Annotated in this window: 51 protein-coding genes and 2 pseudogenes (1 of these 53 cut by a window edge); 25 read left to right on the forward strand and 28 right to left on the reverse strand. The window is 70.9% G+C overall.

What is annotated here, in order from left to right; translation table 11 throughout:
* Window positions 1-60: 60 nt before the first annotated feature.
* Window positions 61-1,230, reverse strand: a complete 1,170-nt coding sequence (locus ACGF5U_RS27735) for a DEAD/DEAH box helicase family protein (protein ID WP_392716316.1) — start codon at window positions 1,228-1,230, stop codon at window positions 61-63.
* Window positions 1,231-1,419: 189 nt separating this feature from the next.
* Between ACGF5U_RS27735 and tap the strand changes: the two genes are divergently transcribed.
* From tap to ACGF5U_RS27785, 10 genes are all read left to right on the forward strand, one after another.
* Window positions 1,420-3,642: a telomere-associated protein Tap gene (gene tap, locus ACGF5U_RS27740; RefSeq protein WP_392716318.1), complete on the forward strand. Its 2,223-nt coding sequence runs from the start codon at window positions 1,420-1,422 to the stop codon at window positions 3,640-3,642.
* 13 nt (window positions 3,643-3,655) lie between these two features.
* A complete protein-coding gene (gene tpg / locus ACGF5U_RS27745; protein WP_392716320.1) occupies window positions 3,656-4,213 on the forward strand; it encodes a telomere-protecting terminal protein Tpg in 558 nt (185 codons plus the stop codon).
* Between the two features lie 71 nt (window positions 4,214-4,284).
* Window positions 4,285-5,664, forward strand: a complete 1,380-nt coding sequence (locus ACGF5U_RS27750) for a DNA-binding protein (RefSeq protein WP_392716322.1) — start codon at window positions 4,285-4,287, stop codon at window positions 5,662-5,664.
* A gap of 112 nt (window positions 5,665-5,776) precedes the next feature.
* The gene (locus ACGF5U_RS27755; protein ID WP_392716324.1) at window positions 5,777-6,619 is read left to right on the forward strand and encodes a TnsA-like heteromeric transposase endonuclease subunit; all 843 of its coding nucleotides are present in this window, start codon (window positions 5,777-5,779) and stop codon (window positions 6,617-6,619) included.
* Window positions 6,620-6,642: 23 nt separating this feature from the next.
* Window positions 6,643-8,757, forward strand: a complete 2,115-nt coding sequence (locus ACGF5U_RS27760; protein WP_392716326.1) for a Mu transposase C-terminal domain-containing protein — start codon at window positions 6,643-6,645, stop codon at window positions 8,755-8,757.
* A 62-nt stretch (window positions 8,758-8,819) separates the two neighbouring features.
* On the forward strand, window positions 8,820-9,803 hold the full coding sequence (locus tag ACGF5U_RS27765; protein WP_392716621.1) for a TniB family NTP-binding protein: 984 nt from the start codon (window positions 8,820-8,822) through the stop codon (window positions 9,801-9,803).
* A 7-nt stretch (window positions 9,804-9,810) separates the two neighbouring features.
* Window positions 9,811-10,485: a hypothetical protein gene (locus ACGF5U_RS27770; RefSeq protein ID WP_392716328.1), complete on the forward strand. Its 675-nt coding sequence runs from the start codon at window positions 9,811-9,813 to the stop codon at window positions 10,483-10,485.
* Window positions 10,486-10,719: 234 nt separating this feature from the next.
* Window positions 10,720-12,789 carry a Helicase associated domain protein gene (locus ACGF5U_RS27775; RefSeq protein ID WP_392716330.1) on the forward strand — a complete coding sequence of 690 codons (2,070 nt, stop codon included), beginning with the start codon at window positions 10,720-10,722 and terminating at the stop codon, window positions 12,787-12,789.
* Window positions 12,789-13,079: a hypothetical protein gene (locus ACGF5U_RS27780; RefSeq protein WP_392716332.1), complete on the forward strand. Its 291-nt coding sequence runs from the start codon at window positions 12,789-12,791 to the stop codon at window positions 13,077-13,079. Before ACGF5U_RS27775 ends, ACGF5U_RS27780 begins: the two co-directional genes overlap by 1 nt.
* Window positions 13,080-13,532: 453 nt before the next feature.
* On the forward strand, window positions 13,533-13,787 hold the full coding sequence (locus tag ACGF5U_RS27785; RefSeq protein ID WP_392716334.1) for a hypothetical protein: 255 nt from the start codon (window positions 13,533-13,535) through the stop codon (window positions 13,785-13,787).
* Between the two features lie 94 nt (window positions 13,788-13,881).
* Here the strand turns inward: ACGF5U_RS27785 and ACGF5U_RS27790 are convergent, their stop codons facing one another.
* The 3 genes from ACGF5U_RS27790 to ACGF5U_RS27800 form a co-directional block, all read right to left on the reverse strand.
* Window positions 13,882-14,061, reverse strand: a complete 180-nt coding sequence (locus ACGF5U_RS27790) for a hypothetical protein (RefSeq protein ID WP_392716336.1) — start codon at window positions 14,059-14,061, stop codon at window positions 13,882-13,884.
* Window positions 14,062-14,098: 37 nt separating this feature from the next.
* Window positions 14,099-16,168 carry a Shedu anti-phage system protein SduA domain-containing protein gene (locus ACGF5U_RS27795; RefSeq protein ID WP_392716338.1) on the reverse strand — a complete coding sequence of 690 codons (2,070 nt, stop codon included), beginning with the start codon at window positions 16,166-16,168 and terminating at the stop codon, window positions 14,099-14,101.
* A gap of 172 nt (window positions 16,169-16,340) precedes the next feature.
* Window positions 16,341-17,738: a replication-relaxation family protein gene (locus ACGF5U_RS27800; RefSeq protein ID WP_392716340.1), complete on the reverse strand. Its 1,398-nt coding sequence runs from the start codon at window positions 17,736-17,738 to the stop codon at window positions 16,341-16,343.
* A 627-nt stretch (window positions 17,739-18,365) separates the two neighbouring features.
* Between ACGF5U_RS27800 and ACGF5U_RS27805 the strand changes: the two genes are divergently transcribed.
* A complete protein-coding gene (locus tag ACGF5U_RS27805) occupies window positions 18,366-18,785 on the forward strand; it encodes an ankyrin repeat domain-containing protein (protein WP_392716342.1) in 420 nt (139 codons plus the stop codon).
* 24 nt (window positions 18,786-18,809) lie between these two features.
* On the opposite strand, the pseudogene ACGF5U_RS27810 reads toward ACGF5U_RS27805, so the two are convergent.
* A pseudogene (locus ACGF5U_RS27810) lies at window positions 18,810-20,013 on the reverse strand (IS110 family transposase).
* Between the two features lie 334 nt (window positions 20,014-20,347).
* Between ACGF5U_RS27810 and ACGF5U_RS27815 the strand changes: the two are divergent.
* Window positions 20,348-20,782: a hypothetical protein gene (locus ACGF5U_RS27815; protein ID WP_392716344.1), complete on the forward strand. Its 435-nt coding sequence runs from the start codon at window positions 20,348-20,350 to the stop codon at window positions 20,780-20,782.
* A 413-nt stretch (window positions 20,783-21,195) separates the two neighbouring features.
* On the opposite strand, the gene ACGF5U_RS27820 is transcribed toward ACGF5U_RS27815, so the two are convergent.
* The 4 genes from ACGF5U_RS27820 to ACGF5U_RS27835 form a co-directional block, all read right to left on the reverse strand.
* On the reverse strand, window positions 21,196-21,570 hold the full coding sequence (locus tag ACGF5U_RS27820; protein WP_392716346.1) for a hypothetical protein: 375 nt from the start codon (window positions 21,568-21,570) through the stop codon (window positions 21,196-21,198).
* Between the two features lie 95 nt (window positions 21,571-21,665).
* On the reverse strand, window positions 21,666-22,178 hold the full coding sequence (locus ACGF5U_RS27825; protein WP_392716348.1) for a hypothetical protein: 513 nt from the start codon (window positions 22,176-22,178) through the stop codon (window positions 21,666-21,668).
* A gap of 41 nt (window positions 22,179-22,219) precedes the next feature.
* Entirely contained in the window at window positions 22,220-23,842 is a 1,623-nt protein-coding gene (locus ACGF5U_RS27830) for an ISL3 family transposase (protein ID WP_392716350.1), read from the reverse strand.
* 668 nt (window positions 23,843-24,510) lie between these two features.
* The gene (locus ACGF5U_RS27835; RefSeq protein WP_392716352.1) at window positions 24,511-24,645 is read right to left on the reverse strand and encodes a hypothetical protein; all 135 of its coding nucleotides are present in this window, start codon (window positions 24,643-24,645) and stop codon (window positions 24,511-24,513) included.
* A gap of 426 nt (window positions 24,646-25,071) precedes the next feature.
* Here ACGF5U_RS27835 and ACGF5U_RS27840 point away from each other — a divergent pair, with 426 nt between their 5' ends.
* The gene (locus ACGF5U_RS27840; protein WP_392716354.1) at window positions 25,072-25,944 is read left to right on the forward strand and encodes an SDR family NAD(P)-dependent oxidoreductase; all 873 of its coding nucleotides are present in this window, start codon (window positions 25,072-25,074) and stop codon (window positions 25,942-25,944) included.
* Window positions 25,945-25,963: 19 nt separating this feature from the next.
* The gene (locus ACGF5U_RS27845) at window positions 25,964-26,437 is read left to right on the forward strand and encodes a MerR family transcriptional regulator (RefSeq protein WP_392716356.1); all 474 of its coding nucleotides are present in this window, start codon (window positions 25,964-25,966) and stop codon (window positions 26,435-26,437) included.
* 383 nt (window positions 26,438-26,820) lie between these two features.
* Here ACGF5U_RS27845 and ACGF5U_RS27850 read toward each other — a convergent pair whose 3' ends face one another.
* Window positions 26,821-27,756 (reverse strand): AraC family transcriptional regulator, encoded by a 936-nt coding sequence (locus ACGF5U_RS27850; protein ID WP_392716358.1) that lies wholly within the window; start codon window positions 27,754-27,756, stop codon window positions 26,821-26,823.
* A gap of 56 nt (window positions 27,757-27,812) precedes the next feature.
* Window positions 27,813-28,739 (reverse strand): NADP-dependent oxidoreductase, encoded by a 927-nt coding sequence (locus tag ACGF5U_RS27855; RefSeq protein ID WP_392716360.1) that lies wholly within the window; start codon window positions 28,737-28,739, stop codon window positions 27,813-27,815.
* Between the two features lie 639 nt (window positions 28,740-29,378).
* On the opposite strand from ACGF5U_RS27855, the pseudogene ACGF5U_RS27860 reads away from it, so the two are divergent.
* Both ACGF5U_RS27860 and ACGF5U_RS27865 read left to right on the forward strand, forming a co-directional pair.
* Window positions 29,379-29,651, forward strand: a pseudogene (locus tag ACGF5U_RS27860) (transposase family protein); the annotation flags it as partial.
* A gap of 74 nt (window positions 29,652-29,725) precedes the next feature.
* A complete protein-coding gene (locus tag ACGF5U_RS27865) occupies window positions 29,726-29,974 on the forward strand; it encodes a transposase (protein WP_392716623.1) in 249 nt (82 codons plus the stop codon).
* Between the two features lie 953 nt (window positions 29,975-30,927).
* On the opposite strand, the gene ACGF5U_RS27870 is transcribed toward ACGF5U_RS27865, so the two are convergent.
* Entirely contained in the window at window positions 30,928-31,383 is a 456-nt protein-coding gene (locus tag ACGF5U_RS27870) for a DUF6223 family protein (RefSeq protein WP_392716362.1), read from the reverse strand.
* A 197-nt stretch (window positions 31,384-31,580) separates the two neighbouring features.
* Here ACGF5U_RS27870 and ACGF5U_RS27875 point away from each other — a divergent pair, with 197 nt between their 5' ends.
* Both ACGF5U_RS27875 and ACGF5U_RS27880 read left to right on the forward strand, forming a co-directional pair.
* Window positions 31,581-32,738: a sensor histidine kinase gene (locus tag ACGF5U_RS27875; RefSeq protein WP_392716364.1), complete on the forward strand. Its 1,158-nt coding sequence runs from the start codon at window positions 31,581-31,583 to the stop codon at window positions 32,736-32,738.
* On the forward strand, window positions 32,735-33,403 hold the full coding sequence (locus ACGF5U_RS27880; RefSeq protein ID WP_392716366.1) for a response regulator: 669 nt from the start codon (window positions 32,735-32,737) through the stop codon (window positions 33,401-33,403). The genes ACGF5U_RS27875 and ACGF5U_RS27880 overlap by 4 nt, the downstream gene beginning before the upstream one ends.
* Here the strand turns inward: ACGF5U_RS27880 and ACGF5U_RS27885 are convergent.
* Both ACGF5U_RS27885 and ACGF5U_RS27890 read right to left on the reverse strand, forming a co-directional pair.
* Complete coding sequence (locus ACGF5U_RS27885) at window positions 33,361-33,816, reverse strand: AraC family transcriptional regulator (RefSeq protein ID WP_392716368.1); 456 nt, start codon at window positions 33,814-33,816, stop codon at window positions 33,361-33,363. The two genes, ACGF5U_RS27880 and ACGF5U_RS27885, sit on opposite strands and share 43 nt — an antisense overlap.
* A 381-nt stretch (window positions 33,817-34,197) precedes the next feature.
* A complete protein-coding gene (locus ACGF5U_RS27890; RefSeq protein ID WP_392716370.1) occupies window positions 34,198-34,335 on the reverse strand; it encodes a hypothetical protein in 138 nt (45 codons plus the stop codon).
* A gap of 501 nt (window positions 34,336-34,836) precedes the next feature.
* On the opposite strand from ACGF5U_RS27890, the gene ACGF5U_RS27895 reads away from it, so the two are divergent.
* A complete protein-coding gene (locus ACGF5U_RS27895; protein ID WP_392716372.1) occupies window positions 34,837-35,241 on the forward strand; it encodes a hypothetical protein in 405 nt (134 codons plus the stop codon).
* Window positions 35,242-35,678: 437 nt separating this feature from the next.
* Here ACGF5U_RS27895 and ACGF5U_RS27900 read toward each other — a convergent pair whose 3' ends face one another.
* The 4 genes from ACGF5U_RS27900 to ACGF5U_RS27915 form a co-directional block, all read right to left on the reverse strand.
* Window positions 35,679-36,200, reverse strand: a complete 522-nt coding sequence (locus tag ACGF5U_RS27900; RefSeq protein ID WP_392716374.1) for a hypothetical protein — start codon at window positions 36,198-36,200, stop codon at window positions 35,679-35,681.
* An 808-nt stretch (window positions 36,201-37,008) separates the two neighbouring features.
* Complete coding sequence (locus tag ACGF5U_RS27905; protein WP_392716376.1) at window positions 37,009-37,626, reverse strand: TOPRIM nucleotidyl transferase/hydrolase domain-containing protein; 618 nt, start codon at window positions 37,624-37,626, stop codon at window positions 37,009-37,011.
* Window positions 37,627-37,723: 97 nt separating this feature from the next.
* Window positions 37,724-38,002 carry a hypothetical protein gene (locus tag ACGF5U_RS27910; RefSeq protein WP_392716378.1) on the reverse strand — a complete coding sequence of 93 codons (279 nt, stop codon included), beginning with the start codon at window positions 38,000-38,002 and terminating at the stop codon, window positions 37,724-37,726.
* A gap of 677 nt (window positions 38,003-38,679) precedes the next feature.
* Entirely contained in the window at window positions 38,680-39,063 is a 384-nt protein-coding gene (locus tag ACGF5U_RS27915) for a DoxX family protein (RefSeq protein ID WP_392716380.1), read from the reverse strand.
* 172 nt (window positions 39,064-39,235) lie between these two features.
* Between ACGF5U_RS27915 and ACGF5U_RS27920 the strand changes: the two genes are divergently transcribed.
* The 3 genes from ACGF5U_RS27920 (at window position 39,236) to ACGF5U_RS27930 (ending at window position 41,372) form a co-directional block, all read left to right on the forward strand.
* Window positions 39,236-39,709 (forward strand): carboxymuconolactone decarboxylase family protein, encoded by a 474-nt coding sequence (locus tag ACGF5U_RS27920; protein ID WP_392716382.1) that lies wholly within the window; start codon window positions 39,236-39,238, stop codon window positions 39,707-39,709.
* 167 nt (window positions 39,710-39,876) lie between these two features.
* The gene (locus tag ACGF5U_RS27925) at window positions 39,877-40,800 is read left to right on the forward strand and encodes an RNA polymerase sigma-70 factor (RefSeq protein ID WP_392716384.1); all 924 of its coding nucleotides are present in this window, start codon (window positions 39,877-39,879) and stop codon (window positions 40,798-40,800) included.
* A 188-nt stretch (window positions 40,801-40,988) separates the two neighbouring features.
* Entirely contained in the window at window positions 40,989-41,372 is a 384-nt protein-coding gene (locus ACGF5U_RS27930) for a VOC family protein (protein ID WP_392716386.1), read from the forward strand.
* A 47-nt stretch (window positions 41,373-41,419) separates the two neighbouring features.
* Here ACGF5U_RS27930 and ACGF5U_RS27935 read toward each other — a convergent pair whose 3' ends face one another.
* Together ACGF5U_RS27935 and ACGF5U_RS27940 are read right to left on the reverse strand one after the other, a co-directional pair.
* Window positions 41,420-42,532 carry an ABC transporter substrate-binding protein gene (locus tag ACGF5U_RS27935; protein ID WP_392716625.1) on the reverse strand — a complete coding sequence of 371 codons (1,113 nt, stop codon included), beginning with the start codon at window positions 42,530-42,532 and terminating at the stop codon, window positions 41,420-41,422.
* Between the two features lie 37 nt (window positions 42,533-42,569).
* Window positions 42,570-43,874 carry a serine hydrolase domain-containing protein gene (locus tag ACGF5U_RS27940; protein ID WP_392716388.1) on the reverse strand — a complete coding sequence of 435 codons (1,305 nt, stop codon included), beginning with the start codon at window positions 43,872-43,874 and terminating at the stop codon, window positions 42,570-42,572.
* Window positions 43,875-44,265: 391 nt separating this feature from the next.
* Between ACGF5U_RS27940 and ACGF5U_RS27945 the strand changes: the two genes are divergently transcribed.
* Window positions 44,266-47,700 (forward strand): hypothetical protein, encoded by a 3,435-nt coding sequence (locus ACGF5U_RS27945; RefSeq protein ID WP_392716390.1) that lies wholly within the window; start codon window positions 44,266-44,268, stop codon window positions 47,698-47,700.
* A gap of 181 nt (window positions 47,701-47,881) precedes the next feature.
* Here the strand turns inward: ACGF5U_RS27945 and ACGF5U_RS27950 are convergent, their stop codons facing one another.
* Window positions 47,882-49,978, reverse strand: coding sequence for a pectinesterase family protein (locus ACGF5U_RS27950; protein ID WP_392716392.1), 2,097 nt, complete (start codon window positions 49,976-49,978; stop codon window positions 47,882-47,884).
* A gap of 336 nt (window positions 49,979-50,314) precedes the next feature.
* On the opposite strand from ACGF5U_RS27950, the gene ACGF5U_RS27955 reads away from it, so the two are divergent.
* Complete coding sequence (locus ACGF5U_RS27955; RefSeq protein ID WP_392716394.1) at window positions 50,315-50,659, forward strand: hypothetical protein; 345 nt, start codon at window positions 50,315-50,317, stop codon at window positions 50,657-50,659.
* A 33-nt stretch (window positions 50,660-50,692) separates the two neighbouring features.
* Here ACGF5U_RS27955 and ACGF5U_RS27960 read toward each other — a convergent pair whose 3' ends face one another.
* The 4 genes from ACGF5U_RS27960 to ACGF5U_RS27975 form a co-directional block, all read right to left on the reverse strand.
* Window positions 50,693-50,974, reverse strand: coding sequence for an alpha/beta fold hydrolase (locus tag ACGF5U_RS27960; protein WP_392716396.1), 282 nt, complete (start codon window positions 50,972-50,974; stop codon window positions 50,693-50,695).
* Window positions 50,975-51,462: 488 nt separating this feature from the next.
* On the reverse strand, window positions 51,463-51,687 hold the full coding sequence (locus tag ACGF5U_RS27965) for a hypothetical protein (RefSeq protein WP_392716398.1): 225 nt from the start codon (window positions 51,685-51,687) through the stop codon (window positions 51,463-51,465).
* Between the two features lie 680 nt (window positions 51,688-52,367).
* Window positions 52,368-52,832, reverse strand: coding sequence for an SRPBCC family protein (locus ACGF5U_RS27970; protein WP_392716400.1), 465 nt, complete (start codon window positions 52,830-52,832; stop codon window positions 52,368-52,370).
* A 103-nt stretch (window positions 52,833-52,935) separates the two neighbouring features.
* Complete coding sequence (locus tag ACGF5U_RS27975) at window positions 52,936-53,301, reverse strand: MmcQ/YjbR family DNA-binding protein (RefSeq protein ID WP_392716402.1); 366 nt, start codon at window positions 53,299-53,301, stop codon at window positions 52,936-52,938.
* A gap of 217 nt (window positions 53,302-53,518) precedes the next feature.
* Here ACGF5U_RS27975 and ACGF5U_RS27980 point away from each other — a divergent pair, with 217 nt between their 5' ends.
* On the forward strand, window positions 53,519-54,139 hold the full coding sequence (locus ACGF5U_RS27980; protein ID WP_392716404.1) for an L-threonylcarbamoyladenylate synthase: 621 nt from the start codon (window positions 53,519-53,521) through the stop codon (window positions 54,137-54,139).
* A gap of 97 nt (window positions 54,140-54,236) precedes the next feature.
* On the opposite strand, the gene ACGF5U_RS27985 is transcribed toward ACGF5U_RS27980, so the two are convergent.
* From ACGF5U_RS27985 to ACGF5U_RS27995, 3 genes are all read right to left on the reverse strand, one after another.
* On the reverse strand, window positions 54,237-54,962 hold the full coding sequence (locus tag ACGF5U_RS27985; RefSeq protein ID WP_392716406.1) for a phosphotransferase: 726 nt from the start codon (window positions 54,960-54,962) through the stop codon (window positions 54,237-54,239).
* A gap of 257 nt (window positions 54,963-55,219) precedes the next feature.
* Window positions 55,220-55,639 (reverse strand): hypothetical protein, encoded by a 420-nt coding sequence (locus ACGF5U_RS27990; protein ID WP_392716408.1) that lies wholly within the window; start codon window positions 55,637-55,639, stop codon window positions 55,220-55,222.
* 463 nt (window positions 55,640-56,102) lie between these two features.
* Window positions 56,103-56,542: the 3' portion of a S8 family peptidase gene (locus ACGF5U_RS27995; protein WP_392716410.1), read on the reverse strand. The gene runs 757 nt beyond the window's last position; only the last 440 of its 1,197 coding nucleotides appear in the window; its start codon lies off the right edge, out of view; its stop codon occupies window positions 56,103-56,105.

Consider the following 56,542-nt stretch of genomic DNA (forward strand, 5'->3'; position numbering starts at 1 on the left):
TGCCGTCAAAACTCGTGACGATCCGCGAAGCCCCCGACCGGACGATGCCGTCAAAACTCGTTAACAAACGCTGTCGCAAGAAGTGATCGAAGCCACCGCGAAGGTGTCGGCGCGCTGGGCGGGGGTGTGCTCGCCGTGGGCGAAGAACAGCTCCGGGGTGATGTCCGGGACGAGGCTGGGGTCGGTGCGGGCCAGCAGGCGCAGGGTGTGCGGGAGTTCGCGGGCAAAGCGGCGTGCGTCGGAGACGAGGTTGAAGTAGACCAGCACCTTCTTCAGGCCGTGTTCGGTCATGGCGCGCAGGACGGCGAGGTGCAGGGCGGTGGTGCGCAGCGCACCGTCGTCCTTCTCCTCCTCGGCAGCGGTGCCGGGCGGGACCGCGGTGCCGGGGGCGGGCCGGTTCAGGCGGCGGCGCAGGTCGGTGTCGGTGAGGGTGGGCACCACGATGCGGTAATCGGCAGCGCGGCCGTCGGCCACTGCCTGTGCGAGCGGGTAATCGAAGACCTTCTTGCCGTAGACGGCCTCGTTGTCCATGGAGTTGGCAAACGCCTGCGCATCCGCTGACGTGGATTGCCTACGGCGCGGGCGGGTGGTGTCGGCGGACTCGGCCAGCTCGGGGGCGGCGAAGATGCGGGGGGTGGCGGTCATGTAGAGGCGGCGGTCCGCGCGGATCCTCTGCGCATCGTTGACGATCGCCCACTTCTTGTCGGCACGGCCCGCGATCCGGTGCGCCTCGTCCATGACCGCCAGGTCGAACGGCGGCACCGCGTACCCGCTGCTCTGGGTCTGTTCGATCTTGTCCAGGGAGTCGTAGGTGCAGATCACCGTCAGGGCGGGGATCTGGTCGTGGCCCTCTCCCACCACCGACATCAGCGCGCCCAGCGCATGCGGGTCGCTGGTCGAGCCGACGCGGGCGGCCACCAGGTCGTCGCGGCCCGCTGTGTCCAGGGAGGAGACGATCACCATGTGCTCCAGGTGGCCGTCCCGGCGCCAGGCCAGGGCGGTCTGCGCCGCCAGGTCCAAGGTGGGCACCACGAACAGGACCAGCCGCGCACCGAGTTCGTCCGCCGTGCGGATCGACACCAGCGTCTTGCCGGTTCCCGTGGCTGACACATAGAGCCCGCGCGTGCCCGTACGTCGTAGATGCCGCGCCAGGCGGGAGACGGCCTCGGCCTGATCGGCAAGGAGCACCGCACGGGAGGGCCTGCCGTGCACGGGAGCGATCACAGTCATCGGGCGTTCCTCGATACGAAGCGGAGGGCAGACAGGCGGCGGACGGGCCGGAAAGGCGATGGCGAGCCCGCCGGCACAGGCCACCCGGCGAGCACCCTACCACCCCCGCACGGCATTCGTACGCCCTATGTACGTAATGCGTACGCGATATGTACGGTTAATGGGGTAGGGTGGGAGCGGAGGTGTCCCATGTCCGAGCTGTTCGACGCGGTCGACGCGCTGGTCGCGTCCCGCTCCCCGCTGCCGCCGCCGGCTGAGCGCAGGTGGCTGCGGCAGGCTCACGCGCTCACCCTGGACGAGGTGGCCGCCGCCCTGGGGGTGCGGCGGGCGACCGTCGGCGGCTGGGAGGCGGGCCGGACCGAGCCGCGGCCGCCGGAGCGGGAGGCGTACGCGCGCCTGCTCAAGCAGCTCGCGCAGCTCTACCCCGCCCCGCAGGAAGGCACCGCGGTGCCGCAGGCATCCACCGCTGCAGCGCCCGCCGTGGAGGCTTCGCCCGCGCCCGGGGCGCCGGAAACCGCTGCCACGGCTGAGACCGAGGAGTCCCCAGCCACTCCCCCGGCTGCCGTCGGCCCACCGGCCGCCGTGTCGCTGCCGCGTACCGAACGGGCGCCGCGCGCCTCGCGCCGCCCCGCTGCGAAGAAAAAGACCCCGGCGAGCACCCCCGCGCCCGGCGGCGCGTACGCACACGGCCCGCTGCTCGTCCTCGACGCCGACACCGACAGGCGGGTGACCGGCTACGGCGTCGGCGGCCTGATCCTGGACGTGCCCGCCAAGTCGCTTCCCGCACTGGTGGAGTGGACGCTCACCGAGGCACGGCTGGGGTCGGAGAGGCTGCACGGCTCGGGCAAGGACGGCGACCCGCTGCTGGTGCTCACCGAGGCGGCGTGCGAACGCTACGGCCTGCCCGCCGCCTTGTCCGAGGCCGAGCAGCTTGCCGGGCGGCTGCCGGAAGGACACAAGGTCATCAAGCAGCTTGAGCGCGCCGACTGGCAGCTCACCAAGCGCGGGCTGGGGCCGTGGGCGCGGATCTACCGTCCCGCCCAGGGCAGCCGCAGGCAGTGCGTACAGCTGTGCATCCCCTCCTGGCGTGCCCTGGACGACCGCGCCTGGGGCCACGCCGCCCAGTTGCCGCCGCCTGAGCTCGCCCGGGTGCTGGGCGTGTATGCGGCCCGGGTGATGACGCCGGTCGGCTCAACGGCCGTGACGGGGCTGCAGCTGATGACCGCGCTCAACCCGCCGACCCGCGCGAGCGAGCCGGACGCCGACGGCAGGCGGCACCGCGAGCACCGGCCCGGGTCACTGGGCACGCAGCCGGTAGACCCGGCGCCGTGCGAGGCGATCGACGGACACCCCGTCCTGGCCCATCTGCCCCGCTTCCACGTGCGCGGCCCCGGCGAGCGGCTGTTCGAGGAGGCCTACGACTGGGCGCGGGACCTCACCGACGCCGAGTGCATGCAGGGGCACCTGGTCGGCCTGGATGTGAACCTGGCCTTCGGTGCAGCCGCCAACGGTGCGGTCGTCGGGCTGTCATCGCCGCCCGAGCACGTCACCGATCCGGTCTTCGACCCAGCGGTGCCCGGTTCCTGGCTGGTCGACCTCTCCCACGTCGACCTGTCCCGGGTGAAGGTCGGCAAGCAGTGGCGCGACCTCGACGGTGGCCTGCTGCCCAGCCCGTTCACGCCGAGCGGCCAGCGCCCGACCGGTCCGGCCTGGTATGCCACGCCCACCGTGGCGTACGCCGTCGAGCTCGGCTACGACGTCACGCCCGTCGAGGCCTGGGTGCGCACCGAGAGCGGCCGGTTCCTGGACGGCTGGTACAAGCGGCTGCGCGATGCCTACGTCGCCACCATGGCCGACCTCGGCGTGGGCGAGAAGCTGTCCCCGGCCGAGTTCCTGACCGCGATGGACGGCTACAAGCAGCGTGATCCGGAGCTGGGGATCGTGGTGGACGCGGTCAAGATGACCGTCAAGGGCGGCATCGGCAAGCTGCAGGAGAAGGCGCGCGGCGGCGGCTGGAAGCCGGGGCAGGCCTGGCCCGCCCTGGCCCGGCCGACCTGGCGGCCCGACATCCGCGCCACCGTCATCTCCCGGGCCCGGGTCAACATGCACCGCAAGATGCTCGCCCTGGCTGCGGCCACGGGGCGGTATCCGGTCGCGGTCCTGTCCGACTGCGCGGTGTACGCCGCCGACGGGCCCAGTCCCCTGGACGTGCTGCCGTACGGCGCCGACGGCAAGACCGTGGCGGGCTCGTTCCGGCTCGGCGTCTCGCCGGGGATGGTCAAGCACGAGGGCACGCAGAGCGTGCTGTGGGGGGCGGACGTGCTCGAGCAGCTCGGCGCCGACGGCCGTGTCGCCAACCTCGCCCGCTACATCAAGACCGGCGAGGTCACCGCCAAGGACACTGGAGAGTAGGAGAGTTACGGCGATGGTCACGGTCGCAGAAGAACTCGACAAGGCGGTGCAGGGCGCGTTCACGCGCCCTGCACCCAAGTCCGCCGGAGCGCAGATGCGCTACCTCGTCAAGCAGCACGGCGGACGGACGAAGCCCGTCGCCGAGCTGCTCGGCCTCAGCCAGCGCACCGTCGAACGGTACGTGAAGAACCAGATCAAAAAGCCTAGGCCGCGGCTCGCCGGCCGCCTCGAACGTGAAGTGCGCACGCGCTGGCAGCCGCAGATCCGGGCCAGGGCCAAGAAGGCCGCGGCCACCACCAACGGCATCATGATCGATGTCCACGCCCGGTTCGGATACAAAGCCGCCCCCGGCACCACCGACCAGGCCCGCGTGCGTCACCTCACCCTCGCCCTGCCGCCCCGTCACGCCGCCCGTCTGCTGGAAGCCCAGGAGGCCGGGGTCGACGAGGACGAGCTGCGTCAGGTCGCGGCCGAGGCCCTGGGCGAGGTGTACTTCCGCGACAACGGCCGCCGCGCCCACGGCCTCGAAGTGAAACTCACCGACGTCCTCGACCTCGAGTTCCGGCTGTAGCGGTCAGGGCGCTGGATCCGGAAGCAGAAAGGGCATCGGGGAGAGCTGTGACAGCAGGAGCGTTACGGACCGTGCCGCTTGCCGGGGAGCTGACCTCGTCGCTGATCAGCCGGGCCGCGGACCGCTACGGCCTGCCGGCTGCCGGTGTGCTGCGGCTGTGGACGTGCCGCAACTCCCCCGCCCGCAACGACGGCGGCGGCGTGCGGGCCGACGCGGAGATCGTGCTCAACGAAGCCGGGCGGGCTGTGCTCGCCGAACTGTGCGGGGTCGAACCGGCGGTGCTGGCGCGTGCTCTGCCCGCTTTCACCATGGACGACCCCAAGATCAGCACCGGCCGGGAGGCCGCCCTCGCGCAGGCCCGGTGGCGGGCGGCGGGCTCGGTGGCGGGCGAAGCGGCGTTCGCCTGCCGCTCGTGCACCGCGCGGCGCACCGGGCAGACGGTGCGGGCGGTGCGGTATGTGCCGCGCTGGGAGCGGGTGTGTGTCCGGCACGGGCGGTGGCTGCTGGACGCAGACGCCGACCAGCCGCTGGAACACCTCGATCTGCGTGGTGTACCGGAGGTGGCGGCCGCGCAGCGGCGGTGGACCGGGGTGGCGCGCCGTGCGGGGCGGGCCGGAGCGGAGGCCGGTCAGGTTTTCGCCCTGGCGCACGCGGTCGTGGCCCGGTGGTGGGAGGAGGCCCTGCACTGGGAGCGTGAGGAGATCTGGCCGCAGCGCCTGCACCAGGTGGCGGGCGGCAACGCGGGGACGGATCTTGAGCGGTGGCGGATTGTGGGCCGGGACGCGGTCGTCTTCCCGGAGGTGGTGGCCGTGGCGGACGCGCTGCTGGACCCGGCCATGGCTGAGCTGGCCTGGGCGGACAGCGGTGCCCGGCGGCCGCGGCCGCTGCCCGCCGACGGGGCGTTCTGCCGCCGGCTGGGCGAGCGGGTTGGACGCGCGTGGCTGGGGCCGCTGTCGGCGGTGGACTACGGTGGGCCGCTGATCGCCTGGATGGGCGCTGTCATCCGTCGGCGGCGCGGCGAAGGCGGACCGCCCGGGTACGACAACAACCCGTGGTGGGTCCGGCAGGAGCACCAGCCCGCGACCATGGCCGCCCAGCTGCGTGTGCTGGGCAGGGAGCGCACATCGCCCGGCTCGGGCACCACCTGGCGCGCGGCGGTACCGGCCGAGCAGCGTGCGCTGATCACCGGTCTGGTCAACGGCGCGCAAGAGCAGCTGACCCAGCTGCGCGGCGCCCAGCAGGGCAAGACCGTTGATGCCGCGCGGCAGTTGCTGGGCAGCCTCGGCCATGCCGCCACGCTGATCGACCAGGCCGTGCGGGAGACCGCGGCGGGGGCACTGCAGGCCGGGGTGGCACTGGAGGATCTGGCGCAGTGGGCCCGGCTGCCTGCCGATGTCCTGGCTAAGGCGCTCGCGAACGACCGCAACGGGCGTCCCGGGGATAAGGGGTGAGCGCGGGCCGCCGCGGTCGCGGGGCGTGCCGACAGGAGGTTGTACATCGCCGGGCACGGTGTGATCAGAATCTGTAAAGACTGCCCGTCACCAGGCGGGACGGGCTTGGATGATGCATGTGAGTGGCAAGGGCGCAGCGGCCGCAGCGAGCGGCCGGTCACGGCAGACATGGGCGGATGCCGGATCCGGGTGGGAGGCGGTCTTCGTCGATCCTCTCGGGCAGGTGGTGCAGCAGCGGTGGGCAGATGCGGCCCTCGCGGTGGCGTTCGAGGAGCTGGAGCCGGTGTCGGCGTTCCCGGTGGTGCCGGGGCAGCGGTGGGGGCCAGGCCTGTGGTGGTCGGCCACGACCGGTCGGCATGTGGTCTGCGGATCGGCCGCGATGCGGGCGCAGTTGATGGTGCTGGACCGTGACCCTGAGGTGGTCGGCCTGGCTGGGCGGCCGGTCCGGCTGTTGTGGCGGGACGGGCGCGGCAAGGTGTATTCGTGGGTGCCGCAGCTCTTCGCCCGCTACAGCGATGGCACGGCCTTGCTGGCCGACTGTCCCAGCCGCCCGGAGGCTGGCGGTGAACGGGCCCGGCGGGCTGTGCCGGTCCTCGAGGCGGCGTGCGCGCAGGCCGGGTTCCGCTACCGGCGTCTTGAGCCGCTTCAGAAGGTGGAGGCGGCGAACCTGAAGTGGCTGGCCGGCTACCGTCACCCCCGCAACCAGGGCCGGCCCGGCCTCGCGGCCGCCGTGAGCGAGGCGTTTGCGCGGCCCCGGCCGCTGATCGAGGGCACCGAAGCGGTCGGCGACCCGATCGAAGTCCTCCCCGCTGTCTTCCACGCCCTGTGGCACGGATACCTCACTGCGCCTGTGGATGTCCCGCTCAACGCACATGTTCTCGTCAGCCCCGGGACCGGCGGTGCGGACGACCGCCGCGACAGCACCGGTGGCCCGGACAGCGAGGGCAGGCAGTGAGCGCGCGGCGTGGCAGGCGCCCGGTGCTGCAGGTCGGAGCGCATGTCCGCTTCCGAGAGAGCACCTGGCAGGTCATCGCTCTGGCAGGGCAGCAGATCCACCTGACCGGTGAGACGGGAGCAGACGAGACGGTCATGGCCGGGCATCTGTTCGCCGACCCGTCCTTCGCCCTCGTAGGGGCCGAGATGCCCCAGGCCGTGACCCGGTGGGGGCTGTTCGAGACCGCGCCCGAGAGCGCGCGCCGAAAAGCGCTGGCCTGGCAGCGGCACATCCGCGAGGTGGAGTCCGGCATGCCCGGCGAGCCCGGCACCGGCGGGGTGCCGCGGGCGGAGTACGACCCCGGCCGGTTCACGCTCGCCCAGCGTGAGGAGGCCAAGGCCGCGGAGCTGACCGCGATCGGGTTCGGACAGGTCTCACGCACGACAGTGCAGCGCATGCGCCTGGCCTACCGCAAACAGGGCCTGTGGGGCCTGGTCGATCACCGCACCACCCGCCGCGCCAGCCCCACGGGGCGCACCGACGAACGCGTCGTCACCGCGATCGAGGAGGCCCTGCGTCGCCAGCGCGGCCGTTCCAAGGGCACCATCAAGGGCCTGAAGCCCCTGGTCACGCAGATCCTGGACGACCGGTACGGGCGCGGCACGGTGCCCGTACCGTCCCAGGCCACCTTCTACCGGCTCGTCCACCAGCTCGCCAGCCCCGCCGAACACCCCCACCGCCCCGCCCGCACGCTGCCCTCCCCCACCGGCGGGCGGGCTTTCACTCCGACCGTGGCGCTGCGCCCGGGCGAGCAGGTCCAGGTCGACACCACCCGCCTGGACGTCCTGGCCGTCTTCGACGACGGCACCACCGGCCGCCCTGAACTCACGATCGCCGTGGACGTCGCCACCCGCGCCATCCTCGCCGCCGTCCTGCGCCCGGCCGGCACCAAGGCCGTGGACGCGGCCCTGCTGCTGGCGGAGATGGCCGTCCCCCACCCGGCCCGCCCCACCTGGCCTGACGCCCTGCGCCTGGCCCACGCCCAACTCCCCCAGTTCCAGCGGCTGCTGACCCTGGACGAACGGCTCGAGGGCGCGGCAGCCCGGCCGGTGGTGGTACCCGAGACGATCGTCGTGGACCGGGGCAAGGTCTACCTGTCCGCGGCGTTCACCGCCGCCTGCGAAACCCTCGGCATCAGCGTCCAGCCCACTCCGCCCCATGCCCCCGCCGCCAAAGGCATCGTGGAGCGCACCTTCGGCACCATCAACGCGCTGCTGTGCCAGCATCTGCCCGGCTACACCGGCTCGGACGTCACCCGCCGCGGGCCGGACGCCGAAACCGAGGCCTGTTTCAGCGTCGCCCAACTGCAGGACCTGCTCGATGAATGGCTCGTCCACTACCACCACCGCCCCCACGAGGGCCTGCGCCACCCCACCCTGCCCAGGAAGGCGCTCACCCCGAACCAGATGTGGACCGCCCTCATCGCGGTGGCCGGCCACGTAACCCTCCCCTTGAGCGGCAGCGACTACCTCGAACTGCTGCCGGTGCGCTGGCAGGCCATCACCGAACGCGGCATCCGCATCGACCATCGCACCTACGACGCGGACGTCCTGGCCCCCTACCGCGGCCAGGCCTCCCCCGTCACCTCCCGCGGCGGCAAATGGGAGATCCACACCAACCCCCACGACGCCCGCCAGGTCTGGATCCGCCTGCCCGACGGACACCTGACAGAAATCCCGTGGATCCACCGCGACCACATCCACGCCCCGTTCAACAGCGCCACCTGGCAGCACATCAAGACCATCACCGCCCGCCACGACGACCGCGACACCCACGAAGCCGACCTCGCCGACGCCCTCGACCAACTCATGCGCCGCGCCCACACCGGCACCGCCACCCCCGGCGAGCAGCGCCTGATCACCCGCGCCGCACCGCTGAAGACACCCCCCACCACGGCCGGCACCCGCCCTCCCCGCGATTCGGACCCGCAGGCCGGCGGCTGGGACGACGACAGCCTCGACGCCCTCGGCGACCTGCCCGACGACGCAGAGCAGGCCGACGGCGAGGACGAATACGACCTCGGCGACAACGCCAGCGCCCCTGTCCCGTACACCGGACTCGGCCTCTACGACCCCGCCCAGGAAGCCCTCAACTGGTGACCAGCCCCGCACGCAACCAGCACGCCGCCGTCGACCCGAACACAGCACAGCCGGACTGGCCGATCACCACCTGGCAGGGCTGGCAGCACTTCGCCACTGCCCCGCCCCTCACCCCGCCCCGGCCCGGTGACGTGCCCCGCAGCACGGAAGAGCGTCTCGCCTACCACTCCGCGTTCGTCACCGTCCGCACCCCCGCCATCGACACCCTCGCCACCCAGGTCCGGACCCTGATGCTGCTCGGCCGCCACCAGCAGACCACCGCCCGCCCCTCGCTGATCGTCACCGGCCCCGCCGCGGCCGGGAAAACCACCGCCCTCCTCGAAGTCGGGCGCACCTGCCACCTCGCCCACACCCGCAAGAACCCGGCACCGCCCGGACGCACCCACCAGCAGGTGCCGGTCGCGTACCTGCTGGTGCCGCCCGGCGCCACCGCCAAAACCCTCGCCACCGAATTCGCCCGCTACCTCGGCATCCCCGTCACCACCCGCATGACCCAGGCCCAGATCACCAGCGCCGTCTGCCACACCTACACCGCCGCTGGCGTCCGCCTCGTCCTCATCGACGAAATCCACCGCCTCAACCCGCGTACGACCACCGGCGCCGAAGCCGCCGACCTCCTCAAAGACCTCACCGAACGCATCAAGGCGACCTTCGTCTACAGCGGCATCGATGTCGCCGACACACCTCTGTTCGCCGGAGTCCGCGGTGCCCAGCTCGCCGGCCGCGCCAGCCTCATCACCTGCGGTCCTCTCCCCGCCCGCCACGGCACCCGCCGGCCCTTCACCGACCTGGTCACCGACATGGAAGCCGCCCTCGACCTGACTCAGCACACACCCGGCACGCTCCCCCGTCACGCCTCCTACCTCCACCAGCGCACCGCCGGCCGCATCGGCAGCCTCGCCCGCCTCATTCGCCAGGCAGCCATCACCGCCATCTGCGACGGCACCGAACGCATCACCAAAAAGACGCTCGCCGCCATCCAGCTCGACCACCTCGCCGAAGAAGCAAGCCGCCCTCGCAGCCGCCAACCCGCCAGAACGGCATGATGCGGACATGCGAAAGACCGCCGAGACGCAGGGCGGCGACGAGCACGCTGCCCTCTGCCGGCAGGCCTGGGACACCCTGATCCCCGCCCGCGCCAGCTACCTGGCCGATGTCTCACCCCACTACGACGACGTCCTCCACGAGGTCGCGCAGCGAACCGAGCACGCCGGCAGCCTCGGCAAGACGGACATCGCAGCCCTCGTCGTCTGGAAACGGCTCTCCGCACAGACCCGCTGGGTGACAGCCCTCATGTCCCTGCCCGAAACCCACGTGCGAGCCGTCACCAAGCGGGCCGTCACCGCCGTCCGCAACACCACCGTCTCGCGAAGCGAGGCCGCCCGCACCGCACGCGGCATCATCGCCGAACTGCCCGGCCTGCGCACCGGCGACGCCCTCGCCTCCGCCGTCCTGACCGCAGCCGCACCCACCCGGATGGCCGTTTACGACCGCCGCGTCCAACACACCCTTGACACCCTCGGCCTCACCCTCACCCCCGCGCCGGGACGCTATGGCCGCTACCTCCAGCTCCTCGACGACCTCCTCCAATACGGCGGAACACGCGCCGACGGCTGGACCGCACGCGACATCGACACCGCCCTGTACTGGACCGGCTTCAGCCCTCAACCAGCAGCACCGACCGGCCAGCAAGCCGCTGACCAGCACAAACCCGCACCAGCTCTTTAGATGCCGGACACCATCACCAACAGCACTCTGCTGTTATCACCAAACTCAGAACAACCGCAGGCCAGATGCCCCATCAGCATCGCCTCCAGCGTCCCGCAAGCACCGGGACCGTTATCAAGGAATCCACAACACCCCAGCTCAAGCCACCCTCACCACACCAACTACGAACCCCGGAATCACAGCACGCTGGAGCGTGCGCACGCCGGGGGCCTCGCGGCCTGGGACCTGATCGTCGTGGACGAAGCCCACCGGGTTTCGGGCCGGATCGGGAAGCCGTGGGCGGTCGTGCACGACAACCAGAAGATCCCGTCCCTGCGCCGTCTGTACATGACGGCCACGCCCCGGCTGTGGCAGCTCGGGGACGAGGACGAGGCCGGCGCACCCGGTGAGCTGGTCGCGAGCATGGAAGACGACCCCGAGGGCCCCTTCGGCAGCAGGGCGTTCACGTTGACGCTCTCGGAGGCCATCGACCGGGGAATCTGTGCCCCCTACCAGGTCGTCTGCGTGGACGTCACCGACACCGCGCTCCATACCGCGCAGCTCCTGGGCGCCGAAAGCCGCTCGGCAGAAGTCCGCGGGGCGCGGCTCGCTGCCCTGCAGACCGCCCTGGTGAAGGCGTCGGCGGAGGAGAACTTCCGGCGCACGCTCGTCTTCCACCACCAGATCCGCGAGGCCGAAGCGTTCGCGGCCGGCCTTCCCGACGTCGCCGCGCAGCTGCACGCCAGCGACCCCGAGCTGTACCCGAAGACGATCTGGGCGGACTGGCTGTGCGGAGACCACAAGCCGCTCCACCGCCGCCGCCTCCTGGGCGAGTTCGCGGCCGGGATCGCCACGGACGGCACCGTCGTGGAGAAGTGCTACCTCAGCTCGGTGAAGGTGCTGGGCGAGGGCGTCGACACCAAGAACTGCGACTCCGTGTACTGGGCGGACGTACGCGGCTCGATGCCCGACCTCGTCCAGGCCGTGGGCCGGGCGCTGCGGATGCAGCCCGGCGAGGGCAAGGTCGCCTCGCTCGTGGTGCCGGTGCTGCTCGGACCCGGGGAGACGGCGGACAACATGCTCACCTCCCGGGCCTTCGGCGGGCTGGCCAAGCTGCTGGAGGCGCTGCGGGCGCACGACGCCAGGATCGTGGAGAGCCTCGCGGAGCAGCAGGCCCCGAGCCGCTACAAGCCCGTCAGCAAGGACGACAGCGGGAAGAGCACGGGCGGGAGCGGCGAGGGCTCCGGAGGCGTCAGCGCCCCCGCCAAGGCCCTGCTGAAGTTCTCCACGCCCCGCGACCCGGCCGCCCTCGCCGCGTTCATCAACCTGCGCGTCCTCAACCCCGAGCACGAGCACTGGCGGCGCGGCGTGGAGGCCGCCGTCATCTACGCCCGCGAGCACGGCGACCTGAAGGTGCCGTTCACGTTCCGGGTGCCCGCCGTCGACGACCAGGAGCAGGAGGAGGGAGGCGCGGTGTGGCCGGCCTCGCTCGCCGGGTTCCCGCTGGGGCAGTGGACCGCCGACGCGCGCCGGTTCTACGCCCGTGGCGACATGGACGAGGACCGCGTCGCGCAGCTGGAGAAGCTCGGCATGATCTGGTCGCACTTCGACGTCGCGTGGGAGGAGGGCCTGTCTGCCGCGCGCGGGTGGGCGGCCGAACACGGGCACCTCCTGGCCCCGCTGGACGCCACGTTCCAGGGGTACCGGGTGGGCATCTTCCTAAAGAACGCGCGGGCCGCCGCCCGGAAGGCTGCCGAGATCGAGCAGCGGCGTGCTGAGGGGTTGCCGGTTCAGTCGTCGGCGGGGGCGCTGTCGGAGATGCGGCGTGAGCAGCTGGAGGAGATCGACGCGTCCTGGTGCCCGAGCTGGCCGGTGACGTGGCAGCGGTGCTTCCACCTGGTCCGGATACACCTGGACGCCGGTGAGGCGCTGCCCACCGAGACGGGCGACGTCGTGCGCCAGGGCGAGGACCTCGGACGGTGGGTGCAGTCCGTGCGGCTCGGCTGGGACCAGCTCACCACCGTGCAGCAGTGGATGTGCGAGCAGGTCCTCGGGATCACACCCGCCAGCGAGGACGAGAAGCCCAAGCGCCGTACGCAGGCCGACAAGTGGGCGATGAACTACGAGGCCGCCAAGCAGTTCTACGAGCGCGAGGGGCACCTCCAGGTCCCCAGGAAGCACGTTGAGCGGGTCGTCGGCGGCGAGGGCCAGGAGGAGCGGGAACACAAGCTCGGTGCCTGGATCGGGAATCAGCGCAGCCGGGCCGCGACCCTGACGCCGGAACGGATGGAGCTGCTGTCCGCGATCGGGATGCGGTGGTCCTGATGGTGGGCGTCGTCGTCACCGCGGCCGCCGCGCTCGCCGCCGGCTACCTGCTCGGGCGGCTGCGCCCGTGGCAGCGGCTGGGCGACTGGGCGGCCGATCAGGTCCGCTTCACCGGGGCGTGGGTCCGGGGCGGCACCGCCCGCCAGGCCGTCGTCGTCCTGGCCCACGCCGTCACCGCGCCGCGCACCAGCTGGCGCATCATGCGCACCCCCGCCACCGAGACCCGAACACCGACGCCCGTACGCGATCCGGACTGGGTCGCCAACCGCACCCGGGGAGACCACGAGTAGACGGAAGGTCGCCGACTCCCTTATAGGCAGTCGACCCACTAGACCCCCTTCGACAGCGCAAGGCCCGGACCAGGTGTCCGGGCCTTCGTCGTGCCCCGGGATCTTTCTCCGGCCGCTGCTGTCCGGGTCCCAGCTTCCGGCCCTACGGGGTGAAAGAGCCGTGCCCGCCAGGACGAGACGCAAGCACCTGCGCCCTGTCACTGTCCCGCCCGCCATGTCGAACTCACGTCGGAGGCAGTACTGATGACCAGCCGCCAGACACCCGGGGCAACACCCGCGCCGATCGCCGCTACGCTGAACACGCCCACCCTGGGCCGGGCCGAAGCTCCACAGGGACGCTCTCCACAGAGCCGTAGCAGGACCGCCGACCGCGAGGCGCGCGCCACCCCCACGCGGACGACACCACCACAGGTGTCCGCCGTCTCTGTTCCTCCGCCTCGTAGGAGACTCCCGATGTCTCGGGACCCGCACCCGCACTCCCCCATACCCGCCCGCCCCGAACCGCCCGGCCCGGCCAGCGCAGGGACGCCTTCGGAGACCCCGCTGCTGTCGGTGCACGCGGCTGTGGTGTTCCTGGCGGCCGTCGTCATCGGCCTCATCATGGGCGGCCTCATGTTCCTCCACGACAAGTCCGTACCCGCGGCCGTCGCTGCGGGCCTGGCGGCCGCTGGAGTCAGCGTTCCCGTGCTGCACAAGCTGATCGGCTGACCGGCGGCGGGCGCCGGGCGCAGCATGTGCGCCCAGCCCACCGCCTCCGTCAGGCGGCGTGGAACTCGTGGGCCTGGCCACCGCGCCATTCCACCTACCGCGGGTCGTCCAAGACGGCCTCAGGTTCGGCGACGCCGGCGCCCTCGAGGAACACGACCAGGTCGTGGTCGCTGAAGGCGGTACCGAGAATCTCGTCCCGGCCGCCGCTGTGCACGGTGACTCTCCGGCCACCCGAGCTGGAGGGCCGGTGTACGACGATCGGCCCACTGCTCACGCCTCCCAGCGTGCCCTGGGCCGATCGGCTGGGCGGCCTAGCGATCTTCGACGATGAAACACGCTCGCTGGTAGAGCTCGTCGAACGTGATGATCTCGACGTCCTGGATCGATGTCCGGTAGAGCTCGAAGGAGTTGATCTTCTCCGGGTTCACGGCGCCGTTGTGAGTGAACTCGCGCAGACTGCCGATCACCACGACCTGCCGGGGCCGGGTAGTGGACATTTCGACGCCGGTCGGAGTGCCGTCGTCGTCGTAGATGCGGGTGAGGAACTCGCGGGAGATGAGCTGCTGGGCCTTGCTGGCGGTCTTCTGCACCTGCGCCACGCCGCCACCCAGTTCTTTTGAGGCCTGGTAGACGCCCGCGCGGTACGGGGTCTTGGCGAGCAGCTCCGTGTCGTGGGTCTTGATTTCGCAGAAGAGCATGCTGCTGATCAGGCCTTTGGAACGCATGATGGCGTCAATGCGTTTCCCGGCTCCGCCGAAGATGTTCGCACCGGTGGTGATGCGTTCCAGCTTGCCGTCGTCGATGGATTCACAGGCGATGAGGTTGAGGCCGTAGCCGAAGATCCACTGGTTCGCCTCGAAGAAGGCCTGCCAGACCGCTTCCGCCCCGCGCGTCGTTGCCAGGCTCTCCTCCTGCTGGAAGTAGTCCGGATCGGTCAGCAACCGCTCGAACCTCTGGAGTTGCTCTCTGCGGTTGCTGATCAGCCGGATGTCCTCTTCGGTGAGCCCACCGCCGATCGCGGTCCTGACCGCACTGAGAACCATCGTCCGGTCCTGGCCGGCCAGCAGCTGGGTCAGTTGGCCCTCGTCCCTGGCCACGAGCTGGAGGGAGTCACCGGGCGTGCTCAGCCCCGTGCAACCCTGGAGGAAGTTGATGACCTTCCAGAAGTTCTCGTGGACATCCCCGGCGTCGACGAGCGCCTTGACAGCCCGGGTGGTCCCGGTATCGGGCACCGTATGCGTGGCGGAGACCTCCCCTGCCTTCCTCTTGTCTTTCTTCCACAGCTTGATCCTCGGCGTGAAGGTGTCGCCCTTCTTAATGATGGTGACGTTGCACAGGGTGGCCACCCGGGGCCGGTCGTCGAGGACGAAGTCGGTGATCATCCGACGTGCGCGGGTGTCGTAGAGGTAGTGGAACCCGCTGCTGTCCTGCGAGGCTCGGATCTCCAGATCGGCGAAGTCCCTGCGGGTGACGTCGAACTCGGTAGTGGAGAAGGAAAGGCGGAGACCGCGAACGATGGGGGTAGCGGGTGCCGCAGCCTCAGTGCGCCAGTCCGGGGAGATGTTAGGCAGCGGCCGGGCATCGCCTTCGACCACAAGGTTCTGGACGTCGGTGCGTCCGAGCTGGCTGAGCAGGGGCTCCAGTGTCCGCCAGATCACCTCCTTCATCTCCGGGGTGCAGGTGGGCTGGAGTTCGCGCTCCACGGTCAGGACCGCCTCGTAGGTAGCCGCCGTCCAACCGTCACCAGGCACAGGGTTGAAGAAGCCGCCGTCGCGGCGCAGGGTCAAGACAGCTGTGCGCAGCAGGTCGCGTGCGGCCTCCTCGCCGGCGCAGTCCAGGAGGCTGTAGGTCTGCCCGAGGACCAGGTCGAGCTTGCTCGTGTCGTCGTCGTTCAGCGGCAGCGGGACCAGCGGTCCCGTGGGCGGAATCCGGACCGGCGTATAGACAGGGCGGCCGGAGAGGAAGTCGTAGGAACGCAGGCCCCATCCGTCGGGTGCTAGCAGCCGGTTCAGCTCCTCAACCTGCTTCATTGCCTCATCGACGCTGGCCGCGACCTCTGGATGGACGGTTCGTGCCAGGAAGGCGAGCAGCACCTCGTCCGGTCCGTCGGACAGCCCCAACCGGGAGTCCTCGAAGATCCAGTCGTCGTCCAGGTCGTAGTTGTTAATCCGGTGCTGCTGGATGTCAGCGCGGACAGTCGGGAGCTGGCTGTTATCGGCCGTAGGTTGGTCCAGGTCGTAGAGGTCCTCCAAGAACGTGACCTCGTCCAGTTTCCCCCACCAGGGGCTCGATATCTCGCGCAGGTAGTTGAAGATGTCATACCGCGTCACCGCTGTGATCGAGGGCTGCGGGTGTGCCGGGGTAAGGTCACTGGACGTCATGTGTCTCAGGATGAAGGGCAGGGCGGCCGGGTACCAGCAGATCGAGATTCTTCCCCTCCCTGACGAGACGTCAGGCAGAGCGCCGCAGCAGGACCGCCGACCACGAGGCGCGCACCACCCCCGCCGCGGCTGGGCAGGACGATCCTGCCCAGCCGTGATCTCCGTCCGGATGTCAGCCGCGGAAGCGGGAGAGCCAGGTGCCGCCGGCCTTCTGCTCGGGCACGGCCTGGTCGTGCTCCTGGTGCTCGGGCCCGGCCTGCTCGGCTTGGCGTTCGGCGGTGATGGTGCGCTGCTTGCAGTCGTCGCACAGGTGCGGGTGGGTCTCGCGCGGGGCGTCCCACCCGGCGGGCTCGATGGCCTTCCACCGTTCGTCGGTGAAACCGGTGCCACAGTCGACGCACACGGGACGGCGGGCCTCCCGCTCGGCCCGGTGCTCTGCGGCGATACGGCGCAGCTCCTCCTTGTGCTCCCGCTGCCGTGCGGCGTACTCAGCCTGCTTGCGGGCGTCGTGGGCTTCACGGCGCGGGTTGCCGATCGCCTCGAGGAGCGTCTGGTTCTGCGGCCGGCCGAAGCGCCGGAAGACCGCTCCGGCCGGGCCATGCTCCTGGAGCTGCTTCATGCCAGTGACCACAATGGGCAGCTTGCCGTCGTACATGTGGAAGCCACCGTCGTACCAGGCGCCCTTCCGGTGCCGCTCGGTCAGCTCGGCCAGCTGCGCGATGACGGTGTTGGGGTTGCGCGGGCCGATCCGGTTGAAGACGAGCAGCAGCGGCGGGTGCGGCCGGTCGCCGTGGCGGCCGTCGGGCACCCACCATCGGGTGCGCCACATCGGCCGCTCCTTGCCGTCGACGTCCTTCACCTTCCGCTGGCAGAACCGCATGTACTTGTCGATCTTCCCGGCGAGGACCTGAGCGGACTCGAAGCAGTTGTCGATCTCCACGAACAGCAGCGGCACCCCGTCCTCGGGCGCGGTGATGACGATGTCCGCCTGGGCGCCGCCCTTGCTCGGGTTGGCCCAGGTGCCCGTCGCGGGAAGCGCCACCTCGGTCGCGTAGGAGGCGATGGTGCCCAGCCCGGCGGGCGCGTCGACGGCGGCCTGCGCGGCGGCGCGGACGTCGGCCGGCTCGCCTGTGAGCTCGGACAGGTTCGGCTTCGGGCGCAGCAAGGCGAGCACGGCTTCGTTGACCGTCATCGGGTGGGAGGCCCCGGTGCGGCCCGCGCCGCGGGCCGGGTTGCCCATCTCCCCCACCGGCCGCCCCAGCTCGCGAGCGGCGGCCTTCAATCCCATCGGGGTGAGGTTGCGCAGCGTGTCCCCGCCCGGGAGCTGCCCGCCGTTCTCCGCCAGGCCGTGCTTGCGCAGATCCGATAGCGCCCCGGTGTGCGAGGCGGTGCGAGCCTGCTTCCGCTTCGACGGGGTCGGCTTGTCGGTGTGCCGGTAGCTCAGGTGCGGTGCTGAGATCTGCTGGATCTGTTCGACCGTGGCGACCTTCAGCACTCCGAGCACCCGCAGCACGTCACCGCGCAGGTTGTTCGACGACCCCGCCGGGTTCTCCTCACGCTTGCCCGCCATCAGCTGCGCTCCTTCCCCGTCGTCTGGCACGCGCGGCCACCTGCCGCGCGCCGGCCGCGCCCGGCCGCCAAGGGCACCCGGCCCCCGAACCCGATGATCTCCTCCTCTACGGACATCACTTCAAAGTTCAGGAGTAGATAAGAGGGGTGTGACAACGCGGCGCGCGGCCGTATCTGCGTGCTGACCTGGGCTTTCTCCGTCCGGCTCGGTGCCGGGCACCAAAGTGGGTTCCACAGTGGCCTCCCAAGTGCGTGCCGCAGGAGGTCGGGACGGCTTGCCCGCTGGTGGTCGGGCCCGTGGTCGGGGCGGGCGCGCCGGGCGCCTGCCGGGGGTCGGTGCGTGGTCATCGCAGTGGCTCCTTCGCTTCGGGTGCCCTGGTGGGCGGGACTCGAGGGAGCAGCGTGCAGGGGACCCCCTTGTCCGCGGTCTAACCGTGGCCAGGTCAAGGAGAAACACGGCGATGGTCGGGGCGGTAGCAGAGGTGGACAAGGGGTCAGGGTCGTTCGTGGTCGGCCCGACCACCATGGACAAGGGGGCCCGGTTTGACCCTTGCAGACCCGATTCGCCGGTTTCGGCTCGGGGGGGGTGCCCCTATCTCCTTCGTCAAGCTCGGAGAGGATGGGCGCCATGGTGGATGTGGGTCAGGGGCTGGACTGGATGGGTCGCTCGGCGGTGCATTACTGCGCTGTGCAGGGAGACGTTGCTGGCCTGCGGGAGGCGCTGGCGGGCGGGGCGGATCCGGACCTGGCAGACAAGGCAGGCATGACGCCGCTGCATTTCGCCGCGCAGTCTCAGAGCGCGCTCGCCGCTGAGTTGCTGCTGGCGGCGGCCGCGACGGTGGATGCGCGTGACCGTGACGGCAACACGGCTCTCTTCGACGCGGTGTTCAACTATCGGGGTGATCCGGCAACGCTCCAGGTGCTGCTGGCGGCGGGAGCCGATCCCGAGCGGCAGAACGTGAAAGGCGTGAGTCCGCGTGCTCTGGCCGACCTGATCGGCAACTACGACGTGGCGGTTCACGTTCCTGGTGCAGGCGAGGAGCGGTAGCCGCCAGCCCGTCTTCATGCCTGCTCATGACGCTGCTGACGGCTGGGGTTCGTAGAAGGTGCCGTCGCGGAGCATCGCGAAGAGGACGTCGGCTCGTCGTCGGGCGAGGCAGAGTAGGGCCTGGGTGTGGTGCTTGCCCTGGGCGATCTTCTTGTCGTAGTAGGCCCGGGATGCCGGGTCGCCGAGTGCGGCGAACGCGGAGAGGAAGAAGGCCCGTTTGAGCTGCTTGTTTCCTCTCCTGGAGGGTTGTTCGCCGCGGATCGAGGAGCCTGAGCTCCGGGTTGCCGGGGCGAGTCCGGCGTAGGCGGCGAGGTGGCCGGCGGTCGGGAAGGTGCTGCCGTCGCCGACCTCGATCAGGATCCTGGCTCCCGTCCTGACGCTGACTCCCGGCATCGACGTCAGGACTTTCGAAAGAGGGTGGGCCTCCAGGAGTTCCTCGATCCGCCCGGCCAGGAGTTTCCGCTGGTCAAGGACGGCCGTCAGGGATCCGGCCAGGCTCGGGACGATCAGCGCGGCCGCCTCGGTCCCCGGGACGGTGGGCGGTCTGCTCGTCCAGCGCGGCGGAGATCTCCTCCACGAGCCGCTCGGCCATCCTCGGCGCCTTGGGCCGCAGCAGCGTGACCAGCCGGCGCCGTCCGGCCTTGCGTATCTGTGCCGGGGAGCCGAACCGTTCCAGCAGCGTGAGGACGGCCGGGTGCTGCAACCGCGGCCCCAGGACCCGTTCCAGCGACGGATGGATCTGGGTCAGCAGGCCGTGGAGCCGGTTCGCGACGCGGGTGGCCTCGCCGGCCAGGTCGTCGTCGAAGCCGACGATCATCTCCAGCTCGGCGATCGTCTCGTCCTCGCTGTCGATGGCCCGCAGCGTGTGGGGCATGGCGCGGGCGGCGTCGGCGATGATGAACGCGTCCCTCGCATCGGTCTTCGCCTCGCCGGGGTAGAGGTCGGCGATCCGCCGCATCGTCAGCCCGGGCAGGTAGGCGACCGGGCAGCCCATGTCCCGGGCGACCGCCAGCGGCAGGGCGCCGATCGAAGCCGGCTGGTCGACCACGACCAGCACCGTCCCATGCTTGGCCTTCAGCTTCGCGAACAGCTCGCGGAGCTTGGGCTCGGTGTTGGGCAGCCGCTTGTCGAACGCCTTCTTCCCCGCCGGGGTGACGGCGGTGGCGTGGTGTTCGCCCTTGCCGACGTCCAGGCCAAGGAAGACGTCAATGTCGCCGGTGTCGATCACGTGCAGGCCCCTCCATCACGCTTTCGTCCGGCCTTGCCAGGGCACCGAGCTGCCACATCCACGTTACGGAGAGCTCTTCCGGCTCAGGTGAAGCCGGTGCTCAAGCCCCTCATCAGCGGTCCGTCGATGCCTCCGGACCCGGTGACACCACCCCCCGGATCATGAACAACAAGGGGGGAAGTCATGCCGGACCCGAAGGCCGGAGGCCCCATTGCGGAGCCACGAAAAAGGTAACGGGGGGGAGAGTTCACTGGCCTCTGTCCACAGGCTGGCGGGCCGAACCTGCTGGGACGTCGCCGTGATCGGCACGGCGCCCGTACGTCAGGAGCTCTCCATGTCCCCGATCGTTCCCTCGCTGCCCCTGCACCTGGTCCAGCTCGGCTTCGACTACGTCCTGGCGGTGGAGGCCGGAGACGACGCCACGGCGGCGCGGCTCGCGCCCGAGGTGGCGCAGCTGCCGGGGCTGCTGCCGGCCATCGCGGAACTGGTCGTCTTCCCCGTGATCGCGCTGTCCGACGACACCGACGCCTGCGCCGACTCCTTCGTCCTGGACGAGGTCGGCGTCCTCTACCTGATGGCGATCCGCGAGTGGGCCACGCACGCCCCCGCGGCGGCCGCGCCGGGGATCGCCCGCACCATCGCGCACTTCGTCGGCCAGGTCCTCGCCGATGCGCCGACCGACGCCGCCCGCACTCTGCGGGAGCTGCGCGCCGAAGAGGTGGCGCGGGCCCGCGCGGTGGTGGAGAACGTGGTGGCTCTGCACCGCTGACCGCTACCGCACCGGGTGGGTGCGCACCGGTGCGGTGGAGCGCACCTACCCGGTGCGCACTGGTGCGGTGGTGCGCCCATCTGGTGCGCACCGAGTCCATCCGGTGCGCACCACGATGCGCACCACCGTCCATCCGGTGCGCTCCACTCGGTGGGCGGTGCGCGCACCGGTGCGGCCGGCGCGCGGGAGTGGTGCGCACCGGGTGGATGGTGGTGCGGCGAAGTGGGCCCGGGTGGAGGCGCGGCGGCCCCACTCCCGTCGATGGCGTCCACTTCCACTCGGTGGGCTCCACTCGGTGGAGTGGATGGCGAGCACGGTGGCGTCCGCTCCCGGACGGTGGACTCCACTCAGTGGAGTGGAGCCGGGCGTCGTCGGTGCGCACCACCGCACCGGGTGCGCACCATCGGGTCCACTCAGTGGCCGGCCTCCCGGCCGCGGTGCGGGCCGGGTTGCTGTGGGTGGTGCGCCTGCTGGTCGTCCGGGCGCACAGGGCGCACCGCGTCGGCGTCGGCCTGTGCGGTGTGGCGGTGCGCGCGGGCGCGGGAGTCGTTGACCATCTTGGTGGCCGCCTCCTGGATGCGGCGCAGCCGGTCGGCGGTGAGATCGAGGGCTTCCACGTCCGTGCGGGATTCCCGCAGGGCCCGCAGCGCCGTCATGTCGATCGCCCCTGGGCGCCCGGCCTCCGGCTCCTGATCGTCGTGTTCGGGGTCGGCCGGCTCGGGCGCGAGCAGATGCTCGGGCATCGCCGCCTGCTGGTGGGCGACGACGTCGTACGCCCGGCCCCGCACAGCGGCGGTCGTGGTGGTGCGCAGTGGCTTCGTTCACGTGAAGTGGTTCTGGCTCGCTTTCCGTGAACCGGTCACGGTGGGTCATGCGACGTAGCTCAAAGGCAGTGGTTCTGATGCGCTTCTGTGGCGAGAAAGTCTCGCGCCGCGGAGGTGACCCGGTCGCGAATGTGCTGCTGATCCGGAAGTTGATCGTTCGGCAGGTCGAATGCTCTCGCCAGATCAACGATGGGTTGCAGCACGTCGGGGTAGTCCAGTTCGGCTGCAGACTCCTGATAGATCAGCTCGGCTCCGTGTACGGGATCGAGCTGGCCCGCGACGATCCGGCCAGCCCACCAGCGGGCCGCAGTCCATCGAGCCTTCGCAAGATCGTCCGAGGCGAGCGGCAGCAGACCCAACTCTTCCAGCACAAGGACGAACAGCTCGCGGGCCTGGTGGTACTCACCACGCGCGAGGCCAGCCAGCAGGGGAAGCGACGGAGCCTCGATGTCGGCCATCAGGGCGTCCAGGCCCAACTGGACCAGATAAGCGTCCGAGGGGCGCTGCCAGGGTTCCATGGCCAAGTCTGCAGCGGCCATGCGGATCAGGCTGATCGCTACTACTGCGTCCACGCTGTCGCTCCCCCCATCATTTTCCGTAGAGGGAAGTCCTATCACCGAGAGCCGGGCCGTTGGTCAGGTGCCCAGCAATACGCGCTTGCGTAGCAGGCTGAAACCGGCGCGTCCGAACATCTGGCGCTTGAGCATCTTGATCCGGTTGACGTGTCCTTCGACGACGCCGGAGTTCCAGGGCAGGTCAGGCCGGCGATGACCGCGTCGCGGTCTCGGTCGATGCCGGTCGCGAGAGTGTGGAGGCTGGGAAGGTCGTCCTGGCGGACGGCGTCGAGCCACTGCGGGAGGCGTTCGCCCTGGCGCTCGGTGAGAATTCGGGCGAAGGATCGGACGTGACCGGTCAGGGCATCGAGTTCAGGGCAGTTGGCCAGGATGGTCTTGAGCCGGAGCTGTTCGATCTCGGTCAGCGTCTCGGGTCGGCTGAGGATCCATCTCGTCACCATGCGGGGTGCCGGCGGTTGCGCGGTGACCGGCCGTGGCGAGGTGCGTTTCTCTCGCAGGTAGGCGCTGACCCGGCCGTAGCTGCCTCGATAGCCCAAGGGAACGATCTCCTCCCAGAGCTTCCAGGCGTTGGTGCAGCCCTCGTCCCAGCGTTCGTCCAGGTAGGGCTTGTACTCGTCGAGGACGGAGGTCCTGTTGTGCTGCCACTGACCACGAAAGAGGTCTTCCGGCTTCGCAGCGTCTGCAAGGCTCTTGACGGTGCGGTGGGTCATGTTCAGCTGGCGCCCGATGGAACGGCGGCTGTGGCCGGCTTCCAGGAGCGCGTGGACCGTGGCGTGCCTGGCTCGGACGCGGTTGGCGAATCGCTCACTCCGCCATGGAGAGTCCGTTGTCTCGTCGGGCGGCGCCGGTTCGTCGGCCTTCCCCTTGCGATCGGGGACCAGGACGCGAAGGCACTGGCGGTGGCGGGCGACAGCCCGCTCAGCAGCCTCTCCGAGGTTGTGCCACAAATGCCAGCGGTCGGCGACCTGCGTCGCCTGGGGTGCCCCGGCTGTGGCGCCTTCCGCGAAGAACGGCGCGCGGTCCCGGCAGACGATCTCGATCCCGGGTCGCTTCGCCAGCCATGCGGCCAGGCTGGACGCCTCCCGGTCAGGCAGCAGATCCACCGGCCGACGGGTCTCGACGTCGACGAGCACCGTGCCGTAGACCCGTCCTTTGCGTGTGGCGTACTCATCAACACCAACCACGCGCGGGGCCGGGACTTCGGGTTCGGGCAATGCATCGAGCAGCCGCAACACCGCGCTGCGGCTGATGGACACCCCGAAGGCACGTGCCATCCGGGCGCCAGCCCGGCCGGCGAGGGCGAGACCCACCGCGGCGAGAGTCGATCGCAACCGCTCCGTCCACCTGCTGTGCCGCCGGGTCAGTCCCGGCAGCTGCTCAGCGAACGTGAGCCGAGCACACGAAGACTCCGGGCAGAAGAACCGCCGGACTCGCAGTTGTAGGACCACCAGACGTCCCCCACTCGGCACGTCCGCAGGAAACCGCAGGTAAGAGCTGTGCACCCGGGTCGACTCGCTCCCGCAGTCCGGGCATGCCGCCCCGGCTGCCGTACTGCAGACGTCGATGCGTATCGCCTCGTGGCTCACCTCCAGCGACTGCACCGACACGTCCGCGATGGACGGTAACAGCAGGCCCTCCAGGGGAGGCGACGTCTCTTCCACGACGCCGCACTGTCGACCACACCAAGAGCGGCCCTGGTCACTTTCAGGCAACTTCCCGAAGCCTGATCGGAGCAGTAGCCGTCACTCAGCGTGCGCGCTTCACGAAAAGCGAGCCAGAACCGCTACCCGTGATTACAGCCAGCACCCAGCTGCCGACAGTACTCAAGGACCCCCGCTGGCCTGCTTCCGACGGATGGGTGAAGATGGAGATGGAGGTAAAGGGCGTTGAAGTCCATTACGTCTATAATCCCCGGACGCGAGAAGCGCTCGACTTCAAGTTCAAGGACCGCAGCGAATGAGTAGCGACAGCACGGAACACCCCCGCTCCGGGACTGGCGGTGAAGATGTCCTTGCTGCCGGAACGCGGGTGACGGTCGTCCAGGACCCGTCCTGGGAAGGCCCTTGGGCGCAGGAGTTCCAAGGCAAAGTCCTTGACTTTGAGGACCCTGAACCGTTGCAGCACCCCATGGCTCACCAAGGTGAAATGGTGTACTGGGTTCAGTTCGACGAACCCCAGTACGACTGTGACGGTGACGGTCCCTACCGGAAAGCCCAAGTCTGGGGCCGCTATTTGCGGAGAATTCCGGCGCCTTAGCCGAAAAGGCTGAACCCGCTCACGGGCGCGGTCCTCGCTCCTCTTCGTGCGAGAACCGCGCCCGGCCGCCTTTCTAGGTCTCGGGCGGCGGTCGGTAGTACGACCTGGTGGTCTCGTAGCTGTCGTGGTCCATGAGTTCGGCCAGGACGTCGATGGCGAGACCGGCGTCCGCATGGCGCTGGGCGAAGGAGGGATCATAGGACAGCAACGCCGACGGAAACGAGGCATTCCCGTGCGAACAGACCGGCCAGACACGAGGACCAGGATCGTCAGCGGGACGTCGACCTCGTGCGACGCTTGCCCCATGCTTGGGCAGGGCTGGGAATCGCACGCTCCCGGGATCGTCCCTTCACCGTTCTCCGACACAGCCGGGAGGGGATGTGACCTGGCTGGGAGTGGTGATCTGGTACAACGGCTGACTTCCAGGACGCCGTAGCAGGTGGCCGGGTCTCGCTCGGGGCCGAGGGCTCGAAGCGGTGTGCTTCGCCGAGCCGGGCGTATCGGCGCGTCCGCGGCGTGCGGCGCCTCGAGGCCGTGAGGGTCGCGCAGTGGGGCAAGCGGCCGGACCCCTCATCGCCAGCCGAGTCCGAGCGGGCTTGCCTTCAAGCGCACTTGAACCCCTAGCGTCGGGGTCGTGACAAAGACGAACGAGACGAAGACGTGGATCATCACGGGTGCGAGTTCGGGCCTCGGCCTGGCGCTGGCCGAGGCGGCACTCGGGGCTGGCGAGCAGGTGGTCGGGACCGCGCGGCGGGCCGACCGGTTCGACGGGCTCAAGGCGCGGTACGGGGACCGGCTTCTCGCCATCGAGCACGATGTGCGTGACACGGCGGGGGCGGACGCGGTGGTGCAGCAGGCGCTGGAGGTGTTCGGTCGGGTTGACGTGCTCGTCAACAATGCCGGTGCCGGCCAGGTCGGTACCGCCGAAGAGATCACGGATGCCGATCTGCGGGCCATGCTCGAGCAGCATCTGTTCGGCCCGGCCGCCTATGTGCGTGCCGTGCTGCCCCATCTGCGGGAGCGCCGCTCGGGCGCGATCGTGCAGATGAGCAGCCAGGGAGGGCGGATGTCGTTCCCTGCCGTCGGCAGCTACTCGGCCGGAAAGTTCGCGCTCGAGGGATGGTCGGAGGCGCTCGCGGGTGAGGTCGCGCCGTTCGGCATCCGTGTCCTGATCGCCGAGCCCAGTCGCTTCCGCACCGCGTTCAACGCCCCCGACGTGCTCAACACAGCGCGGCAGAGCTCCATCTACGACGATTCCGTCAGTGCCGTGCGTGCGAACATGGCCGAGGCCGACGGCATTCAGGAGGGCGATCCGGCACGTGCCGCCCAGGTGATCCGCGACATGCTCGACACCCCCGACGCGCCGCTCCGCCTCCCCCTTGGTGCCGAGGCGGTTCGCAATCTCACCCGCGTCTACCGGAGTGGGCTCGACGACGTCAAGAAATGGGCGTCGGTGAGCGAGTCGGCGGACTTCCCAGGGCTGCCGCCCGCAGTGCGCGCGTTCTGATCGCCGTAGGCTGCGGGCCATGGCCACTGAAGCGCTGATCGAACGTATCCTCGCTGCCGGCGACGGGCCGTCCTCATCGGCGATCGCTGCTCTGCACGAGCTCCTCGACGACGCCACGATCGAGGCCTCGGCGATGCCCAAGAGTGTCGCCGAGGCCGCCCGGCTGGTCGGCCTGTCGACGCACACCCTCCGGTACTACGAGCAGGAAGGGCTCGTGCGGCCCGCTCGCAACACGTCCGGGTACCGGGAATACTCCGCGCTCGACCTGCGCCGTCTCGTCTTCCTCACCCGGATGCGCCTGTCCGGCATGACCATGACCGACCTCAAGTGCTACATCCTGCTCGTCGAGCAGGGCCCGGACACCATCCCGGAACGCCGCCGCATCATGCTCGACCAGCAAGACCGCATCAAACGGCAGATCCGTGAACTCCGTCTGGCGCTGGAGATCACCGAGTACAAGATCCACGTCTACGACGGACACCCGGAAGACTGACGCCCGCCCTTCGGTCCCACGGCCTGAGGTGAGGCCGACGGAGCGGGTTCGGGCGATCGCCGTCCAGACGAGGACGGGCACGACGGCGAAGAGCCACGGTGCGACCCGGCGACTCCTGGCCGGCAGGGTGCGGGGCGGGGGGCGGATCCGTGGTCGCGCAGGCGGTGTGGCGGCTCCTGCGGTGCCTGATTGTTCCGGGGGATGCCTGCGGCCTTGGCGCCTTCGCCGGAGAGCGATGCGCGGCGGTGTTCGCAGAGACGAAATCAGGATCCGGCCCGGCCAGGCACGGCGTTTGCCGTCGGCGTGCCGAATGCTGGCGGATTGGCATGCAGCCGCTCCGGCCGTCCCCCTTTCGTCCCGGCGTCGCTGGTGCCGACCGCCGGTCAGGCCCTGTGCACCTCACGCCGGTAACCGCCCGGGGCCTGCCCGTACTCGCGCTTGAAAGCCTTGGCGAAGGCGTACTCGGAGCTGTAACCGGTGCGCGCGGCGATCTCGGACAGCGGGACGTCGGACTCCCGGAGGAGCCGCGCGGCAGTCGTCATCCGCCAGCGGGTCAGATACGTCATGGGCGGTTCACCGACCAGATCGCTGAACCGGCGGGCGAAGGCCGCACGGGACAGGCCCGCGCGGGCGGCCAGCGTCCCCACGGTCCACTGGAAGGCGGGCTTCTCATGGATCGCCGCCAGGGCCGGTGCGACCGCCGTGTCACCGAGCGCGGCGGCCCAGCCCTTGGCCTGCGCGGCCGGGCGTTCCTCCAGCCAGGCGCGCAGGATGTACAGGAGCAGCGAGTCGATCAGCGCGGGCACGATGCCCGCGGAACCCGGCCGCGGCTGTTCCAGCTCCGTGCGCAAAAGCTGCACGGCCGAAGCCAGTTCGGGATGCCGCAGGGGATCCGCGGGCAGATGGATGATCTCCGGCAGCTGCCGCACGAGGGGATGGGCGCGGGCCTGGTCGAGGTGATAGTTGCCGCACAGCAGGTTGGTGGCGGCGCCCACGCCGCCGACGGTGACCGTGCCCAGCGGTGAGCCCGGGCTGAACTGCGAGGCCCGCTCGACCTCGGAGGGGGTGTCGGGGTGGTCGGCCAGGATGTGACCGCGCCCGTCCCGAAGGAAGACCACGTCGCCCGGGCCGAGCGGAAGGGGCGACAGATGGGCCGTGTCCTCCAGCGGGACGAGCCAGCACGTACCCGACAACACCACGTGGAATCCCGCACCGGCCACGGGGGGAAGCCTCAGCCCGAAGGGCACACGGCCGGTGGTCCGTACGGAGACCGGCCGACCGGTACGCATCGAGGCCAGCACCTCGGTGAGGATGTCCAACTCCCGCCCCTCTCCCCAGACCTCCCGGTCTTCCTCCGCACTCTAACCCGCCCTGCTCAGGCCACTGTCAGGACGACCTTGCCGCGCGTGCGGCCGGATCCGACCAGCTCGTGGGCCTTCGCCGCCTGTTCGAGCGGGAGCGAAACGGAGACGTGCGGGCGGATGCGGCGGGCGTCGACCAGGGCCGCGATCGCCTCCAGGGAGGCGTAGTCCGGTTCGACCGAGACCCCGGCGAAGCGGCGGCCCTCGTTCTCGACACGGGCGGCAAGCTCGGTGTTCCAGTGCTCCATGATGCTGACCAAGGTGCCGCCGGGCCTCAGGACGCTCAGCGCCCGCTCACCCTCGGAGCTGGAGTCGAAGACGACGTCCATGCCTTCGGCCGCATCGGTGTAGTCGGTGGTGCGGTAGTCGATGATCTCGTCCGCCCCGAGTTCGTGTACGAAGTCGTGGTTGGCGGCGCTCGTCAGCGCCGTGACGTGGGCGCCGCGCGCCTTGGCGATCTGCACCGCGAAGTGGCCGACGCCACCGGCCGCCCGGTGGATCAGCACCCGCTGTCCCTCGGCGAGACGGGCCGCGTCGACCAGGCCCTGCCAGGCGGTCAGGGCGGCCAGCGGCACGGAGGCGGCCTGCACATGGTCGAGTGCCGCGGGCTTGCGGGCCACCTGGCGCGAGGGAACCGCCACGTAGTCGGCGTAGCCGGTGGCGGCACGCGGGAAGAACGGCAGGCCGAAGACCTCGTCCCCGACCTTGAAGCGGGCACCGGGCCCGGCTTCCTCCACGACACCGGATATGTCCCAGCCGACACCGAACGGAGGCTCGCCCAGGAGCGGGTAAGCGCCGGAACGCACCGCCACGTCGACCGGGTTGACGCCGCTCGCGTGAACGCGGACCAGGACCTCACCGCCGAGCGGGGCCGGCTTGTCCCTCTCGACGAGCTCCAGGACCTCGGGGCCGCCGAAGGACTTCTGGATGACAGCACGCATGGTGAACTCCCTCTCGCTGGGGCGGTCCCGGGGTGGCCGCCCTTCGTGTGCCTCCACACTAGGAAGATCGAACGAGCCGCTGAATATCCTTCAGTCTTCGAAAGATGTCCGAGCGTCCACGGCGCCTGAGGGGGCACACAACCTGCCTGGACGAGGTCGAGGTTGCCGGCCCGCTGACTTCCGGCGCCTTGACGCGGCCGTGACCGACGGCCCCTGCGTCGCCCGCCCCGATAGCCGGAAGCGTGTAGACGAGGAGATCGCCATGGAAGCGCAGTTGCTCTCGGTGCCACGAGCAGCCCCTGGCCGCCCGCCTGCGCCGCTTCGACAGCATTCGCTGCTGCCCAGGGTTCGGAGGGCGCCGGTTCCCTCGGGAGGGGCGAGGAGGGCCGGCGCTGGCCGACGGGGGCGGCGGTCCTGCACGCCGCCTCTCGTTACGACCGTACGAGCCCTGTGGCCGGGGTGCCGTTCCGTTGTCCGTGCCACCCCGACGCCGCGCGGAGGGTTATCAGCATCCGCGGTTCAGAATGAGCCTTTTCCAGGCTGGTCGTAGCAGCCACCAGTTGGACGCTCCTGCGCAACGACGAAGCTCCTGGTAGACGGTGCCATGACTAAGATCCACCGTGCTGCCAGGAGCCTCGCGTGCTCGTCTACCCGTCGTCCATCGACCTGTCCAGTCACACCCTGCGGTATCTGGCCGGACAACTCACCTCCCGGTGGCAGGAGATCGGTACGCGGTGGCGACGGCTGACACCAGGGCGTCAGGCCCTGCTCGCCCTCGCCCACCTGCGGTGTGGTGACACCTACGCCCAGCTCGCCGCCGGGTTCGGTATCGGGATCGCGACCGCCTTCCGCTACATCCGCGATGCCGTCGACGTACTGGCCGCCCTCGCCCCACGACGAGACCGAGCCGTGCGCCGACTCCTTCGTCCTGGACGAGGTCGGCGTCCTCTACCTGAGCGGCCGGGCACGTCCGTGATTTCGGTGAGATCCTCACCGGCCGCCTCGGTGCCACGCTCCCTGCCTGGATCGACGCCGTCGGCGCCAGCCGGCTGCCTGGGCTCACCGGCTTCGCACTTCACCTGCGCCGAGACCTCGACGCCGTGACCGCCGGCCTCACTCTCGACTGGAGCTCCGGCAGCATCGAAGGCGCCGTCAACCGCATCAAGAAGATCAAGAGACAGTTCTACGGCCGAGCCGGATTCGAACTCCTACGCAAGATGATCCTGCTGCAGTAGCCCGGAAGCGGACTCTTGCTGATGCGGGTTCGACGGGCTAGAACTTCGTGTGATCACTTTTGTGTGTGCCGCCTGTGCTCGCCCTCTGACCAGGGCTGTGCAGCTGTCTGAGACGCTGGTCAGGCCTGAGTTCGACGGACGGATCGGGCCCGACGGGTCCCGCCGGGCCCCGGCCACCATGGACCAGGGGTTCTATGCTCTGGAGCCCGAGCCATGGGGTGCCCCGTTGCTTCCCACGGACGAATGCGTCGCAGTATTTCCCGGAGGTCCGGCTGTTGCCGATCCCGACGGAGACGGGTTCCTCACGTCCGGAGGCCCCCGAAATACGATCGTTCTCCATCCCAACGACGCGCCGGACCTGCTGCCCGACCTTGAAGGGGTCCACGGAGGCTGCTGCGGGCTGCATGGCCAGGACGGGCTGAATCAACTGTGTCCTTGCGGCACTGCAGTGGGAACAGAGATCAGCGAGTGCTACACCGCGTACGAACTCCACCTTGACCCAGCACGCGTCTATGCACGAGACGTCACCATCGCCTGATCACTGTCGGAGTTCGTGGGACAGATCAACAGGTACGGATCCGAGGCTCAGACCCTCCCGCGTCCTCGAACACCGCGATAACTCTCCGCGACGGCTCCCCAAAATCTGTGCCAGAACCCACTACCGCTCGATAAAGCCAGCCTAGGCCAGCTCGGTGTCGGCGGCCAGCGGACGGTGCACCGTCGCATCAGTGCGGATGATGTTCGCAAGAACCTCTTTTCGTCTATTCGCTTGTGCGATCGTGCGGGTGCCGACAACACGGCGATCCCGGCAGGGGAACTGCCGGGAGTGCCGGTTGGCAGGTGCGGGCTCCTGATCCGTGCACCGGAACTGTAGGTGGCTGTCGTCAGCCGGTGTGGAGATCTGGCGGTCTGACGTGTGGTCATCAGTCGGGTGGGGCAACTGGGCCCAGTCGTCAGGTGGTGCGGCGGGAGCGGGCCAGTACGAGGCCCCCGAGGACCATGCCGATCAACCCCAGGACCACCGCCACGACAGCCCCGCCCAGACCGTTGCCGGTCCCGACCCCACCGGCGGAGGTGGCCGCGACCAGCGCACCGAGGGCCGCGCTGATCAGCCCCGCCGCCACGGCCACGGCGCCCCTGCTCGGCCCCGACAGGATGCCGACACGACCGGTGGGGCGGGCGAGGGCCAGTCCGCCGATGACCAGGCCGGTCAGCCCCACCAGTGCGGCCACGAGGGCCCACAGGCGTCCGGCGCTCAAGTCGTAGGCAGTGGCGGCGACCTGCTGGACCGAGACCCCGGCGGCGTCCGAGGCCGGATGGACGGCAGGGGGCGCGGCTGCCGGTACGGCGAGCCCGGCACCGCCGATCAGGGTTCCTCCGGCCACGGCGAGCACATAGCGGACCGACATGACGTACTCCTTCTTCTCCTGCGGCTGAATGCCCTCCGAGCATGTCCGCCGGACCCACCGCCGGTCGTCCCGCGAACGCAGACACTTCGCGCTGCCGCAGACGCCGCAGGAAGCGGCGAAAGTACCGCAGGTGCGGTAGCCGGCCGATCGTCCGCCCGCACGAGTCGCCCGTGCGGACATCCGGCTAGGGTGCGCGCATGGGTACAGGACTGTCCGGCGTGGGGGCCGGGGCCAAGGACTGGGCGATCGCCGCCTGTGTGGCGGCGGCACTGCTGGTCACCGGGCTGTCCGGGCAGCACTCCACCAAGCCCCTCGACCTTCTCGGCTACGCGCTGCTGGCGGCCGGCGGCCTGGCGCTGGCCGCACGCCGTCGCGCTCCCGTGCCCGTCCTGGCCGTCACCGGGGTGAGCGCGGTGGGGTACCAGGCGGCCGGTTTCGACGTGCCTGCCGTCGCGTACCTGTTCGCCGTGTACGCCGCCGTACGTGCGGGACACCGGGGCGTCACAGCGGCGGCGAGCGTGATCCTGCTGGCCGCCCTGCCACCCGCGGCCATGGCCTCGGGCCTGCACGACACGGGAGAGGCGTTCGCACAGGCCCGAGGAGCCCTCGAGATCGCCTGGCTGGTCGCTGCCGGAGCCGCGGGAGAAGCACTGCGGCAGGCCGAGCAGCGCGCGGACGAAGCCGAGCGCACCCGGGAAGAGGCCGCGCGGCACCGCGCCGACGAGGAGCGGCTGCACATCGCGCGCGAGCTGCACGACTCGCTCACCCACCAGATCTCGGTCATCAAGGTGCAGGCCGAGGTCGCCGTCCACCTCGCACGCAAGCGCGGCGAAGATGTGCCAGAAGCCCTGCTGGCGATCCGGCAGGCCGGCGGCGAGGCGGCCCGGGAGCTCCGGGCAACCCTGGAGGCGTTGCGCGACGACGGCACGGCGCCGGCGCACGGACTCGACCACGTCCCGGAGTTGGTGGAACGGGCCCGGACCACCGGCCTGGACGCGACACTGACGATCGAGGGGCGGCGACAGGACGTACCGGCCGCGGTGGACCGGACCGCCTACCGGATCGTTCAGGAGTCGCTCACCAACATCGCCCGCCACGCCGCCGCGGCGACGGCGTCGGTCCGGATCGCCTACGGCCCCGACGTCCTCGCGATACGAGTCGACGACGACGGGACGGGCGCGCCCGGCCCCGCTTCCGCTTCCGCTTCCGCTTCCGCTTCCGCTTCCGCTTCCGGCGTCGGACTGCTCGGGATGCGCGAACGAGTCACCGCCTTGGGCGGCCGGCTACGGGCACAGCCGCGCGGTGAAGGCGGCTTCACCGTACAGGCCGAGATTCCCGTGGACCGAACCTCATGATCCGTGTTCTGCTCGTCGACGACCAGCCGCTCCTTCGCAGCGGATTCCGCGCGCTGCTGCAGGCCGAGGACGACATCGAGGTGGTGGCCGAGGCCTCCGACGGGAACGAGGGCCTGGCGCTCGCCCGTGAGCATCTGCCCGACGTCGCGCTCGTCGACGTCCAGATGCCGGTCATGGACGGCATCGAGGCGACCCGGCGTATCGCCGCCGACCCTGCACTGGCCGATGTCCACGTCGTCATTCTCACCAACTACTGCTTTGACGCGTACGTCTTCGACGCGCTGCGGGCCGGCGCCGCCGGATTCATCGTCAAGGACATCCGGCCGGACGACTTCCTGCACGCCATCCGCGTCGCCGCGCGCGGCGACGCGCTACTCGCGCCGTCGATCACCCGCAAGCTCATCGACAGGTACGTCACCCAGCCGTTCGACAACCGCACCGACGCGGGGCTGAACGAACTGACCAACCGTGAACGCGAGGCCGTCGTCCTTGTCGCGCAGGGCCTGTCGAACGAGCAGATCGCCCACCGCATGGTGATCACCCCGCTGACCGCGAAGACCCACATCAACCGGGCCATGGCTAAACTCCACGCCCGCGACCGCGCCCAGCTCGTGGTTCTCGCCTACGAATCCGGCCTGGTGGTCCCGGCATCACGCCGCCCGTGACATCGCATCGCAGCATGGTGCTTTCCGCTCAGGCTGTCCGCTGAACGGATCGATGCTGCGGAACAACACCGACGGTGAGGGCCGGTCGCGGGGTCGGCGTCGGCGTCGGCTGAGTGGCTGCTCGTACGGAACCTGGACCGATACGCCCCCGGTGTCGCGCCCAGCTCCTGCTGGAAGGTCCGCCGCAGTGTCTCCGGGCTGCCGAACCCGGCGTGGCGGGCGACCCCTCCTGCGGGGCGGTGCCCGAGCAGCGTGGTCGCGCTTCCAGCCGTACCTGCTCCACGAAACGCGCCGGCGTGGTGCTGGTCTCCGCACGGAACAGCCGTCAGGTGCCGGGCGCTGACGCCCACGCGCCGTGCCAGGCTCTCCAGCGCGTGGTCGCCGGACGGCTCGGCGGTCACGGCGTCGAGCACCGTGCGCAGCAGCGGCGTACGGGGTTGTCGTACCCGCCACGGGCGCTGAACTGTGACGGACCGCCGGGCCTGGCCAGGAACACCACCAGGTGCTGGGCCACGGCTCGCGCCGCGTCCGCGCCCAGGCCTCCTCGACCAGCGCGAGCGCCAGGTCGATTCCGGCGGTCACCCCCGCGGAGGTGTGGAAGTCCCCGTCCCGTACGAAGAGGGCGTCGGCGTCCACGGCGACCTGCGGGAACCGCCGGGCCAGCGACTCCGCCAACTCCCAGTGGGTCGCCGCCCGTCGCCCGTCGCCCGTCGCCCGTCGCCCGTCCAGCAGACCGGTCGCCGCCAGCAGTGCTCCGACGTCCAGCAGCTCAGGATCTGCCTTCAGTCTGCGGGTCATGCCCCGCAGTGCACCCAGAAGAAGACACGGCGGGAGTGGTGGAAGACGGTCGGCGATGCCGCGTCCCGGACGATGGCGGTCTCCTCGCGGGCGATGCGGCTGTCGGGGACGGCGATGCCGACGACGGTGGTCATGCGTACCTCCGGGCGGTGTGGTGTCATCCCACCCAACCGCGAGCCGGTCGGCGACCGGCAGTGTCCACCAGGACACACGACCCTCGGATCAGGACACGGGGACCGGGGGGCGTAGCGCCATAGGAGCGTGCCGGGGGGCGCTGGGGCGTGTTCGGGGGCGCCGAGGCGTGCCCATGACGCTGGTACGCCGAGCGGTCGCCTGCCGGTACGCGCACGCGTCGCCGTCCGCGGTGTGGGTGGTGTTCACGGCGGTCGGTGGCCGGTGGCGGATGGTCGACGGTCGGCGGTTGCTGGTCGGTGGCGGTCGACAGAGACGGCGGCTGCCGGCGGGCGGTGGTGGGCCATCTTCGTGACGTGGGCTGTGCTCGGCGACCGGAGGTGCCGCACGGCTGGACGGGGTACTCCGTTCACTTGACCTCGTGTCGAATAATCCGGTTATCGCCTCATGTGCTTACGTTTCTGGTGAAGCCTTCCCCCCTTCTTGCACCTGGGAGACAGAACATGCGTCAGTCCGTACGTATCTGGGGTTCCGGAATCGCCGCCGCAGCCGTGGTGGCCGCCTCCGTCGGCACCGCGGTCGCCGTCGTCTCGCCGTCGCCCGCGCAGCACAAACCGGCGACCGCGGTCCCGTCCCACTCGGCCAAGGCCTCCGCGAAGAACGTGCGCGCCTGGCAGCAGTTCCGGATCCGGGGGGTCGCCAAGAACGTGTCCCCCGGCAGCAGGGTCACCCTCCAGCAGAAGCTCGGCGACCGGAACTGGGTCACCCTGCCCGCGTCAATGCACACCAACTCGCGCTCGATGTACAACATGCGCGTCATGCTCGGCATGAAGGGCCACAACAAGCTGCGCCTGGTCGACAGCCGGAAGCGGGTCGTCTCGCCCGTCATCGACGTCTGGGTGCGCTGACCACCCGGGCGTGTCGTGCCCGGCGTCGCTCGCTTACGGAGGCGGGTTGGGTCTCGTCGTCGGGCACGCACGGCGACCCAGCGCAGGCGTCGGCCGCCCGACCGGCGGGAGAGCCTCCCGGCAACCCCGGGTGCCCAACCGCATCCTGACGTCACCATCGAGATGTACGAGTGAACGGCCGGGCCGTCCAGGTCCGCCTGACCTCACAGTTCAGCAACGTGGCGAGCTGAGCGAACCAGTGCCGCGAGGACGGCGGCGCGTTCTCGTGGTGAGCGAGCGTCATGTGAGTCGCCGCGGCAGGGGAATCGAATGGCCTGCACGCGGGACGGATCAAAGATCCGCGTCGCCGACGTAGGCCGCGGCCTCGCATACGACGCGACGCATGCGAGGACCGCCGCCAACCCGCCTGCTCCCGGGCGTTCCCGGCCTAGTTCGGATCATGGTCCTTCGGACCTGCCCTGAACCGTTCGCCAGCGCGGGGCCTCGTCATCGGGGAGATCCGGCGAGGCGAAGTGGAACGGCACCCCGAGGTAGTCGGCCAGGGCCCGGCCCGCCTCGGTCGCGGCGGTAGCCGGCGGAAGGTCGCCAGGGCGGTAGTGGACGGTCGCCAGGTGGCCTTCGCCGGCCGGACAGTCCAGGACGGCGACCAGCAGCACGAACCAGTCGTGGACGGTATCGCCGTCCCAGAGAGCCTCGACGGCGGCCACTCGGCCAGGCAGGGCTGCGGCGCGGGTCGCGAGGGCGGGGACATCGAGCGAATCAGGCGGGCTGTACTCCACACGATCGCCAAGGGCCTCGTAGCGCGCGTTTACCACCTGCTCCGCCTCGTGCAGGCCCAACCGCAAAGGGCGCAGTGCCTTCCACACTGCCTTGACCGCCGTCATCCGGCGGTCACGCAACACGCTCGCGTCGACCTCCTGGCGGGTCCGCTCCTCCAAGTAGGCCCACCAACCGCTCACGGAGTGTCCTTCGCGTCGGCTTCCATCGCGCGTGTCGTGCACCGACCGTATGTCACCGGTGGGACGGACCGAGCGGCGATGGCCACCGGGCGGTGCGCGGACCACCTGGGGCAGACCATGGTTGTCCGGCCCCAGTGGAAGCCTCCGTTCCTCGTCCGTGGGGCCCCGGTCCTGATCACGCCCATGCGGCAGCCACTACTCGTCGACAGCGGTGGATGTCGGCCGCCGTCGACCGCATGCGCGGCCGTGGGCCGCCTCACACCGGCCTCGGCTCGTCCGCCGGTCGGCGCAGCGGACCACCGACGGGAACTGGCTGACGGGTCGCGCCCACATGCTCGCCCACGGGCGAGGCCGGCTCGTCGGCGGCGCCGAGCCACGGGAAGGCGCGGTCAGCTCAGGTTCGGTGGCGTCCAGTCCGCATGCCGCTGGATGGTGCGGACCGGTGGTGCGGGAGGGCGCCAGCCGGAGTGCGGTGTTGCGTACGACGATGGCCGCGGGATCATCCAGTTGTCCGCGTGCCGCACGCCTCGCGGCGGCTTGATCACCGCATGCCGCTCCGCCCGGTTGCCGGTGAACCGCCGGGGCGACACCGTCCGGTTGACCGTCGACGCCGAGCAGAACGACAGCCCGGTGATCGAGCTGTCCGTACCTGAGCTCCGCCACTTGCTCGACGGCGCCGAGCGTGAGCTACCGACTTTCTTGGCGCCGCCGCCGATTGGGCGCGCCGGTACCTGCCGGGCACCTCGCCCCCGTGACCGCCGCCCTGGCGGAGTGTCATCTCTTCCGCCGAGATGACGTCACTCGGCCGTCAGATGCTTGCGAGGAGGCCATCAAGTGGCGCGGGAACGCGGTCGGGGTCGAGGGCCTCGACGAGGACTCGGCCGTAGTGGATCTTGCGCCCCTTCTTCGTACCGAGGAAGCGCCGCAACTGCTGCTGTGAGGTGCGACCCCGCTGGGCGGGCTGACGCAGGAAGGTCTGGAGCGGGCGCAGATCACCCTCAGCCTGGACGAGTTCCTCCACCCGTGTCACGCCCAGCGCGCGGATGAGTTCGTCCTCCAGGTCCGCCGCGCAGACGAAGAACCCTTGCTGTGGTGCGCTGGCCCGCTCCCAGCCGCGGGCGTAGTAGCGGCGCTCCGCCTCATCGCACAGTCCCGCGAGGCGGAGGCCCAGACCGGGTGGCCCGAGGAGTCGGGCGAAGCGCCCGACGCTCATCGCGCCGCCCATCGACAGGACGCAGACCCCTTCGGCCGCCAGGTCCCGCCCCCGACTCGCGGCCAACGCGCCGACCGCTGCGACGTCGCTCGGGCCTTCGAGCAGGACGACTGCCCGGACGGACAGCCGCGCGGCCAGCTCGCGCGCGGGTTCGCCGGGACCACCTGCTGCCCAGGCGATGACCGCCTCCTGGAAGGACGTCATGTCAGTCATGAGACGAGTCTCAACCCCTGCAGATCACCGTGCCAGAGAATTTCCGCCGGCGCGTCGATCAGCGGTGAGTCAGCCGGGCAGGGGGATCGCATACGGGTCACGGAGGAGGGAGGATGCCTTCCTCCTGGGCGACGTGGGAGCAGGCCATGGCGGCGGCCGTCATGCCGAGCCGGTCGAGCACCTCGATGGACTCCAGCAGGATCCGGGTGTCGGCCTCCGCCATGGCGTTGCCGTCGCGGTTCCGCTCGGCCAGTTCCTCGGGGGTCGTGGCGGTACGCAGCGCGGTCACCCGTGCGGCCAGCACCTCACGTGCGGCCTCCATCGCGACGATGCCGCGTACTGCGCGGGCGATCTCCTCATCGGTCATGTCGTTCATGCCCTCTCAGACGGTGCACACCCGCCGCTCGTCACATCCCTGTCTCTGCCTGTGACCAGGAACACTCGCCGTGACCAGCGCGCTCGGGGCCGTCCGGCTCCCTGGGCCGTCGCAGCGTTCCTGGCCCGCGCGGAGCCAGGGGCGCCTTGATGCAGCCACGAGGCCTCGCGCGCGTTCCGTCGCCGGGGCCCGACGTCGCCGACGGTCACCGAACTGTGTTGCCGCCTGCCGCCTCGGCAGTGATGAGCGCTCCATCCCATGTACCACGGTCGTCCGGCGATGGCGCGGGCGGAGGCTCTTCGCGTCGGCGGGTCCGAGCGGCGCAGCAATCCAGCGGCGCAGCATCGGAGCGGCGCAGCATCGGAGCGGTTCCGACAGCGCAGGCCCAAGCGTCTGGGGATAGAGGGATATGGGACGGCTCCTGAGCTTGTTCGTCGACTTCCGCCGCCTCGGCCACCGGCCCCGCACCGAATCCATCGGTGTACACAGGGGTGTACTCGGGCGCAAGCGGCCGACGCCGGAGCACGGTGGACGGGTGACCCAGTCGCCATTCGATGACCGTCGACCACTCGATGACCGTCAACCACTCGGTGACCGTCGGCCGCCTTGGATCTGCGTGTGCTGCGCCTGAGCCCCCTGCCCGACCCGTTGCGCAACCGGCTCCTTTCGCCCTGGGGTCAGCCGGTGAAGGACTCGGGGCCGAAGCGGCCCCACGCGACGAACGCGGCCAGGACGAGGTAGATCAAGTCGCCCGCGATCGTCACCCTCTCACCACGGCGGAGGCGCGTCGTGACCGCGCCGACGAAGAGCAACACCAGCCCCGTCGCGGCCAGCGGTACCAGAACCGGAGCGATATCGAGGGCGGCGGGCAGGATCAGGCCCGCCGCGGCCAGGAGTTCCACGGCACCGATGGCCTTGAGGGCGCCGGGGCTGAAGTCCTCGACCCATCGGGTGGAGGTGGCCATGCCGGCCATCTTCTCCTTCGGCACGAACATCTTGGCACTGCCGGCCAGGCAGACAACGGCCAGCAGCCCGGCAATGATCCACAGCGCGAGGTTCATCTCAGCTCCTTGATCGGGTTTCCGCATCCCCTGAGACGAGACAGCACCCCGGCCTGTGACATCCCCGTACACCAGGGAGCATGGAGACTCGGGTCACATTCGTCCGTGTCACAGACGGTCGCGTCATCTCGTCTCAGGGGTGTAGCCACGGATGGCACGGAGGGAGCACCCCATGGACGCGCGACTGAACTACTTCGCCAGCCCGACCGCTGGCAACGCCCTCAAGCACCTCATGTCGGCGGGCAGGGCGATCAAGGACTCGCCGCTGCCGGCCGCGGTACAGGAACTGGTGGCGCTGCGCGTGAGCCAGATCAACGGCTGTGCCGTCTGCATCGACATGCACACCAAGGAGGCCGCCGCCGCCGGCGAGACCTCGGTGCGGCTCAACCTGGTGGCGGCGTGGCGGGAGGCCACCGTCTTCACCGAGGCCGAGCGTGCCGCGCTGGAGCTGGCGGAGCAGGGAACCCGGGTCGCGGACGCGGCCGACGGAGTCAGCGACGAGGTCTGGGCGCGTGCGGCCACGCACTACGACGAGGAGCAGCTCACCGCTCTGGTGGTCCTGGTCGCCTTCATGAACACGGCGAACCGGCTGAACATCATCGCCCGGCAGCCGGCCGGCGACTACGAGCCCGGGCAGTTCCACTGAACGGAACCGGCACGGGCCAGCGATCCGTGTCGGCAACCGATACCGGGGCGGCTGCCGGCCCCGTACGGGCCGGTGTTGCTCCGGCCCGCCGGCAGAACGGATGATCATCAGACGACCCCCGCCCCGCGAAAGACCGCGGGGCGGGAGGGAATCAAGGGGGAATCGGCGTGAACAAGGTCGAGGAGTTCGAGGAGCTGCGGCCGCTCCTGTTCTCGATCGCCTACCGGATTCTGGGCAGTGTGAGCGAGGCCGAGGACGCGGTGCAGGAGACGTGGCTACGCTTCGACGGCTCGACGACCACACCCACGTCGGCCAAAGCCTTTCTGTCCGCCACCGTGACGCGCATCGCGATCGACGTGCTGCGCTCCGCGCGGGTGCGGCGGGAGCAGTACGTAGGGCCGTGGCTGCCCGAGCCGCTGCTCAGGGATCCGTACCAGGATCCGGCGCGCTCGGCTGAGCTGGCCGACTCGGTGTCGATGGCGGCGCTGCTGCTCCTGGAACGGCTCAGTCCGCTGGAGCGGTCGGTGTTCGTGCTGCGGGAGGTGTTCGCCTTCGGGTTCGACGAGGTCGCGGCGGCGGTGGGGCGTTCGGAGGCGGCGTGCCGCCAGCTGCTGGTGCGGGCGCGGCGGCACGTGGAGGCCGGGCGGCCGCGGTTCGCAGCGGACCGCCAGGAGCGGCAGGAGCTGGCGGCGCGGTTCTTCCACGCGTTGCGAGACGGGGACGTGAGCGCGCTGCAGAGCCTGCTGGCCGCCGACGTCCAACTGGTCGGGGACGGCGGTGGCAAGGCGCCCCAGCTTGCCAGGACCGTCATCGGCGCCGAGAACGTGGCCCGGCTGCTGGCCACCGCCTTCCCCCAGATGGCCCGGGTCGAGGTGACGTTCGTACCGCACGAGGTCAACGGCCAGCCGGGAGCGGTCTTCCGCGACCGGGACGGCAAGGTGCTCCACACTCTGGCCCTCGATGTGCTCGACGGGCAGATCCAGACCATCCGCTCGGTGATCAATCCCGACAAGCTGAGCCACCTCGGGCCGGTCGCCGACGCGTGGGCCGTCGACCGCGAGGTGAAGGCGGCCCGCCGGAAGGCGAGGTGACCGGCGAGCGGCGCGGGCCGGCTCGCTCGCCGGCAGCTCAGGTCAGCGGCGGGCCGGACGGGCGACCAGGCTTCTGAAGCGTCGTGTACGTGGCGGGGCGCGGCGTGCTCGGCCGCGGGTCGGGAGCCGCCTCCGGCACGCGGAAAAACGACGATCGGCTTCCGGGTGGTCTCCGTACACTGACAGGCATGGCATGCCGCATCAGTGAGCTGGTCCTCGACTGCGCCGACCCCGACCGTCTCGCCGCGTTCTGGAGGGAGGTCCTCGGCTACGTGGAACTCGGCCGGGAGGACGACGGAAGCATCGAGATCGGGCCGCCCGATGCCGGCTTCGGCGGTCTGCAGCCCACCCTCGTCCTCAGCCCCAGCAGCGACCCCCGGGCCGGGAAGCTCCCGCTGCACATCGACGTCAACCCCACCGACCGCGACCAGGACGCCGAGCTGGAGCGGCTGCTCGCTCTCGGCGCCAGGCCCGTCGACGTCGGTCAGACCGGCACCGAGAACTGGCACGTCCTGGCCGACCCGGAAGGCAATGTGTTCTGCCTCCTGCACTCCCGTCTCCAGCCCCTCTGACCGTGTGCACGTGCGTGTCCCGTCGCCGAGCAGCTCGGTCGCCTCTCTCAGGTGGCGTGGAGGACGCGGAAGCGGTCGGGTCGTGCCGGTTCCCGGTGCACGACCTGGGTCGGCGGCCAAGCCCACTGCCACACGCTGATGCCGGGCGTGCGCGAGAACCGGATCTGCCCGCGGGTGCCGTCGACCGCGACGCGCGGCCAGGACGCGGCGATGCGCGCCCGGTCCGAGCCGTGAGAACGCAGCATGTGGGCGAGGACCGCGACAGTGTCGTAGCCCTCGAACGCGACGAAGGAGGGCGCTGCGGCCAGCCGCTCGCGAAGGGCCTTCCCGACGCGAACACCGAGTGGGGTGAGGCGCTCGGGCAGGTAGCGCAAGAAGGGGATCGCGACACCGTCGTGGCGTAGCGACGTCGACCATGCGGCGAACTCCGGTTGTCCGGCTGGGGCACCGATCATCAGCTCGGCGAGGCGCTGATCCCGGCGGACGGACGTGACGATCGGCACTGCCGGCCCGGGGAAGCCGACCAGGAGAAGGAGAGCAGTCGCGCGGCTGTCGACGAGTTGGTCGCACACGGCCGCGGGGGCGAGCGCGCGTACATCGAGTTCGATGACGGTGCCGCCGCGTGGGGAGAGGTGGTCCCGGAGGACGCGGGTTCCCGAGGCCCAGTAGACGCTCGGTTCGGTTGCCACGGCGATTCGACGGTGGCCCGCGCGGAGGAGGAAGTCCGCGTAGATCCGCCAGCCGTGCGACTGCGCCGGGGCGAGGCGCGCGACCCAGTCCGTCGGCTCGTCGGTGAGAGTGTCGAGCACCGCCGACGAGCAGAGGAACGGCACTCCGAGCGCGTCGGCCGTGGCGGCAGCGGCGCGCGCGACGACGCTGTGATACTCCCCGGCCACGGCAGCCACGCCCAGGCGGGCCAATTCCTCCACGGCCGCAGCGGCCCTCTGCGGGTCAGCGGCGGTGTCTCGGATCACCAGTTCGAGTGGTCTTCCACCGATACCGCCGTTGTCGTTGACCTCGTCTGCGGCCAGCTCGAGCCCAGCGAGCAGGTGACGGCCGGCCTCGACCCAGCCGGGCCGAGTCAGCGGAACGAGGGCACCGATCCTGACGGGTGTTTCGTCGGAGCGTTCCGTTGCGTGTCGCGATGGTGGCGCATTCATACGTTCGCTTCTCCCTGTGCCGGTGATTCGGCTGCGCTCAACGGCGCGCCGTCGCACCGGTGTCGTATCGCTCCACCCTGCCCCACCACGCCGGACGATCGACGGGAGACCCCTGTCGCAGGAGTGCGGCGGGGCCTGCGGGAAGCCGGCCCTTCGCAGACGAGGGCCTGTCCGTCGGGAACGGAACCCGCCCGCAGAACTCGGCCTCGATCACATTGACGTAGAGCGATCCATCCCGCAACCAGTCGCCGTTGACGTTGAACGTCAGCTGGTGCTTCCCGTCCTGCGTTCCGACCATCGCGGACAGCGAGCCGTTCGTACGGCCGCTCTTGCCCACCACCTTCAGGCCGCAGGACAGCTCGGCGAACTCGACTCCGAGCCCGTACCCGATCCCCTCCCCCGCCGGCACCTCGTCGAGCATCGCCTTGAGCTGCGCCGGGGGCAGCAACTCTCCTCGCATCAGGGCCCGGTGGAACCGGTTGAGGTCGCCGCTCGTGGAGATGACATCGCCGGCCGCGCCCAGCCAGGTCATGTTCTGCTCGGTGGCGTCATGGATCTCGGCGTCGGGGCCATCCTGGTGGAGCCGGGAGTAGCCGACGGGGTGCGGATGCGGCATCTGTGGCGCCGTTCCGGGGAACGAGGTCCCACGCAGCTTCAACGGCTGGAGGATCCGGCGGGTGACCTCGCGCCCGTACGAGCGGCCCGTCGCCTTCTCGATGACCATCCCGGCGATCACGAAGTTGGTGTTCGCGTACGACGGCGCGTTCTGCGGGTCGGGTAGTGGCGGGTACTTCAGGGCCGTCGCCACCAGCTCCTCGGGCTCATGGCTGTCGTACCGGTGCTCCGGAAAGCCGGGGCCGGCGGCGTTGTGTATGAACGCGGGATCCGAGGTGTAGTCGGCGATGCCGCTGGTGTGGTTGAGGAGCTGACGCAGAGTCACCTCGCTGCCGTCGTAGCCGTTGCCCTGAAGCAGGCCGGGCAGCCACGTCTCCACCGTGTCGGCCAGGCTCAGCCTCCCTTCCGCCTCCAGCTGGAGCAGAACGGTCGCGACGAACGTCTTGGTGATGCTGGCCCCGCGGAAGCGATCGCGGGCGGAACGCTCACGGCCCGTGCCGGTGTCCGCGTACCCGGACGCGGCGAACCAACTGCCTCTGCCGTCCTGGACCTCGGCTGCCGCGCCGGGAAGTCCACCCTTCTCGACCAGATCACGCAGCGCGGTCCGGGTCGCCTCATGGCCGTGCTGCGACTGCGCCGCGTGTCCGGCCGGGGCGAGTGCGGTCGCCCCGACGGCTGCGGCCACCGCCAGGGCGACTGCGACGGTGCGTAAGGCCCGCTGCTTCATGGGTGTGTGCCTCCGGGGTCATCGCGGGGCCGGACCGCCCCTGTGGCGCGAAGGACGCCGAACGGCCGCTTCATGGTTGATCGTCGGGGTGGGCGGGGAAGGTGGCGGCGCGCTGCGGGGTGCCGGGCGGGCGTGGGCGACCGGCGCAGGGGCGGGGGGCTGGGCGGGGAGGCGGGGCGGGGGCAGCGCCCCATGGTGCCTTGGCCACCTGGCCACAGCGTTCGACGGTGTTCGGCCGTCCGTTCGGCCGCGCAGTCGGCCGCATAGTCGCTCGCGTTCGGCCGCGTTCGGCCGCGTTCGGCGAAACGTGGTTGCGTCGGCGCGGTCGCAGGTGCCAGCATCGCCGCATGATGATCCGAAAGGCTGGCCTCGCGATCCTCCGGTGATCGCGATGACCGTTGCCCACGAAGAAGCCGCCGCTCTGTTCGCCCGCTTCGACCCCATGCCGCACTCGTCCCGTACGCGGGCCATCGCCGAGTACACCAGGTCCCTGGACGAGTCCCGGTACCGCGCTCTCCACACCGTTCTCGACGCCGGTGGCGCCGACGAGCGCTGGCTCGCGTTCTTCCTCGCCGTCGTCCGGCGTGATCTCGACGTCGTCACGCGCGCTCTGACCGACCCGCTGCTGCGGCGTCGCGCCCTGGCCGCCGCCGTCCGGCTGCCCGTGCCTGACGAAGCGCTGGCGGCGGTGGCGCTGTCCGACGTACGAGCCGTGCGCCAGGACGCGTACCGCGTCCTGCGCCTGTCCCGACGCCGTTCGCTCGCCGGTCGCCTGCTGCCGGACGTGCTGCAGCGGTACGGGGAGCAGGACGCGGCCCGCCTGTTGCCCGCCTGCGCGCCGGACACCGTCGGGACCTGGCTGCCTCGGCTCTCCGCCGTATCCGGCGTACCGGAAGGAGTGCTGAAGTCGCTGGCACGTACCGCGCCGGCGGCGGTCGCGGCCCACCTCGCCGCCCTCCACGAGGCGGCCGACACCACCAGACGAACCCGACTGCGCCGCCACTGCCCACGACTGGTCGACACCCTCACCGCCCGCGACCCCGCTGCCGGGATGCTGCTGCTGGAACGGGCACCCGAGCTGCTCACCGAACGGGCCTGCGTCGTCCTGTTGCGCGACCCGGCCGGCGTAGCACGCTCCCTCCGGCGTACCGGTGCCCGTCGGCTCCCGCTGGTCCCGGAGCCACTGCCCCGCAGGGTGCTGCGTGCCCTCCACGGGCTCGACCGGGCAGACGTGCGCCTCCTCGCGAAGGTCTGCGCGAGCGAGCAGCCGTGGCCGCACGGAATGCCGCACCCGGCGGGCTCACATCCCGTACTGGCCCTGCTCGATCCGGCCGAACGCCGGTGCATCGTCGAAGCGTGGGCGAAGGACAACACCAGGCCATGGATCTCCGGCCAGACCTCGATCAGTGCGCTGGCACCGGCCGACCGGCGGGAACTCGTCGGCGGGTGGCTCAAGGGCCGCGCCGGGCGCAGGACGTTGCCCCGCGTCCGCCTCGCCGCGCTCCTGCCGCTGGCCGACGGCGAGCCCCTTCTGCGGGAACTCACCGGCGCCCACCGTTGCGACGAGCGGGCTCTGGCCTGGCCCGCGCTGCTCGGCTGCGCCGCCCTGGAGGGTGATCCGGACGCGTACGCCCGGGTCCTCAGCTCCTGCGAACGCGCCTGGCACGACCAGGAGGAGGTGCGCAGGGCCGCTCTGGCCCAGGCCGCCGCCACGCCGGCGGCTCTGCTCGACGCCGTTCCGTTCGGTGCGCTCCGGGACGCCGCTCTCACGGCCGTGCAGTCCCGCGACTCCACCGCCGGGACGCTCGCCGCCGCCGAACGCTGGCTGCGTCGTACGGCCGAGAGCGCCGCCCGCGCGGGAGACACCCGACGGGCGGCTGCGGTCGCCCTGCTGCTGGGCAGGGTCGTGGCCGATCCGCGGCGCCCCGGCGATGACGTACGCCCTCTGAGTCTGGATCGCGTCACGGCGGAGGCGGTCGAGGCGACGGTGGTAGGAGCGGAAGTGGTAGGGGCGCGGGTGGTAGGCGCGGAGGCGGTAGGCGCGCGGGGGGCAGGAGCGGAGGCGGCGCGGGGCATGCCCGGCGTCGGCCCCGCCCACCGGATCGTGACCGTCGCCGCACTCCTCGCCCCGCATCTGCCGGTCCTGCCCGCGTTGGACGAGGCGCTGGGCCGGATCGCACGGCGACACCCCGACCGGTCCTTGACCGACCAGTCCTTGACCGACCGGGCCCTGCGGGACCGGGCCGTGATCGAGCGGGCGGCCGCGCTGTGGGTCTCGGCGCCCGCCACCAGGGAGAGCCGGTGCGCCGAACTGATCGCCGCCGACGCCTCGTTCGTGACGGTGCCGGTCGTACTCCGTACCCTCACCGCACGGCGGACCGACCTGCTCGACACCGTTCTGGGCGGGAGTCCTCCGCCCCATTGGGTGCCCCGGCTGAGGCGTCGCGTCACCGGGCGGTGGCTGCCCCGGCAACGCGCCCTGTTCGACGCCCATCTGGGGCGCGTCGCCGTGGACGAGGAGGCACCGCTACGGGAACGGTCCGATGCCGCCGCCCTGCTCGGCGATCCGGATGTCCTCACGTCCCTGGCCGCCGAGGCGCCGCAGCCGGTGGCAGCGGCGGCGCTCACCGCGCTCGGGTCCATCGCCGCGGACAGCGGTGGCGCCTCGGCACACCCCCGGACCGTCGCCCTGCTCCTGGACCACGCCGCGGTGGGCGGAGTGCGCGGGCGCGCCGCCATGACGGGGCTGCGCGAGCTGCTCGCCACCGTGCCCGACGAGGAGGCGGTGGCCGTCCTCACACCCGTCCTGAACGATGTCGCCGGCCCCGTAGGCAGCCGTAAGGAGGCCGCCAGAGCGCTGGCCGCCCTCCCGGGCCGGACAGGCTTCGCGGCACTGCTCGCCGCCTGGGACGCGCCCGGTCAGCACCGTGACGTCCTCGCCGTCATGGCGTCGGCGCTCGTGGCCCGTATCCACGAACCCGCCGTCCGCGCGCGGCTCGCCGCCCGGCTGGGTTCGACGGCGGTACGGGAAGCCGCGCTGGCCGCCTGGCCGGCCGCTCCCCCGGCCCGCGCCGGCTTCGCGGCGTTCCTCGCCGGGCTCGTCCGGACGGCGGACGCGGAGGTCGCGCAGACCGCGGCGCGTGCCCTGGAACAGGGTGCGCCGAGCGCGGTCCTGACCGTGCTGGACACGCTCGCGGCCGCCGTGTCCGACACCGACCGCCCGGCATCGGTGCGGGGCAGGGCCGCTCGGATCCTGTGCCGCCGTGCGGGCACCGCGGCGGTCCTGGACGCCCTGCGAGCGGCGTGCGGCGACCTGGTGGGCCAGGCGCGCGGAGGCCCCGACGAGGATCGAAGGGCCGCGCTCAGGGTCCTCGACGCGACGGCGACCGGGTACGACCTGCTCCCGCCGCCGGCCCATGACGTTCTCGCCACCGCCCTCCTGGACGCCGGGCTGCCGGGCAGTGCCGCCGGCGCCGCGCTGCAGGCGGCGGTCGCCTCACTTCGCGAGAACGATCCGGCACCGGGGCGCTGGCGGCGCTGGCTCGCCGTGGCGGGCGACAGCCCGGGCCGCGCCGGCTTCCGGGACCGGCTGCGCGTCGCCCCCGTGGGACCGCCGTCCACGGAGGCGGTGCACAGCGTGGTGGCCGTCCTGCGCGAGGAGGGCTCGGTCCTGGCCGGCCTCGCCGCGGTGCAGTTGGTACGGGAAGCCGGATCGCGCACCCGCTGGGCGGAGCCCTGGCCCGCGCGGCTCGCCGAGCTGCGCGCCTCCCCGCACCCGGACGTGGCGGAAGCCGCGCTCCTGGCGGACCTGTACCGCACTGCGTGACCGGCCACCTCCTCGCGGGAAGCGGCGGTGCGCCGTTCCCCGGTGCACCGCCGCGTGGGAACGCCGCCGGTAGACCCGGCAGCGATCCGTACGGTTCATGCGTCCGTAGGTCCACGCCGCTCCGTACGGTCCACGCCGCTCCGTACGGCCCTTGCCGCTCCGTACGGCCCGCAGGGGTGTGTCAGGAGGCGGAGGGTGTCCAGCCGCCGAGCCAGTCCCTGACTTCCTGGTCCGCTGCCTGGGCGTCGGTGAGGTGCGGGCGCTCTGTGCCGGCGGTGCCCGCGCCGGGACCGGTGTTGCGGTACTCGGCGAAGCGGTCGTTCTTCCACGAGAAACCGCTCATGTCGGTCCACGGGTTGGTCTTGATCGCAGCGCTGAGGTGGGTGTCGCGGACGGTGGTCTGCGGGTCGAGGCTCGCGTCGCCGCCCGCGTGCCAGGGGCGGCCGAGGTGGAAGCTGCCCGGGGACACGTCCCCGTTGACCACGGACCGGTTGATCAGGAAGCCCTTGCGGTCGGCGGCGGTGCTCGGCGCGGTGACATATCCGGCGGACGTGCCGTTCCAGCGCTTCTTCAGGGTCAGGATGGACCGGTCGATGACCGCTGTGGCGCGGCCGAAGACGAAGTCGACGTTGCCGGTGATGTAGGAGTCGGTGACGTAGACGCGGCCGAGCCGGTCCTTGGCGGCGGTGTCCAGCAGCAGGGTGTCCTGGTCGCCGTGGACGATGACGCCGTCCAGGAAGACCCGGTCGGCGGCGGTGCGCAGTGCGACGGCCTGGTGGCCGTTGAGGTTCTGGTTCCTGGCCTCGTCGAAGTCGTTGGTGACGGTCAGGTTGCGGGCCTGGAAGTTGTCGGCCTCCACGGCGACGGTGGCGCTGCCGCTGGTGCCGTACGTGCCGGAGCCGTCCGGCTTGGGGGTGCCGGCCGCGTTGCCGTACACGATGACGGTGTCCTTGCGGCTGCCGCCCGTGCCCTGGATGGTGACGTGCGGCTTGTTCGAGGGGACCTTCACCGTCTCCCGGTACGTTCCGGGCGCGACCGCGATGACGACGCGCGAGGTGTTGTTCGCCGGGACGGCGTCGACGGCCTTCTGCACGCTGCTGAACCGGCCGCTGCCGTCCTTGGCGACGGTGAGCGTGGTCGCGGCGGCGGTCGCCGTTGTGGGGGCCGCGGTGGGGGCCGCGGTCGCCGTCGCCGTACCGATCGACGTACGCGGGCCGGCGCCCGCCTTGAGCAGCTTGGGCACGTCGGCGGCCTTGTCGAGCGTGTAGGCGTAGTACGCCTTGGGGTCGAACGCGGTGCCGCCGCTCTCGTTGCGGCCGCTGGTGCCGGAGAAGACGTTGCCGCGCTGGACGAGGGCCGCCGTGCCGTCCTTGATGACGGGGTTCTTCAGACCCTGGAAGTAGCTGTTCTCCAGGACCATCCTGGTCTTGCCCCGGGAGTAGTTGCCGTAGGACGTGGTGATGCCGGTACCCGTGTCGTCCTGGAGGTAGTTGTTGTAGAGGTGGGCGTGGGCCGCGTTGTCGGTGGAGGGGTTGCGCTGCTCGGTCTCACGCAGCCAGTTGTGGTGGATGGTGATGTCGGTGACGACGTTCGGGGTCCAGCCGATACCGAAGGTCTTGTTGTTGTTGCTGAGCCTGTTCCAGGACACCGTGACGTAGGTGCTGTCCTTGCGGACGTCGATGAGTCCGTCCGCCATGTTCCGCAGGTCGTTGTGGTCGATCCACACATGGTGGGCGCCGTCCATCTGGACGGCGTCGAAATCGTGGTCCTTGTCGTTCCAGATGCCCTGGTAGGAGTCGCGGATCGTCAGGTTCCTGATGATGACGTTGTGCACGCCCTGCCCGAGGAAGAAGCCGCCTCCGACGATGTGCCCGGCGGTTCCCGAGCCGACGATCGTCTTGTCGGACGCGACCTTGATCTCCTTTCCGACGGGGTTCATGGTGATGGTCCCGGCCACGACGATGACGTACGGTTCGGCGGCCGTCGCGTACTTCTCCAGGTCCGCGAGGGTTCTCACGGTGACGGTTCTGCCGCCACGGCCGCCGTAGGTGCCGTTCTGGCCGAGCGCGTTGACGGAGGCGAAGCCGTCGGCGACGTCATCGGCCCAGGCCGGTGCAGCGGCGGGCGCCGCGGAAGCCGTCTGCCGCTGGTCCTCACCGAACACCCCGAAGGCGGTGCCGTAGGCGAGGGCGCCTGCGGCGGCCAGGGCCACGGGAAGACCGACGGTGAGGGCAGTCCTGCGGCGGCGGTGGCGTGCCCTGCCACGGGTTTCAGTCATGTATTGGCTCCGATACTGCGGTGGGATGTGCTGCTCGTTGCGGACACTCGGCCGCTGAGCACATGACAGTTGCCGCTGGACGGCGGGAGGTTGCCGCGCGGAGGGAGTTCCTGGGGCGAGGCCGTCACGACTCCCGGCCGCGGACGGTCCATTGGCGACCGCCTTCGGCTACCCTCGGCGCGGTTCCAGAACTCGCGGATCCAGACGACCGCACCCCCCGGGGGGGGTAGCCACCTAATACGCTCACGACCTGGCGATTCAGCTTCTGCGCGGCAACACCACGGTGATCACGGCGTCGGCCCGAAAGGGACCTCGCAGCTGTGGCAGCCTGCGGAGATGCCATGGGACCTTCGCGAACACGCGGGACGCCACTACGCCGTCCTCTTCCACTACGCCTTGCCCGACGATGCCTGGGCCGTGGAGCTGAGCGAGGCCAGGCCCGTGCCGGGCACGGGGGCCGAGAACCCCGACGCCGTGGTGACCCACCTGCCCGGCGCTGCTCTGCTCGTGGCGCTTGTCCCGGACGAGGACCCGGATGTGGAACCGACCGTCCGTATCGAAAGCCACAACGAGGATGTCATTCCCTACGAGATCATGCGCTGGTTCATGGAGCAGGTGGCCGATCAGGTTGAACGCTGCCGCACCGCGTTCGAGCTGGAAGGACCTGAGGCAGTGGGATGACCACGCGGCAACTGGCGTGAGCGCGCCGCGATGTCACCGGGTGAGCGTGAAATCGTCGACCAGCTTGACGAACTCGTCCTCCTCCTCGGAGAACGCCACGTGTCCGGCGTCGGTCTCGGCACACGTGCTGTTCGCGATCGCGGCATGCAGGGCGTGACTGATCTCCAGCGGGATGGTGATGTCCCGCGTGCGGCCGATGACGAGCGTCTCGGCCTGTCTGCGCGGGACAAAGCCGCGAATGCCGATTCGGGTGTCGAGGTCGACGTGGCGCAGGGTGCCGGGGGTTGGCGGCATGTCGGGGATCAGGAGCTCCACCTGCTCCCGGCGATCGCGTTGCGGAATCCGCGGCTGAAGCCGGTCACGGCGACGGCGAGGCCGAAGGCGGCGGGTCGGGAGGTCCCGAGCTGCTTCCACAGGGCGAAGAGGTTGCGCAGGTACTCGTCGCTGTCGGTGTGTGCCCATCCGGCGACCAGGATCAGGCGGCGGACCAGGGCGGAGTGCGGCGACGGCGGCGGATACCGGCGCGCCCGTCAGCCGGCTGACCTGCCCGGCTCGTGGGCAAGGCGGGCCTGTCGCCCCTGGCGCCGGGGCCGGCGTTCTGTGGCGGTCGTCGGGCCTGCGGACCGGCGCGTGCCCGGTGCAGACGCGGGTGCAGATGCGGGTGCGGTGCGGGTGCGGCTGCCGCATCTCGGGGTCGTTTTCGACTGCTGGGACGTCCCCGTCCAGCGTGGACGGACGTGGACGCATGCCCGCCCCGTACCGGGGCGGGCCTCGTCAGGCGTTCACACACGACGCCGGGCGGTTCAGAGCTTGTGCATGCCGAGGTAGGGGCTGACGATGCGGGTCTGGCTGGTGCCGAAGTCGACGAGGAGCGCCCCGCCTGCGAGCTCCACACCAACGATCTTGCCGAGGCCGTGTCGGTCGTGAGAGACACGGTCTCCGAGGGCGAAGTCCTCGATCACACGGTCGGGGCGTGCTTTGAAGGGACTGGTGGGCAGATAGCGCCGTGGCGCGGATTGGTTCGTCATTACGAGCCAGTATGCGGCCCCGAGGGCCCAACAACATAGACGTGAATGTCGTTCGACCTCAGGCACGGCCTGTCCCGCCTCGCGGACGTCCCTCGACAGCGTTGCCGTCCATACCGACCTGGCGTGCGGAAGCCGCCACTGTGATGCCGACCACACAGGGGCGCACGAGCCCCTGACGGCCGCCACTGCGGGACCGGTCCCATGCCCTGTGAGCCGTCGCCGCACCAGGACGATCACCCCGCGGCCACCGGGCAGGACGGAACCGTCCGTCATGGACGCGCCGCTCTGCCGCCGGGTTGCGGGAGGCCACGCCATGCCTCGGTTTCTCCCGGAGTTCCTGCCGATCACCACAAGCCCCGGGACGACGGCCTCTCACCGGCCTTCGGTGCCGTAGTGGGAATCGGTCGCTTCGATGCTCCGGGACGTCCCGGAGGCGCTCGCCCGTTCGCGGGCACGGTCCTGCGAGGTCCTGCACTTCATGTCGCCTCCCACGTCGAACGTCCGGAACGGTTCGGGTACCCCCGGGGGGCGGGGTCGTACGCGCCGGTCGATCTCGTACGCGCGGGGCGGGCCGAACGCGGGGGGCGAGGCCGGACGCGGGGGGCCGAGCTCGCGGGGCGGGCCGGACGCGTGGGTCGGGCCTGGACACCCGGGTCGTGCCGTAGTACGGCGCTCCCGGTTCAGGACTCGGCGCCCTCGGCCACCGCCGCCGCATCGGCGAGGTCCTTCGCCACCGTCCTGGCCACCGCCTTGGCGCCGATCCCGCCCAGCAGCCTGCCGAGGAGCCCGGCGAGCCCTCCGGGAGGTGTGGCCGTGAACGTCATGCGCACGGTGGTGGAACCGGGACCGCCCGCGGCCAGGACCCACTCGGAAACGTAGTGGGCGCCCCGCGAGTCCGCCTCGACCACGAAGCGCGAGGGCGGCTCGCACACTGTCACCCGCATCTCCTCGGCCGCCTGCTTCCCGAACAGGCGCCGCGTCTCGCGCCAGCGGGTCCCGACGGCGAACGGGCCCTCGGTGAGCACCTCGACCCGGTCCACGCCGCTGAGCACCGCCGGCATGCCTTCGAGATCGGTGAGGACCTCCCACACCCGCCCGGCGGACGCGGCGATCCGGCGCTCGACCACGACTCTCACATCACCCACGACGACCTCCCGCCTCCATGAGAACAGCGGCCGACGGCATCCGCGTCTCCCCCACACCACACGTGGACGTCGGGGACCGGGTCCAGGTCAGGGCGCGACGCGTTCATCGGCCGGGGGCCACACCCGGGCGCAGGTCGGGGAACCGCTCGGCCAGCGAGTCAGGCGCCGCCTGTCTCCAGGAGTCGACGAGGATGTCGCGGAGCTCGTCCAGGTCCTCCAGCGCCGCGAGCCGTACCCGGACCCATGCCGAACCGGCCTCGTGGGGCGGCACCCAGAACTTCTCCGGCTCGGCGGCGATCAGCTCCGCACGCTCATGTCTGGGGCAGCGCACGGCGAACGACGTCTGGTCGTCGGGGATCGTGATGTACATCTTCCCGGCGACGCGGAACGTGGGCATGCTCCAGGCTTCCTTCTCCACCGTCTCCGGGAAGGACAGGGCGATTCGGCGGACGTCCTCGGCATCGATCATGGTCACCACAGTAGCCAGCGCCACTGACACCGGCGGCGGCCCGGCCTCGGGGTACCGGCGGGCGCGCGGCCTGTCCCTTCGGCCACGCCCATCGGGGAGACCGGCCGCACGCGTGCACGGCCCGGCCGGTCGACGGCGGCGTGGACCGATGGTCCCCTTCCCTCGTCGGCCCGTCCGGTGCGTCACCGGACGGGTCCTGATCGCTTAGGCTCGGCAGATGGCGAAGTACTTCGACGTGCACCCGGAAAATCCTCAGCAGCGCACCATCGACAGCGTGGCCGACAGCATCCGCTCCGGCGCTCTCGTCGCCTATCCGACGGATTCCTGCTTCGCGCTGGGCTGTCAGCTGGGCAACCGTGACGGCCTCGACCGGATCCGGTCGATCCGCGCCCTCGACGAACGTCACCACTTCACGCTCGTGTGTCAGAACTTCGCCCAGCTGGGCCAGTTCGTGCACGTCGACAACAACGTGTTCCGCGCGATCAAGGCGGCCACACCCGGCAGCTACACCTTCATCCTCCCGGCGACGAAGGAGGTGCCGCGCCAGCTGATGCACCCGAAGAAGAAGACGGTCGGGGTACGGATTCCGGACCACGTCGTGACGCAGGCCCTCCTCTCGAACCTCGGTGAGCCGCTCGTCTCCAGCACCCTGCTCCTGCCCGACGAGGAGGAGCCGATGACACAGGGCTGGGAGATCAAGGAGCGGCTCGACCACGTGGTGGACGCCGTGGTCGACTCGGGCGACTGCGGTACGGTGCCGACCACGGTCATCGACTTCTCCAGCGGCGAAGCCGAGGTCGTCCGCCGGGGAGCGGGCGACAGCGCACGGTTCGAGTAGTCCTGGCGGGCGCGCCCCGTCCTACGAGCGCCGTCCAACAAGGGCCGCCCCCAGCGCCGTCGTGCGGGCCCCGTCGTGCGGCCCCGTCGTGAGCGGCTCATCCCTGGGATGTCTCACCGGTCACGGTGTGCGGTCCATCAGCGCGGCGAGGCGCCGGCGCGCGTAGTCCGGCTCCAGCCGCCAGCCGTTCGCCGCTTCCCAGGCGTCCACCGCGGCTCGTGCCGCTGCCAGCCGGTCCGGCGGGAGTTGACGGCACGGGAAGATCGGCGAGGTCGAGGTCCACGCAGTCGACGCGGGCTTCGTCCCAGTCCAGCAGTCCGATGCCCGTCGCCGTCACCCGGATGTCGCCCGGCGCCGGATCCCCGTGGACCACGGCCTGCGGCACGTCCGGCAGCGCCCTCCAGGCACCGCGGCAGACCTCGACCGCGACGCGCGGCATCACGGTGAGATCGACGTCTCCGCCGCGTTCCGTGTGCGGCAGGTCCCGGCATGAGCGGAACCCGGGACGCTGCGGCCGGCCGCGTGTGAGCGTGTGCAGCCGTCGCAGTTCGGCCGCGACGGCCGGCCAGTCGTGGACGCCGGGCGGATCGCCGTCCAGCCAGCGCTGGACGACGACACCGTCGACATGTCGACGACCGTCCGGTGCCCTGACCGCACCCGGCACCGTGAAGCCGTGGCGGCCCAGAAACGCCAGCAGGTCCAGCTCCCACGCCAGGGCGGCGGCTCCGCGCCGGCTGCGCCGCGCCACGAGCCTGTCCCCACCGAGCCGGACCTCCAGGACCTCGTTACGGACACCGCCGGTGAGTGGACCGACGACGCTCACGTCCCCCCATGCGCGAAGCTGCTCCAGCACCCCGATGCCTCTCAGGCGACATGCGGCACATGCCGTGCCTGTCCCCCGCGCCCCCTGGCAACGGCGCGTGGCGGCGGCACGGGTGAGCCGTCACGGCCCGTTCACCTTACGCCGCGGTCTCGTCGGTCCGGGCGGCCGCTCACCCGTGGCTCGAGGGCACCCTCTGGTTCGGGTTCTCCGTCGTGCCCCGGGCGAGCGGTGCGTGCTGTCCGCCGTCGTCCGCCTTGTCAGCGGACGTGGAAACCGCCCTGGGCTCGGACCCTCACCGATACGTCCTTGCCCGCGATGAGCTGGACGTCCTTCGCGATGCCCGTGTCGTTGTGCCAGACACGAGCGGTGCTCGCACCGGGGTGCAGCCAGCCCGTGCAGCCGTGGTCATAGCCACCGCCGTACGGTTCGACGCAGAACCGCACCTTCTTCCCGCCGGAGGAGACGAGATCGACGTCGACGCGCTGGCCGGGGTGAACGGTGAGCTTGCCGGAGCACACGGTGTAGGAGAACCCGCCGGTGATGAGGCAGTCCAGCTTGTGTGAGGCGGCCTGGGCCGGTGCCGCCGAGGCGATGCCGCCGGCCAGTGCCAGGGCCGTCAGGCCGGCGGCCAGGCCGGTGCGACCGCGGCGTGCCGTACGGGAGTGGAAGAGTCGCATGGTGAGGTCTCCTTCATCGGTTGGGTGATCCCCGCTGTGGGGAGCGAGCCGCTGGGTCGATCACGCGCCAGGGCGTCGTCGGTCGCGACGACACTGGTGGTTCATCAGGTGATCGGCCGCGAGCGGCGGTGGGAGTCGACGCCCCGGGAGCGGGGAGTCGCCGGCTGCGGCGCCGGACTGCTCAGAGTCTGCGGAGGCCGACCGGGCACCCGCAAGCGTGTCCCGTATGCTTCACCGATCTCGGGATCCCCAAGGCCCTGACCTGCTGGGACAGCCCTGTCCCGGGACAGAGAAGGGCCCGCGGGGGCGCGGGGGCGGCTGCACGGGCAGACGGCTGCGCGGCGGTCGGCGCCTGCCCGGGGCCGACGGCTGCGGCCGCCACAACGCCGCGACGGCCCGCCCCCGGTCGGGGCGGGCCGTGCGGGTGTCGATGTCGAGTGCTCTCAGGGGTGGTGGCCGGGTGTCACAGTCCGCCGGTCTGGAGGAGCCGGTTGGGGGATCCCTTGCTCACGGTGAGGACGTTCTTGACGGACTGTTCGGCGAGCCAGGTCGCCGTGGTCGCCGGTGACGCGTCCCGGTGGCCCGCCTTGTAGAGGGCGGCCACACCGGCGACGTGCGGGGCGGCCATGGAGGTGCCGTCGAGGGCGACGCTGCCGCCGCCGAGCTTCGCGGAGACGATCGCGGCGCCCGGGGCGTACATCCAGAGGCAGGGACCGAAGTTGGAGAAGCCGGTCTCCTGGTCCAGGTGGTTGGTCGCACCGACGGTGAGGACTCCGGGTGCGCTGGCCGGGGAAACGCCGCAGGCGTCGATGGCGCTGTTGCCGGCCGCGATGACGGGGAGAACACCCCGCTGGGACAGGGCGGTGGCCGCGTCGTTCACCGCCTGGCTCTTCGGCCCGCCGA

Origin of the sequence: Streptomyces sp. NPDC047886, assembly GCF_043204435.1 — a bacterium.
GTDB lineage: Bacteria > Actinomycetota > Actinomycetes > Streptomycetales > Streptomycetaceae > Streptomyces.

Excerpts from the sequence above, each read along its gene's own strand:
- ACGF5U_RS27735 (WP_392716316.1), bottom strand. The coding sequence starts at position 1,230 with ATGACTGTGATCGCTCCCGTGCACGGCAGGCCCTCCCGTGCGGTGCTC.
- tap (WP_392716318.1), top strand. The coding sequence starts at position 1,420 with ATGTCCGAGCTGTTCGACGCGGTCGACGCGCTGGTCGCGTCCCGCTCC.
- tpg (WP_392716320.1), top strand. The coding sequence starts at position 3,656 with ATGGTCACGGTCGCAGAAGAACTCGACAAGGCGGTGCAGGGCGCGTTC.
- ACGF5U_RS27755 (WP_392716324.1), top strand. The coding sequence starts at position 5,777 with ATGCATGTGAGTGGCAAGGGCGCAGCGGCCGCAGCGAGCGGCCGGTCA.
- ACGF5U_RS27770 (WP_392716328.1), top strand. The coding sequence starts at position 9,811 with ATGCGAAAGACCGCCGAGACGCAGGGCGGCGACGAGCACGCTGCCCTC.
- ACGF5U_RS27780 (WP_392716332.1), top strand. The coding sequence starts at position 12,789 with ATGGTGGGCGTCGTCGTCACCGCGGCCGCCGCGCTCGCCGCCGGCTAC.
- ACGF5U_RS27785 (WP_392716334.1), top strand. The coding sequence starts at position 13,533 with ATGTCTCGGGACCCGCACCCGCACTCCCCCATACCCGCCCGCCCCGAA.
- ACGF5U_RS27795 (WP_392716338.1), bottom strand. The coding sequence starts at position 16,168 with ATGACGTCCAGTGACCTTACCCCGGCACACCCGCAGCCCTCGATCACA.
- ACGF5U_RS27800 (WP_392716340.1), bottom strand. The coding sequence starts at position 17,738 with ATGGCGGGCAAGCGTGAGGAGAACCCGGCGGGGTCGTCGAACAACCTG.
- ACGF5U_RS27805 (WP_392716342.1), top strand. The coding sequence starts at position 18,366 with ATGGTGGATGTGGGTCAGGGGCTGGACTGGATGGGTCGCTCGGCGGTG.
- ACGF5U_RS27815 (WP_392716344.1), top strand. The coding sequence starts at position 20,348 with ATGTCCCCGATCGTTCCCTCGCTGCCCCTGCACCTGGTCCAGCTCGGC.
- ACGF5U_RS27845 (WP_392716356.1), top strand. The coding sequence starts at position 25,964 with ATGGCCACTGAAGCGCTGATCGAACGTATCCTCGCTGCCGGCGACGGG.
- ACGF5U_RS27855 (WP_392716360.1), bottom strand. The coding sequence starts at position 28,739 with ATGCGTGCTGTCATCCAGAAGTCCTTCGGCGGCCCCGAGGTCCTGGAG.
- ACGF5U_RS27870 (WP_392716362.1), bottom strand. The coding sequence starts at position 31,383 with ATGTCGGTCCGCTATGTGCTCGCCGTGGCCGGAGGAACCCTGATCGGC.
- ACGF5U_RS27875 (WP_392716364.1), top strand. The coding sequence starts at position 31,581 with ATGGGTACAGGACTGTCCGGCGTGGGGGCCGGGGCCAAGGACTGGGCG.
- ACGF5U_RS27880 (WP_392716366.1), top strand. The coding sequence starts at position 32,735 with ATGATCCGTGTTCTGCTCGTCGACGACCAGCCGCTCCTTCGCAGCGGA.
- ACGF5U_RS27890 (WP_392716370.1), bottom strand. The coding sequence starts at position 34,335 with ATGACCACCGTCGTCGGCATCGCCGTCCCCGACAGCCGCATCGCCCGC.
- ACGF5U_RS27895 (WP_392716372.1), top strand. The coding sequence starts at position 34,837 with ATGCGTCAGTCCGTACGTATCTGGGGTTCCGGAATCGCCGCCGCAGCC.
- ACGF5U_RS27905 (WP_392716376.1), bottom strand. The coding sequence starts at position 37,626 with ATGACTGACATGACGTCCTTCCAGGAGGCGGTCATCGCCTGGGCAGCA.
- ACGF5U_RS27910 (WP_392716378.1), bottom strand. The coding sequence starts at position 38,002 with ATGAACGACATGACCGATGAGGAGATCGCCCGCGCAGTACGCGGCATC.
- ACGF5U_RS27915 (WP_392716380.1), bottom strand. The coding sequence starts at position 39,063 with ATGAACCTCGCGCTGTGGATCATTGCCGGGCTGCTGGCCGTTGTCTGC.
- ACGF5U_RS27920 (WP_392716382.1), top strand. The coding sequence starts at position 39,236 with ATGGACGCGCGACTGAACTACTTCGCCAGCCCGACCGCTGGCAACGCC.
- ACGF5U_RS27930 (WP_392716386.1), top strand. The coding sequence starts at position 40,989 with ATGGCATGCCGCATCAGTGAGCTGGTCCTCGACTGCGCCGACCCCGAC.
- ACGF5U_RS27935 (WP_392716625.1), bottom strand. The coding sequence starts at position 42,532 with ATGAATGCGCCACCATCGCGACACGCAACGGAACGCTCCGACGAAACA.
- ACGF5U_RS27940 (WP_392716388.1), bottom strand. The coding sequence starts at position 43,874 with ATGAAGCAGCGGGCCTTACGCACCGTCGCAGTCGCCCTGGCGGTGGCC.
- ACGF5U_RS27945 (WP_392716390.1), top strand. The coding sequence starts at position 44,266 with ATGACCGTTGCCCACGAAGAAGCCGCCGCTCTGTTCGCCCGCTTCGAC.
- ACGF5U_RS27950 (WP_392716392.1), bottom strand. The coding sequence starts at position 49,978 with ATGACTGAAACCCGTGGCAGGGCACGCCACCGCCGCCGCAGGACTGCC.
- ACGF5U_RS27955 (WP_392716394.1), top strand. The coding sequence starts at position 50,315 with ATGCCATGGGACCTTCGCGAACACGCGGGACGCCACTACGCCGTCCTC.
- ACGF5U_RS27965 (WP_392716398.1), bottom strand. The coding sequence starts at position 51,687 with ATGACGAACCAATCCGCGCCACGGCGCTATCTGCCCACCAGTCCCTTC.
- ACGF5U_RS27975 (WP_392716402.1), bottom strand. The coding sequence starts at position 53,301 with ATGATCGATGCCGAGGACGTCCGCCGAATCGCCCTGTCCTTCCCGGAG.
- ACGF5U_RS27980 (WP_392716404.1), top strand. The coding sequence starts at position 53,519 with ATGGCGAAGTACTTCGACGTGCACCCGGAAAATCCTCAGCAGCGCACC.
- ACGF5U_RS27990 (WP_392716408.1), bottom strand. The coding sequence starts at position 55,639 with ATGCGACTCTTCCACTCCCGTACGGCACGCCGCGGTCGCACCGGCCTG.